Raw genomic sequence first — 57671 nt, 5'->3', positions numbered from 1 at the left:
AACATCCAGAAGGAGGGATTACCGAACATGCAATCGAACCAAATGCAGGCACTAAGCGGAAAAGAACTGGAATATATCGCTGATTCCATTTCCAACGAGGATTTGCTGATTAAGCAGCTGGCCGCTACAGCCGGAACCACTCAAAACTCCACGGTGCAAGGAATCTGTGTACAGCAGATTCAAAGCCACACACACCATATGGACATGCTTGTACAGCTGCTGCATCAGCATCAGCAATATGCGCCGACGCAGCCGCAATAAATACTGCAGGAAGCAGTAGCTCACGAAATTATTACACACAAACTTAGCGTATGCTTTCGGAGTGAGTTTGTACGAAGATCACTCAAGAAGCAGAGGCTCACAAACTTTAAGGAGGTTTTACTGTGTACGCACAAAACGGAACGCCATTCATGGCGGATGAAGATTTACTGAACACGGTTCTGGCTGATTTGAAGCGGACAGTCCGGGAATATACAACAGCAGCCACAGAGTCGAATTGTCAAACGGTACGCCGCGTGTTCAACGATTTAACGATGGATACGCTCAGACTTCAGGGTGAGCTGTATATGCAAATGTCGCAGCTCAACATGTATACCCCTCCAGGGAAAGCGCTGCGTCAGGATATCGACAAGCAGATTCAGAGCGCCCAGCAGACACAGCAGAAATGCCAGCAGTTCGTGCGTGAGAAGACAGGTGGAGCCGGTGCCTATAACCAGGCCTCCAATGTTCCTGTGCACCAGGCTAATGTGCAGCAGCATAATAATGGTTCTTACTATATGTAACCCTCACGCGGGGCGGATGAAGCATAGGACTCCCCGTCCGCTGGTGTGGAGAAACACAAATAAAAAGATCCATTGTAACCCCGCCCCGGCGGGGTTATTTTGTTTGCAGAACTGTCATTTTCGTGTCATATTAATACTAAACTCTTTTCGCAGGCGCTCTGCCCTGAAGCAGGGGTACCGGACTGGCGAACTATCCGGAGGGAAGGCATGAAGGAAATGAATGATTTGAAGAGGAAAGTGCTGGAACTGCTCAAGGAGGACGCGCGAAGCTCAACGGCTTTAATGGCAACCTTGCTTGGTGCGGAAGAAGAAGATGTCAAGACCGTAATTGCACAAATGGAACAGGATCATGTCATTGTGAAATATGCTACTGTGGTCAATTGGGATAAGGTGGACGATGAACGGGTAACTGCACTGATCGAGGTTCAGATCACACCGGAACGGGGCCGCGGGTTCGAAGGAATCGCCGAGCGGATCTATCTGTATCCGCAGGTCAAATCCGTCTATCTGATGTCCGGCGCATACGATTTGCTGGTCGAAGTGGAAGGCCGCAATCTGCGGGAGGTCGCCAATTTCGTCTCCGAGAAGCTGTCGCCGATTGATGCGGTACTCTCTACCAAAACTAATTTTACGCTCAAAAAATACAAACAGGACGGTATCATCTTTGAAGAGCATGAAGAAGACAACCGTCTGATGATATCTCCGTGAAGGATGTAATGCCATGATTACGAAGTCGATGAATTCCTATTTGGCCCCGCTGGTCCAGCAGATACAGCCCTCGGGCATCCGCAAGTTTTTTGATCTGGCGGCAGGCAGCAAGGATATTATTTCACTGGGTGTCGGGGAGCCGGATTTCAAAACTCCCTGGCATGTGAGGGAAGCTTGCGTATACTCGCTGGAGCGCGGCTTCACCGGTTATACCTCCAATGCAGGCATGCCGGAGCTACGCGATGGCATTGCCGAATATCTGCAGACCCGCTTCGCGGTGCAATATGATCCTGCGAACCAGATTATCGCCACCGTCGGCGGCAGTGAAGCAATAGATCTGGCCCTCCGGGCCTTGATCTCACCGGGAGACGAGATTCTGATTCCCGAGCCTTGCTATATCTCTTATTCACCGATAACAGCAATTGGCGGCGGTATTCCGGTCGGTATTGAGACCTTCGGAGAGAATAACTTCAAGCTTACGGCGGCTGATCTGGAAGCCAAGATCACCCCGCGCTCCAAGATTCTCATTCTCTGCTATCCGAGCAATCCGACGGGTGCGATTATGAGCCGTGAGGATTGGGAACCGATTGCCAAAGTGGTAGAGAAACATGATCTCATAGTAATTTCCGATGAAATTTATGCTGAATTGACCTATGGAAGCAATCATGTAAGCTTTGCCTCCCTTCCGGGTATGATTGACCGCACCATCCTGGTCAGCGGCTTCTCCAAAGCCTTCGCGATGACCGGATGGAGGATGGGGTATGCCTGCGGTCACCCGGATCTGATCTCCGCGATGCTGAAGATTCACCAGTACACAGTCATGTGCGCGCCTTCGATGGGCCAGGTGGCTGCTCTGGAGGCATTGACCAACGGAATGGAAGAGAAAGACCGGATGGCGGATTCCTATAATCAGCGGCGCCGGCTGATCGTCAAAGGGTTGCGTGATGCCGGGCTGGACTGCCATGAGCCGCAAGGCGCGTTCTATGCTTTCCCGAGTATTCAGCACACCGGACTGACCTCCGATCAATTCGCCCAGCGCCTGCTTCTGGAATATAAGGTGGCTGCAGTTCCGGGCAGTGTATTCGGTCTGGGCGGTGAAGGGTACCTCCGCTGCTCTTATGCAACCTCGGTATCCCAGCTGAACGAAGCGGTAGAACGAATTGGGGCATTTGTCTCACAACTGGCCCGCGAGCGGGCAGAGTAATGTAAGGGTAATGAAGTAAATTGAACTATAGCCGATCACCTTTCTATATGGTATTATTTTACTCTAAGGACAGGAAACACCTGTAATACACTTACATGGAGCTCTTATTCTGGATAGGGCGCAGGGTGCGAGTAGGAAGGCATTCAGAATCAGTACTCGGATATCGCGCAATAATACATTAGGAGGGATGATTGTGCTGAGCGCAGATTATTACTTACCTTCCTATGGCGGGGAATGTAGTTCCGGAAGCGGGAAACATCCTCCCAGGGGTGATGCACATGCACGCAGACTCTCGCTGGAAAATGAAATACAGGTACTCCGCAGCAGAATGGAACAGCTCTTTTTACAGGAGAATTCCTTTACCTCGGATAATGTCATTGCCATCAGCAGCTTGCTGGACCTGAAGATTAATGAGTATATGAGAGGCCGCCACCGTAAGAACAATTAACCGGCTGATTTATATTGAAACGGACATTTCCCTTAGGGAGATGTCCGTTTTTTAGTCTGCCTCACAGTTGCACCATCTAGAGGTGATTATGATTAGAGGTGAGTATGATTTTCGTCAGTTGTGGATAAGTCTTTTTGTAACTGGGAGCTGACCGTCTGAAGGACGGAACTATTCTTGTATCAGGAATCCCGCTGACTCCGTTGAAAGTGGGCGGTAGGGTGAATCAAAGGGATAAATCCCGTTGAATACGCCGAACGCCAGGTGGGATGCGGAAATGAGGGGCAAAAGCGCCCCTGAATCGGCCGGAAGCGGGCGGCAGGAGGAAATGAGGGGTAGAAGTGCCCCTGAATCCGCCGGAAGCGGGCGGCAGGAGGAAATGAGGGGCAGAAGTGCCCCTGAATCCGCCGGAAGCGGGCGGCAGGAGGAAATGAGGGGCAGAAGTGCCCCTGAATCCGCCGGAAGCGGGCGGCAGGAGGAAATGAGGGGCAGAAGTGCCCCTGAATCCGCCGGAAGCGGGCGGCAGGAGGAAATGAGGGGCAAAAGTGCCCCTGAATCGGCCGGAAGCGCTTCACAGGTTGCACGCAAAATGAGGAAAGGAGAAGCTCTGGTGAGCAATTTCGCAGGGGACTGCCCCGGAAGTATTCTTAGGAAAGTATTGGGAGGTAGCTTTAAAATCTGCATATGTTGCACAGGCTTCATAAGCCGCATAAGCACCAGATTAATTTACCTGTTAGCATGAGTTGTACTGAATCGAAGAATGATATAAGAATATAATGATAAACGGGTACTTATCATTTGCCCGTGGCAAAGAGTCACCCCTCTTTCGATTTACATAAATATCCTTTCGCAGTAAAATGAATGAACAGTCATTCATTTTGAGGGAGATGGGAATCGTGAGTGATAACAGCAAGAGTGATAACAGCATGAGCGACAACGGCAAATTACTGGAACGTAAATTCATTGAGGGCTTTGAGCAATTGGCTCCGGACAAGGCGATCCGGCAGATCATTTATCATGCTGTCGAGGTCTTCTCCAGGAAAGGCTATGCCGGGACCAAAATCAAGGATATCGCCGCCAGTGCATGCTTCAGCCAGGGATATGTCTATATGTATTTCAAATCCAAGGACGACATCTTCACCAGGATTGTTGAGCTGGCTTCGGACGGAGCGGGAATGTCGGTGCAATATGCAGCAGAGCTGGAGGGAAGCCCGATGGAGCGGATCACCTGGCTGACGGAGGCCTTCCTGTCACCGGACAGTATTGCCTTGCAGCACTTCCGGCTTATTCTGCTGCAGACGGCAACTTCGGAAGCCATTCCGGAGGAAGCCAAGCGTGTAGCCAAGGAGAAGATTATGAAGCCGTTCGAGCATCTCATTCCCCTGATTATTGCCGGGCAGCAGGCAGGGGAGATTGTTCCGGGTGATCCGGTCGAAATCGCCGTCGCCTATTTCTCATTCATCCAGGGGCTTGGCATAGCGAGGGTACAGGCCACAGCTGCTGCTCCTTTTCCCTCAACAGAACTGGTTCTGCGCTTCATGAAAAAAGATCATTAGCCCATCCCATATCCGAAAAGGTGGAATCAGCCATGGTCAAGGTATTTAAAAGTGATGCCGGCAAAGAACGGGTTCTCCGTTCCTATAATGAGCTGCTCGGGGACTGGGGGACGGAGGTTAGGGAGCTGGATATCGAGACTCCGTACGGGACAACACACTGCATAACAGCGGGAGAGGCCGGCTTACCGCCCTTGCTCCTGTTCCATGGGGTAGGCGATAATTCGGCAGTGATGTGGCTGCTGAACATGAAGGAGCTGTCACGGCATTTCTGCTGCATTGCGGTGGATACGCTGGGAGGGCCGGGGAAGAGCGTGCCGGGTGACAGGTTCAATAAGCAGAATTTCAATCAGGTGGATTGGATTAACAGCATCGCGGATGGACTGAAGCTGGAACAATTCTATGCAGCAGGTGTATCGAATGGAGCGTACATGGTCTTCAATTATACGGTTAACGAGCCCGGAAGAGTCCTTAGGGCAGTCTGTATGGAAGGGGGAATGGTCACGGCTCCGTTAAAAAACATGATCCAGACGCTGCTGATGATGTTCCCGGAAATAATGGTACCTACGCGCAAAAATCTGCTTAAGGTATTTAATAAGCTCAGTTCGCCGGAATCACGACTTGCGGAAAAACATCCTAAACTGGCCGAGCATGTGGTGCTGCTCATGAAGAATCATAACCAGCAGGCGATGTTTGTCCAGAGAATTGAGCTCTATGACAAGGCCCGCGCGGCTATAGTCAGGGATAAGCTGTATTTCCTGATCGGGGATTACAAGCTGCAGCATAAGAAGGATTTTATCGGCATACTTCAGGACGGGGATTTCCGCTATAAGGTGATTGGGGGCTCAGGCCATGGCATCAATATGGAACAGCCGGAGCGGGTTAACCGGGAGCTGATAGAATTTTTGCAGGGACAGGGGGGAGTGCGATGATTCCAGAGAGTATCCGGCAGCAGGTGTTCACAGAGCTCGGCTGTCCTCCTGAAGCGGTCAAGCTGCTTGGAGGGTATAATGACAATGTATTTGAGCTTGAACGGGGATGAGCGGAGAATATAGTCGTCAAAATACTGGATCACACCGTGGTCCCCAGGGAACACACCTTGTCGGAGATGGAATGGCTGAACTACCTGCAGGAGAGTGAAGTGAGTGCGATCCGACCGTTGTGCCTGGAGTCCGGGAAATATATTTGCCCGGTGTCAGAGCCTTTTTATTATATTCTGTTCCATAAGGTTAAAGGTACATATGTGAATCGGGAAGATAAGACGGTCTGGAATCCGCTGGTATTCGAGCACTGGGGAGAGGCGATGGGAAGACTGCATTCCTGTGCCCGGAGCTACCAGGCAGTCCATCCGCGTCCACATTGGCAGGAGAATATAATTCTGCTGGCGGAGAGGATTGAAACAGACCCTCTTTTGACGCAAAAGTGGAAGGTATACCAGGAAGAATTCAGCCGCCTTGGCACCTCCGGGAATGAATTCGGCCTAATTCATGGCGATCTTCATCCGCATAACTTCCTGCTGCATGACGGCACGCTGACAGTGATAGATTTCGGGGATGCGGAATACCACTGGTTTGCGTATGATATTGCCATTGCAGTCTATCATATGGCCCAGACTGTGCCGGAAGATGCGGGCAAGAAGGACGCTGTGCTGGCATTCTATCACGCTTTTATGAAAGGCTACCGCAGGGGGAACGCCGATACCGGATTCACGGCTCAGATCGGCTACTTTATAGATTATCGGAATCTCTATTCTTATACCTATCATATGGTGCACTCAGATCCGGGTACGCTTACGGAAGGGCAGAAGGTATATCTTGCCCGAATGAGGCGGACGATTGAAGCCGGGGAACCTTGCCTGGGATTCAGGCTGCTGTAATGCTTGTACGTCCCGGGGCGGAGGAGGAGGTGGACCCGGGGCCTGATGGCGGACCCCTGCCGCAGGCATATAATGAATACTCACGATGATTCTAAAGGTACGGGCTCTTCTGCAGCGTACCGGAAAAAGAGGATGATATTTATGTTACAAGCCGATATACTGCGGGACCCCTTTACGTATGATGAGCTGAAGCTCGAAGGAACGGGAGCAGTTAATCCGGAGAGCGGGCGTAAGTATCCGTTGAAGCAGGGCTTTCTCGCTTTTTTGGGAGAAGCGGATGCCGAGGGCAGCAACAAAAAGTACCTTGAGCTGTACAACCGGATAGCGCGTTTCTACCGGCTGTCCAACAAAGCCTATTTCGTTCTGAAATTCGGCGGGGAACGCCGGTACAGAGAGCAGTTTCTGTCTTCGCTGGAACTTCGGGAAGGTGACCTAGTTCTGGAGACTTCGGTGGGCAGCGGTGATAATTTCCCCTATCTGGGTGCACATACAGAGCTGTATGGGCTGGATATCTCCAGCGGGATGCTGAAGCAGGCGGTACGCAATCTGCGGCGCTGGAAGCTGCAGGCCCATTTGTTCCAGGGACAGGCGGAGAAGCTGCCTTTCCGGGACAACGTCTTCGATTGTGTCTACCATGTCGGCGGAATTAATTATTTCAGTGATCCGGGAGCTGCGGTGCTGGAGATGATCCGGGTGGCAAAGCCGGGCACCAGACTGATGATTGCCGATGAGACAGAGAAGCTGGTTAAGGGGACGTACGGGAAGGTGCCGGTGGTTAAGGGGTATTTTCAGCAGGGGGAGGAGTTGCCGGGGGTGCTTGGACTCATTCCGCAGGATATGCTGGAGATCGAATATAAGGAGGTATGCAAAGGCCTGATGTACTGCATTACTTTTCGGAAGCCGTAGGCGGGGGGATCGGGATTCCATATGCTCATTAGGGAGTTATTTACATGTCAGAAATGATGATCTTTGTTTGCCTACATACATAAGAACGATTACACTATTACTATGTGATTTGCAACTTAGGAGGGGAATTCGATGGCGATCTATACGCGTACGGGGGATAAAGGGGAAACCTCAGTCATCGGCGGCCGTGTGGGCAAGGACGATGTCCGCGTCGAGGCTTATGGCACCATAGATGAGCTGAACTGTTTTGTCGGCCAGGCACGGAGTCTAATGGAGGATGAACGGTTCGCGGATGTCCGGGAGCAGCTGCTGGAGATACAGCATGAGCTGTTTGACTGCGGTTCGGACCTGGCATTCGTGAAGCTGAGCGAGAACAAATATAAGGTGAAAAGCGAGATGGCTGTCCGTCTGGAAGGCTGGATCGATGTGCTGCAGGCGGAGAATCCGGAACTGGAACGCTTCATTCTGCCCGGCGGAAGCCAGCTGTCCTCGGTCCTGCATGTCTGCCGGACCGTCTGCCGCCGCGCAGAGCGCCGGGCGGTGACCCTGGGACGCAGTGCGGATATTAACCCGGAGGCTGTTGTCTATCTGAACAGACTCTCTGATTATTTCTTCGCGCTGGCCCGTGCTGCCAATACACGCCAGGAGGTTGCTGAGGTAGAGTATGTGCGCAGCAAAAAGGTGTTCCGGAACAAATGACTAGCTACTATCCGCCGATTACCTATATTGTGCCGCCGGATGAAGACGGCTGGCTGCTCAAAACCATCCTGCAGAAGCGGATGGATGTCTCCCGTAAGCTGTTGTCCCGTCTGAAAATGACAGACCTAGGGATTACGCTGAACGGAGAGCGTGTGTATATCAGTGTCAAGGTAAGCAGCGGAGACAGGGTAGAGATCCGGATGGAGGAAGAAACGTCAGAGGATATCCTGCCGCAGCCGATTCCTTTTGAGATTCTATATGAAGACGGCCATCTGCTAGTCGTGAACAAAGCTGCAGGGATCATTGTCCATCCGACCCATGGCCATTACACGGAGACCCTCGCGAACGGAGTAGTCCATTACTGGGCAGAGAAGGGGGAGCGGGTCCGCTTCCGCCCTGTCCACCGGCTGGACCAGGAGACCTCCGGAGTACTGGTCATTGCCAAGAACCCGTACAGCCATCAGCATATCTCCGAGCAGATGATCGCCGGGACGGTGGACAAGCGCTATGCTGCTTTTGTGCACGGTGTTCCCGCTGTGCCTAGCGGCGACATCGACGGTCCGATCGACCGCGACCCGCTGGAGCCGCACCGGCGGATCGTGACGCCGGACGGTTATCCCTCTTTGACCCGGTACGAGGTCAAGGAGGTCTATCCGCGCGCGGCTTCGCGCGTGGAACTGAAGCTGGAGAGCGGGCGCACCCATCAGATCCGGGTGCACATGAGCTCTATTGGCTGCCCGCTGATCGGTGACGGCATGTACCGTCACCCATTGTATGGGCAGCCTGGGGCAAGCCCGGCGCCTGGGGGTGCTCTGGCGCCGGAGGCGGGGGCGCTGCCGGATGGCGGGCAGCGCGGGGCAGAGCCGACGCAACCGGGCGGCGGGCAGCAAGCGGCAGGGCTGACGCCTGCCGGAGGCGGGCAGCTGACGCCGGAGGAAGCGGCGCAGCTGGCGGAGATCGCGGCGCTGGACGCATCCATTCCGCGCCAGGCGCTGCATGCGGTGCGGCTGTCCTTCCGGCATCCGGTCACGCATGCTGATCTGGTCTTCGAAGCTCCGCTGCCGCCGGATATGGCGCTGCTGCAGGCGAAGCTGCGTGAGATTGCAGCCAGGGAATAACGGTCTCAGCTGGCAGCCGTTAGATAGAGGGTCCGCTTAGAATTCCGCTGGTGGGTACAGCCAGGGGCCAGCTGAGATTGTGAAATAAGTGCGAGACTGCACTTGTTCTTAGCTGTTTCTCCACTCTAAATCCAACAAGTGGAAAAAGTACAACTAATTTCAGAGGTTTGGCCGGAAAGTATCAAATGCGCTCAAATTAAGTGTTTAAAATCCAACTAATTCCTATTAAGCTACGAATTTATGCTAACTAAATGTACAATTTCCATTTAATTCCGATCACTCAGCACATAGCCCAGATGCCTCTAACGGAATAGGCGGCTAGAGTGGTGGTTAAACGTAGCAACGCAGGTGCACCAATGTTCCGCCCATCCGGCCCGCGAACGTGGCTTCGCCGGCAGCCCTAATAATCAGCGCACTGCAACACTTCCGCTGCGCTTATAATAAAAGGAGAACCACATGAGTCAATTGAAGGTGTATCAATATCCGAAATGCAGCACCTGCCGCGCCGCAGTGAAATGGCTGAAGGAGCAGGGGCATGAGCTGGACTTGCAGCATATTGCCGAGCAGCCGCCCACAGTGGAGGAGCTGCGTGTCCTGCTGAAGAACAGCGGACTGCCGCTGAAGAAGTTTTTTAATACGAGCGGTGAGGTCTACAAGGAACTTAATCTGAAGGACAAGCTGGCCGGTCTCAGTGAAGATAAGCAGCTTGAGCTGCTCGCCAGCCACGGGATGCTGATCAAGCGTCCGGTTGTCACTGACGGCAGGAAGGTTACAGTCGGCTACAAAGATGAGCAGTACGCTGAGGCCTGGAGCAATACCTAAATTACAGAATACAAGGAGAGGTTACACATGAGCACAGTAACAGACACTAAGGGCCGGGTAATGATCGTTGATGGAATGGCTCTGCTGTTCCGGGCTTTTTATGCTACCTCTTATGGAGGATATATCCGCAAGACCAGCGCCGGGCTTCCGACGAATGCGGTGTATGGATTTTTGCAGTATTTTTTCGACGCGGTGAGTACGTTTGAGCCTTCACATGTGGTGTGCTGCTGGGATATGGGCAAAGGTACCTTCCGTACGGAGAAGTATGACGGCTACAAATCGAACCGGATTGACGCGCCGCTGGAGCTGATTCCGCAGTTTGACCTCGTGAAAGAGGTAGTGGCCGAGCTGGGCGTGCCGAATATCGGTCTGGTTGGTTATGAGGCTGATGACTGCATCGGTACACTGGCTTCGTGCTACAGCGGGGAGTCAGAGGTCTATATTCTCACAGGTGACCACGACATGCTACAGCTGGTGAATGACAGCGTCAAGGTTGTGATTATGAAAAAAGGCCGCTCCAACTATAAAGTGTATGATCCGGCGGAACTTCTTGCTGAGCGTGGCCTCACCCCTGCACAGGTGATTGACCTGAAGGGCTTCATGGGCGACACCAGCGACAATTATCCCGGTGTGAAGGGCATAGGTGAGAAAACAGCCACCAAGCTGCTGACCGAATACGGCACTGTGGAAGGTGTCATTGAGAACCTGCATCTGCTGCCCAAAGGCGTGCGGGCCAAAATCGAGGCTGACCTCGATATGCTGCATCTCTCGCGGGAGCTGGCGGAAATCCGCTGCGATGTGCCGGTGGTCTGCGAACTGGCGGACTGTCTGTGGGCACTGCAGCGGGATACTGCGGCTCGCAAGTTCAATGAGCTGGAGTTCGGCAGCCTGATGCATCTGATCGGCGGGATCGCCGAGGTCCGGGATGAACGGGGAATCGTACAGATTGAACTCGGAGATTTGGGCTGAGTAGAGCTTAGTTATAGGCTTAGGCAGGCCAGAGCCTCCTGAACAAGCAGAAGACCCCTTGCGAAAATCTCGCGTAGGGGTCTTTTTGTGTTTTCCCTAACAAATGAATACCATATGCCGGGCTCAGATTACAATTCCGTCGCAGTGATCGATCTCATGCTGAATGATCTGCGCCGCAAAGCCGGTGAAGGTCTGCTTCTGCGGCTTGAAATTATAGTCTAAGTACTCTACCTCAATGGATTCATATCTAGTAGTTTTGCGTACGCCTTCGTGGGACAGGCAGCCTTCCTCGGTTTCATACGGATGGGCACGCTGGGCAATGACCGGATTGATCATTGGAATATTCATTTGTCCGATGCTGAAGGCGATCATGCGCTTGTTAACACCGATCATGTCAGCCGCCATGCCGACACAGCGGTCTGCGTTCGCCCGCAAGGTATCCAGAAGGTCATCTAACACTGGCAGATCCTCTGGGGTTGCCGATGTGGACTTCTGGCTTAGAATCGTCATATCTTTACATATGGGTCTGATCATAGTACTCTCCATGTGTTTTATTTGGCTGCCACTGCCATGATATCATCTTTTGTATGGACAGTGAAATGAATCTTGCCGGAACAATAATGTAAAGCCGTCAGACACTTTCGGGTATTTGGTGGTTTTTTGCAGTGCATTTGGGTTCAGCAGGGGTGGTATATCGTGTAAGGTGCGGAATTACAGATTTACTTTGCTTATTCGACAAGACTACTGTAGAATTAATAAGTATATAATGGTAAAAATTGGCAACAAAAAAGGGAGCATGCGTATGAAACTGAAATATCTAGGACTCACCGCAATTGTGCTGGTTTTCACACTGTCTTTTTCAAGGATTTTGCTGCCCGCTTCAGCTGCGGTAATAGACATGAATTTGGGTTCAGCGGCCACTTTCGGGCTACTCGCAAAGACGATGACAACGGTTGAGACTTCCGTTTCCGGAAATACGGGAGCTATTACTCAGACCGTAATTCCACATATAACGAATGGGAATAATTATTTAGATGATAGTGTTTATCATGCTGCTGACATTGATTTGGGAAATGCCATTGGGTATGCAAATTCACAGGTGCCTACTGTTAATGGAACGGCTGGAGCGGATCTGGGAGGCGAAATCCTGCTGCCCGGTATATATAATTATCCAGGTGCAGTTAATATCAGTGCTGATGTAACACTTAGCGGTGATGATATTTTTATCTTCCAAATTGCAGGGACATTGGATACAACGGCCGGTACGAAGATTCTATTAACAGACGGGGCACAAGCCTGTAATATCTATTGGGTGGTGAACGGGGCCGCGACACTCGCGGCAAATACGGAGTTCAATGGCAGTTTATTGAGTCAATCTTCAGCAACAACGGTTGGTATTGATACTATTATAAATGGCAGAATTCTGTCACAAGATGCAGTTACATTCACTGGCCCGGGCCCGTCTAACATTACCGTTCCGGCTTGTGTCCAGGAGCCGCCTGTGGAACCACCGGTACAACCGCCTGTAGAAACAGATGCACCAGCGCCAATACCGGCCACAGCAACGCCAATACCGGCAACGGCTACGCCAGTACCAGTTACAGCAACATCAGTACCAGTTACGGCAACACCAGTACCAGCAACGGTAGTGCCAATACCAGCAACGGCAATACCAATACCGGCAACGCCAGTGCCAGCAACGGCAACACCAATACCAGCAACGGCAACACCAATACCGGCTACAGTAACGCCAATACCAGCAACAGTAACGCTAATACCGGCCACGGCAACACCAATCCCGGCTGCAGCAACGCCAGGCCCTGCTGCTTCACCTGTCAATACTCCTGCTGCTTCACCTCCTGCGGAGCTGCCGGCAGCGCCTGCTTGGAGTGTTGAAACGGAATGGGTTAAAGTAGGCTTACTTCCGGACGGGGATATGATTATTGATGCAAAGCTCCCTGATAATCAAGAAGACACAGGAGTGTGGAATTTCGATCTGGGGGGGAAGTTATACAATACAGAAGGAACTGAAAGTGTCAATTATAGGATCGCTAAAGCACCGGTAGGGACTTATAATATTCTGGTGAGATTCACTTCCCATAACGGAACAGTGTTTAAGTTTGAGGTGGTTCCCGTATCTGTACCTACAGTCACCGGAGGCCAGCTTCCGGCTACCGCGACGCCGTGGTACAACTTGCTTCTCTCAGGATCTCTATTAACCATAATGGGAGGAGTAATCTTATGGAGGAGAAAGCTTCGTGAATAAACGGCACACTGAGCATAAAGTAAAAGCCGGAAAACAGATATACATTATCTCCCTGGGATCAATGATTCTGGGGATCTTGTCTATCTCTTGGGCCCTGATTCATATTCAGGCGCAAACCGTTCCCGTTGCTTATAATGAGAATACAGATCTTATCCCAATTCAGGCTGATCAGCGCCATAGTGTAAAGAGCAGCATCGCCGTTCCGGTAGAAGCAGGCGATTCCAGCAGCATACCGCCGCAGGATGATATCCTCTATCCCATAAGGCCGCTGGAAGGCGATGTTATCGGAAAGCTGATAATTCCGGCATTACAGCAAATTCTTCCGATTATACACGGGACAGACGAGGATGAGTTGGAGGAGGGAATTGGACATTTCTCGGAAAGCGTCCTGCCGGGTGAGAATAACAATTCGGTTCTATCCGGACACCGGGATACAGTCTTTGCTAAATTAGGCGAGCTGGAAATAGGAAACGAGCTTGTCGTTGATACATCAGCCGGTTCTTTCACCTATAAGATAAGTGCTATACGGATTGTTGATAAAGACGATAAAACGATTATTGTACCTACAGACCACGCTGTCCTAACCGTAAGTACCTGCTACCCCTTTCACTTTATCGGCGCGGCTCCCGACCGTTATATTCTCATCGCAGACCTGATCGCTGAAGTCCGTTCCCCCACAACATGAAGATCTTTCGATTTACCTTTATCCTTTGACATCTAGGTGTCAAAGGATTTTTTTAGGGAAAACGGGTCTGACCACCCACAGCAGTATTTTATCTAAAAAAGCTGAGAATACTCCACCCTCGATAGGGTGGGGATGAATCAGTAGTTTTCGATTTCAAGACGAACATATGTGCTATAATATGGATGAGATCACTAAAAGGAGGTGTTGCCCATGCTCGTGTCTGCGCAGGAGGTTTCTTCGAAACACTTGGTTCATCAAGCCTATAAATATCGGATCTACCCCAATACAGAGCAACAGCAACTCATTCGTCGAATGTTTGGCTGCTGCCGTTTTGTGTTCAATTACTTCTTGGGAGCTTGGAATCAAAGCTATGCGGAAACGGGAAAAGGCTTGTCTTATCACGCTTGTGCAACACAACTCCCCGGTTTAAAAGCACAATACGACTGGCTGAAAGAAGTCGATAGCATCGCTTTGCAGTCGGCTGCTCGTCATGTGGCGGATAGCTTTGATCGTTTTTTCAAGAAGCAAAATCAAGCGCCACGCTTCAAGAGCCGAAAGCATCCGATTCAAAGTTACACGACCAAATTCACCAACGGGAATATCGCCATGGAGGGCAGTCGCTTGAAGCTCCCCAAACTCGGCTGGATACGTTTTGCAAACTCCCGGAAGCTGGAAGGCCGGATATTGTCCGCTACCGTTCGTAAAAACGCCAGCGGGAAATTTTTCGTCTCGCTCGTTTGCGAAGTTCAAAAGAACCCTCTGCCCCAAGTGGATACACCTATTGGCATCGACTTAGGCTTGAAAGAATATGCAGTATGCTCAAACGGCGAACATATCGCCAATCCTCGCTTTTACCGTCAATACGAGAACAAGCTGGCGCTTTGGCAGCGGCGGATGGCTCGGCGTACTCCGGGCGGCTCCAACTGGAAGAAAGCAAGGCAGCATATCGCTCGTATTCACGAACGCATTGCCAATAAACGAAATGACTTCCTCCACAAGCTGACCACGAGACTGATTCGTGAAAACCAAACGATTAGTATCGAACATCTGCGTGTGGCGAATATGATTCAGAACCCCAAGCTTTCAAAATCCATTGCTGATGCGTCTTGGGGCGAGTGGGTGCGACAGCTGACGTATAAAGCGAAATGGTATGGACGAAATCTTCGGATCGCCGACACGTTTGAGCCGACCAGTCAGCGTTGCCATGTGTGTGGCACAATCCACCCCGAGGTGAAGAACCTGTCCATTCGGGAATGGACGTGTACGGCCTGCGGGACGATCCATGACCGTGACGAAAACGCCGCTCACAATATTGAACAAGTAGCGGTTTAACCCCCACCTAACCAAACGATAGAATTCAAGATTTCACTAGCGTCAAAAATGTAAAACTGCGGGAACGCAGGGATCGCTTGCTCCATAAGAAGAGGGTACTCTTCTGTTCGCAAGAATCCGCCACTTCAAGCGTTAGCTAAGTGGGGGAGAATTCAACCTATGCGCCACCGCAGCGATGGATGGAAAGATTCTTAAGAAACGGTTGCACGAGCCACTTAATTTAAAGATTGACGAACCGGAGGTAGCCTGACTATAATGTTAATATAAGTATTAAATGATTAACAAATATATTAACCTAAAGAGGAGCGCTAACTGAAATGGCAGAACGCATTGTACTGAACACTGACATCCGCAAAGGCACAATTAACCGCAACATCTATGGACATTTCGCTGAGCATCTGGGACGCTGTATCTATGAAGGCATCTGGGTAGGGGAAGATTCGCCGATTCCGAATACGAAGGGTATCCGTAACGATGTGGTGGAAGCGCTTAAGGAAATGAAGATTCCTGTATTGCGCTGGCCGGGCGGCTGCTTCGCCGATGAATATCACTGGAAGGACGGCATTGGCCCAAGTGAAGAACGCAAGCGCATGATCAATACCCATTGGGGTGGTGCGGTTGAGAACAATCATTTTGGTACACATGAATTCATGCGGCTCTGCGCCATGCTGGAATGTGAGCCGTACATCAACGGCAATGTAGGGAGCGGAACGGTACAGGAGATGTCCGAGTGGGTTGAGTATTTGACCTTTAACGGTGTATCGCCGATGGCTGAGCTGCGCCAGAAGAACGGCCAGGAAGAGGCTTGGAGTGTAACTTATTTCGGCGTGGGCAATGAGAACTGGGGCTGCGGCGGCAATATGCGTCCTGAATATTATGCTGACCTGTACCGCCAATATCAGACTTATGTGCGCAACTATGGGGATAACAAGATTCACCGGATCGCCTGCGGCGCGAACTCGGATGACTATAACTGGACCGAAGTGCTGATGCGCGAAGCCACCCGCTTCATGGATTCCCTTACCCTGCACTACTACACCCTGCCGACTTCGGATTGGGCGAATAAAGGTGCGGCTACCGGCTTTGGAACGGATGAATATTTCACCACACTGAAGAAAGCGCTGTTCATGGATGAGCTGGTTACCCGCCACAGTGTCATTATGGATAAATATGATCCGGAGAAAAGAGTGGGCCTGATCGTCGATGAATGGGGCACCTGGTATGATGTAGAGCCGGGTACCAACCCGGGATTCCTCTACCAGCAGAACACGATCCGTGATGCGCTGGTTGCCGGTCTGACCCTGAATATCTTCCACAAGCACAGCGACCGTGTACGGATGGCGAACATTGCCCAGACCGTAAACGTGCTGCAGGCTGTAATTCTGACCGAAGGCGAGAAAATGCTTCTGACTCCAACCTATCATGTATTCAATATGTATAAAGTACATCAGGATGCGGAGCTGCTGGATCTGACAGTGGATAGCCCGGTATACAGCTATGAGGGCGTAGAGATTCCTGAAGTATCTGCTTCAGCTTCCGTAACAGCAGAGGGCGTGATTCATGTCAGCCTGTGCAACCTGAATCACGCTGCACCGGCAGTATTGCCGCTGGAGCTGCGCGGACTGGCTGGACAGTCAGCGGCCGTAAGCGGCACAACACTTGCCGGGTCTTCCATCGATGCCCACAATACCTTCGAGCAGCCGGAAGCTGTAACACCGCAGCCGTTCAACGGCTTCAAGCTTGAAGGAGATACGCTGACGGTTACTCTGCCGCCAATGTCGGTAACTGTACTGGAAATTACTCCGGAAGCGTAAGGAGAACAGCAGCATGACAACCACTTCAGCCTGCAAGGGATGCCGGGAGGAGTACAAGGTGACGGAAGCGCAGATTGCCCGGATTCTGGCCTCCTCGATGTTCAATCCGGGGAACACTGCCCCGGATGAAGTCTATGCCGAGCGGGTTGCTCTATGCAGAGCTTGTCCTAAGCTGCAGGATGGCGTGACCTGCACGGCCTGCGGCTGCATTATACCGGTCGTGGCCCGGCTGAAGGCACGCGGCTGTCCGCTGCCGGGAGGCGGCTTGTGGCAGCCTGTGACTGATTAAACCGCATGGCTGTCTCTAGTAATAATACCGTAACCGCAACAGCGGCAGCGGGGGACCTGATCTTAAGGTCTCCTTCTGCCGCTGTTTGTTGTCTAATCCTGTCCGGGTCCTTCCGTCCGGCTGGTATTTGCCGACGCTTCAACAGCATCTGTATAAAAGAGTTCAAAGACCAGATCCTCGTTGTAGTTGCCGAATCCCTTGCCGAACAAGGTAAGACCACCGATATGCTCCGCATCGTCTTCCACAGAAACCTTGAACGTCCACTGTTTATCACGGATACTGACCTGATCCAGCGTAACCTCTGACAGCTTCTGACCGTCCATGAACGTGCCCGCCGGAGTAATCCGCAGCTGCTTAAGCAGTCCATATTGGTTGGTGAGCGCAGGCCACCAGGAAGGAGTGTATTTGCCCGGGCTGTCCCCGTAGTCGCCGGGGCTGGTCCAGAATCCAAGCCGCTGTCCGTTCAGTGTGAAGGTGATGTCGGAGGGCCAGTTATTATTGATGGACGGGGCTTCGGAGGCAATCTCCATGGTGATGACCAGTTCCTCAGGATTCTGGCTGGACAGCAGGAAGTTCGGGATTTTATATTCCACGAATCCTTTGCCGAACCACAGGATGCCTGCATTCACCCGCTCCTGATCCCAGAAATACCGCGGATCGTCAAAGTTGCCGATTACCCGCTCGGTGGTAGATAATCCGCAGGTCGGTTCAATCTGGAAATCAGAGTAGTGGCCCACGGGTATTTCCTTACGGTAGCCTCTGCGCTGTGTTCTGGCTTGTCCGGGGAAAATAATCTCAGCACTCTCGGCGGCCAGTGTACAAATCTTCTGCAGTCCGCTGCGCCCGGGAGCCATGTGGCTGCGGATCAGTCCGGCAGCTTCCAGCTTGCGCACATGCATGGTCATAATGGCACTGCTGAGCTTCAGCGCCCCGGCCAGTTCCTTGACGTTCATAGGCTGTTCGGACAGCAGCCGCAGCATCTGCAGGCGCACAGCGCTGGATAACGCTTCATACACGGGTAAAGATTGTTCGGTTAGATCAAGTTTCATGTGCTGCCTCCACGTTCAGGTTATATAGTTAATAATTATATTACTCAAATGATATTCTTACAAGCAAATGAATATTGCCTAACAAGCAAATGAATACTGCGCCTCGCAGCCGCTCCAATTTTATCACAGACATGCAGAGCCTGTTCCGCTATGATGTAGGATGGATTAGCGATGTAACAAGGTGCTCTTGCCGGATCAGGCAAGGGATAACAGGGAATCGGGTGCAAGTCCCGAGCGGTCCCGCCACTGTAAGGAAGAGCTGAACTTCATGATGTCACTTGGGGAGATCCCGGGGAAGACGAAGGATGCAGCGCCCGTATTCCAAGCCAGGAGACCTACCTTGATTACACACACCACGACTCTACGCGGATAGGAGCGGTGTACGGATAGGTTAATAAGATGAGGCGATGTGCCCCTGTAGAACCGGAGGGAATCTTGAAGATCAAGATCAGAGCCGGCTCAATGTTATGCAGACACAGCGTTGAGCGGACCATGCGGAGCGACCGGGTGCAGAGCCCTTTGTTGGCGCACGGCAGTGCTCTCTATCGAATCATACCTGCGTACATACACTCCCACCCAGAAGGGCGGGAGTTTTTTGGTTTGCCATATTTAAGAAACGTGGAGGCTGACAAATGAAGAAACGCGGATTTTGGAGTTTTGCGGCGCTGATTGCCGGATTTACAGTGTTCTTTTTGCTGAATGAACCTGGGACGGCCCAGGCTATGCACATTATGGAAGGGTTTCTGCCGGTAGGCTGGGCTGTGTTCTGGTGGGTGGCGTTTTTACCGTTCTTTGTGCTCGGGATTATCAGGCTTAGATCGATGACCAAGGAGAATCCTGAGCTGAAGCTGCTGCTCGGTCTGGCAGGGGCGTTCACGTTCGTTCTATCGGCGCTCAAAATGCCTTCCGTTACCGGAAGCAGCTCTCATCCTACGGGTACAGGGCTTGGTGCTGTAATGCTGGGGCCGCTGCCGATGGGCGTGATCGGCTCGATTGTGCTGTTGTTTCAGGCGCTGCTTCTGGCGCACGGGGGAATCACTACACTCGGGGCGAATGCGTTCTCGATGGCGGTCGCGGGGCCTTTTGCCGGATATGCAGTCTATAAGCTGTTGATGAAGCTGCCGGACCGAGAGAAGCTGGCCTTATTCTGTGCGGCGGCGGTTGCCGACCTGATGACTTATGTAGTGACTTCCGTCCAGCTTGCGGTGGCTTTTCCGGCTGCGGATGGCGGGGTCCTGGCGTCTTTTCTCAAATTCGGAGGGATCTTTGCCGTAACGCAGATTCCGCTGGCCATCAGCGAAGGGCTGCTGACCGTATTATTGTGGAACTGGCTGAAATCGTACAGTCCGAATGAAATGTCGCTCCTGAAACGCAAGGTTAAAGGGGGAAATGCATAATGAGCAATAAATGGAACAATGGGTTGATGCTGCTGGCCGTTGTCCTGTTGTGTGTGCTGCCGCTGTTGTTCGTAGAAGGGGAGTTCGGCGGGGCCGATGATGCTGCCGAGAGTGTGATCACAGAAATTAACCCGGAATATGAACCCTGGTTCAAGCCGCTGACCGAAATCCCGGGTGAGACGGAGAGTATGCTGTTCGCATTACAGGCGGCGATTGGCGCCGGAGTGATCGGATATTCACTGGGGCTGCTGAAAGGGAAACAAGGCCAGGCGAAGCAGAACAGCATCAGGAAGTGATCAGACGAATTGATGTCCTTTCTTATAATAATGCCTTAAGGCAGCTGTCTCCCATGTGGAAAAGCTCGTTCGCGGCACTGATGTTCCTGCTCTCCTATACAGTGGATCCGGTGCTGCAGATTGTGATTACGCTGTGGATGATGTCATGGTGCATCCTGCATGCCAAAATTCCCTATCGCGCCTATTTGTTGCTGTTTGGAACGGCGCTGCTGTTCTATGGCCTTAGTGTCCCGGCACTGCTCGTGGAATTCGGCCACCCCGCTGCCGGGGAAGCTGGCGTATTCCGGATTTCGGGGCAGCCTCTTCCGGTGTATATCACAGCTGCAGGACTGGAACGGGCCGCTGAACTGCTGGTTAGGGTCTCTGCCTGCACAAGCTGCTGCTTCTTCCTGATGTTCACCACGCCGTTCAGTGAGCTGCTGCAAGTGCTCCGCAGACTGCGTATGCCGCAGATTGTGCTGGAGCTGATGCTGATCATGTACCGCTTCCTGTTCCTGCTGAATGATGCAGCGCACGGACTGATGCTGGCCCGGAGGCTGCGCGGCGGCCGGAGAGGGTACAAGGCCAGGCTGGGGGAGACGGCGGCCATGGCTGGCGCCCTCTTCGGCAATACGATGCACCGTTATTACGGATTATCGCAGGGGCTGCTGACCCGCGGGTTCACGGGGGAGATCATTCTGCCGCCGTATACCGCGCGGCCTGTGCCGCGGCGTTATGCGGTCCGGGCGTATGCGGGGATCGCTGTGCTGGCGCTGGCGCAGCTTTGGCTGTGGCTGAGCGGTTGAAATTAAGATTTTAGTGCAGGAAAGCTGCTGGCTTTTTTGAAATCATGCCCAAAGTACAACAATTTCCCCGATATATCGGATGTATTCCAAGATTGTTGCACAAGAGGCAGCATTTCGTCTCCTCCAAGTGGCTTCACGGGACAATTCTTGTATTTCATACAACACTCCCCCCGAAGGCCGGTGTATCTAGGTATCAAAGCTGTAAAACATACAACATTTATCCAATTTCGATTTGCCAAATCACATTAGAGGAGTACGCCATGGACATGGAATATAGTCTGGCTTTTGACGGGGTGGTGTTTCATTACCCGGATACGAAGGAAGCCGCGCTGCGTGAACTAACCCTCTCCATTCCCAAAGGCCGCAAAACGGTGGTGCTCGGCCATAATGGTTCGGGCAAATCGACCCTGTTCCTGCATGCTGTCGGCATTCTGCGTCCACAGAAGGGTACGGTTCAGCAGGGAGGTAAGACATTGTCCTATGCCAAAAAAGAGCTGGCCGCGCTGCGGCGAAGCGTGGGCCTTGTTTTTCAGGACCCGGAGCAGCAGCTCATATTAAGCACGCCTCTGGAGGACGTGTCCTTCGGGCTGCGGGGAACGGGGATGGACGAAGCCGCAATAGCTGAGCGCTGCCGCAGTGTCATGGAACTGCTGAACCTGACGGAGCTGAGTGACAAACCGGTTCACCAGCTTAGTCTGGGGCAGAAAAAACGCACCGCACTCGCCGGAGTAATGGCGATGGAGCCGGAGCTGATCCTGCTGGATGAGCCGACCTCGTATCTGGACCCGTTATCTGAGACACAGATGCTGCAGGGTCTTGACCTTATACATGAAAAAGGCACAACCATAGTTATGACTACGCATGATATGAACTTGGCGTACCGCTGGGCGGACTGGATTATCGTACTGGATCAGGGGAGGTGCCGGGCTGAGGGGACGCCGGAGGAGATTTTTGCCGGGGCGGAAGAATTGCAGGCCATCGGCCTCGGTCTGCCGCTGCTGGCCGACTTGTGGTACAGCCTGCCTGCACGGCACACCGCCGGCCAGCCAGCCCCCCGCACGGCGGGAGATTTCAAAGCTGTACTAAACAGGCTGCTGAATAGTTAATACAGGTATTCATGAACGGGGGAAGAAGGATGAAGAAACAAGGCAAGCTGCTGATTATCGGCTTCGGTCCCGGAGCGCTGGAGCATATTACCGGCCGGGCGCTGTCTGCTCTCGAAGAGAGTGAGGCTGTAATCGGCTATAACACTTATGTGGATCTGATCAAACCGCTGCTGCGGCATCAGGAGATTGTCGGCACCGGCATGACCGAAGAGGTCAGCCGGGCGCAGGAGGCCGTCCGCCGAGCCGAGGACGGCCAGACCATTGCCGTAATATCCAGCGGCGATGCCGGTGTATACGGCATGGCGGGTCTGGTCTACGAGGTGCTGATTGAACGGGGCTGGAACCGGGCTGACGGAGTAGAGGTCGAGGTGATCCCCGGAATATCGGCGATCCAGTCCTGTTCTTCCCTGCTGGGAGCGCCGATCATGCATGATTCCTGCACAATCAGCCTCAGCGATCATCTTACCCCGTGGGAGAGCATTGCCGCGCGTGTAGAAGCGGCGGGCGCTGCGGATTTCGTGATCGCCTTCTATAACCCTCGCAGCGGCAAGCGGACGCGCCAGATTGAAGAAGCACGCAATATCCTGCTGCGTTACCGTGATCCTTCCACGCCGGTCGGCATTGTCAAAAGCGCCTACCGTGACCGTCAGCAGACGATCGTCACTACGCTGCAGGAGATGCTGGAGCATGAGATCGGCATGCTCTCTACGGTTATCGTCGGCAACTCGGCGACGGTGGTCTACGAGGGTCTGATGGTTACGCCGCGCGGATACGAGCGCAAGTACAATCTTGGCGCGCAGACGCAGGCGCTGAAGCCGCATGAGCGGCTGCGCCCTGCGGCCGAGCCTTGGTCGCTGGCTGCGGCTGAGGCGGAGAGTGTGGCAGTCGAGACGGGACGGTCTGAAGGGGCAGCGGTGGAGAGTGTGGCTGCTGAGGCGGGACGGATAGATGGAGCAGTGGCACCGGGTGCAGCTGCCGGTGAAACCGGACGGGTAGAGCGATTGGTGTCAGAGAGAATGGCTCCAACTGACGGGGGACGGACGGAGGAGGCTGCGGCGCTAAGCCTGGCAGCGTCTGTGCGCGTGAAGCGTCCACGTATTCCTGCCGTTCAGCTGGCGGAACACGCTGATGAAACCTTTGAGCTGGAGGTTTCTCCTGTCATCGGCAGCCGCAGATTCAGCGGTATCCAGATGAAACTGCTGGCGGAGCTGGCAGGCGATGAGGGGCAGCTGATCTATACGAAGGACGGACATTTTCTGCTGCGGAGCCATCCGGGCGACCGTGCTGAGGTGGCCGCGAAGCTTACAGAGGCAGGACTGAGCGTTAGTATACCCGGTGATTATGTGAAAGTAAAAACCTGCGGGTTCTGTGAATTGCGGAGAAGCGGCGCTTTAAGCGCGGCGGTCCGCCTGCATACCCTGCTGCACGGGCTCGCTGTACCCAAAGAGCTGCATATCAGCGTGGCGGGCTGCGGAATGGCCTGCAGCTCGGCTGTTCTGGATGACATCGGGCTGGTCCTTTCGCGGGGCAGCTATGAGCTCTATCTGGGCGGCAAGAAGTCGGGCCGGGGAGCGCATGCCGGCACTCTGGTCCGGGAAGGTATGGATGAAGATGAAGCCGTGGCTGCTGTAGCAGCGGCAGTAGAGCATTATACTGCGCAAGGCCGGGAGAAGGAGCGGTTTCATGCTTTTTATGAACGAATGGGCAGTATTGAAGAACAGGTGAACAGCACTGCAGGAAGTATAGATAATAATGACAGCATAGAGGGAGTACGCATGATGAGAACCGTATTACTGGTTGGACACGGCAGCCGGATTCAAGCGGGAAATGATGAGCTGCTGCAATTCACCAGCCAGCTAGCCGCCCGCAAGCCGGAGCTTAAGTTTGAGACCTGCTTCATAGAGCTAGCCTCACCTTCAATCGCGGGCGGAATTGCCAAATGCGTGGAGGGCGGTGCGACGCAAATTTATATTGTGCCGATTATATTGTTCGCGGCGGGCCATTCCAAGCTGGATATTCCTATGGCGATCGATGAAGCCAAGCTGAAATATCCGGGGGTGGAGTTTGTATACGGGCGTCCGCTGGGTGTTCAGGAGCGGGCTGTCGATATTGTGCTGGACCGGATACGGGAAGCTGAACCGCTTTCTGCTTCTGTGAAAGACAGTAATGAAGCCGGAGCTGCAGACTTGAGTTTGCAGGAAGCCCAAGCCTGTACAACATCTGCAGCAGAGGATAAGGATACCATCGTGCTGCTTATGGGGCGCGGGGGCAGTGATCCGGATGCCAACAGTGATTTCTATAAGCTGGGCCGGCTGCTATGGGAAAGAACGTCTTACCAAAGCGTTGAAAGCTGCTTCATCGCCATCACGAAGCCGTCGCTTCCGGATGGGCTTGAACGCTGCCTGGCACTGGGTGCGCGTAAGATTATAGTTGTGCCGTACCTGCTGTTCACCGGAGTGCTGATGAAGCAGTTCGCAGAAATGGTTTCTCACTTCGCCGCAGAGCATCCGGAAATTGAAGTGCAGCTCGGCCGCCAGCTCGGCACGCACCCGCTGCTTGTGGATATGCTTACAGAGCGCATTGAGGAGACGATGGAGGGACAGTCTTTCAGCAATTGCGATAACTGCAAGTACCGTGATGAAGCGGCATTGCACCACCACCATCATCATCACCATGGTGAGGAGGGGCATGGACATGGGGATCATGGGCACGGGCATCACGGGCATGAACATCATGGGCATGAGCACGGGGAACATGATCATGGACACCACGATCATCAGGAACACGATCACGGGGATCACGCACATGGAGGACATGGGCATGAGCATCACGGACACGGGCATCACGGTCATGGGCATCATAGGCATGGGCATCACGGTCGCGCGGATCATGACCATGGGCATCAAGACCGGCATGATGTAACCGGAACAGCGGCTCCGGCAGACAACCGGGATCTGCGCCAGCCGCGATGATCTTCATGCTGTGCGGCACCAGCGATGCCCGGGAGCTGGCCCTGAACCTGTCGCGACAAGGCCTGCCGCTGCAGGCCTCTGTCGTAACGCCCAGTGCGGCTGAACGGCTGGAAGCCGCAGCAATCCGCTCCCGGGTCGGCAGGCTGGATAAGCCGGCCATGATCTCGCTGCTGCAGGAGGGCGGCTATCGTGCAGTAGTGGACGGCAGCCATCCTTTTGCGCTGGAGGCACACGCCAATGCTATGGGCGCGGCTGCAGCGCTGGGCCTGCCCTATTTTCGCTACGAGCGGCAAAGTCTTATCTATGACAGCCACCCCCGGCTGATCGTTGTGCATTCCTATGAAGAGGCTGCGCGCAAGGCCAGGGAACTCAAGGGTTCCGTTATGCTGACGACCGGCGGCAAGACACTTGAGGTGTTTGCGGAAGCGCTGCTGGGAGATCCGGATATCCGGCTGACGGTCAGACTGCTGCCCTGCCTGGAGAATATGGAGAAATGCCTGTCCCTTGGCATTGAGCAGCGGAATATTATTGCGCTTCAGGGCCCTTTTAGCAGAGAGATGAACGAGGCACTTTACCGGCAATATGGCACACAGGTGATGATTACCAAAGAGAGCGGGGCGGAAGGCTCGGTGGATGAGAAGCTGCATGCCGCGCTGGATATGGGGCTTTACGTCATTTTAATTATGCGGCCGGAGCTGAGCTTTGGAGAGAGCGGGAAGGTGTTTGACTCTTTTGACGAGATTACGGAGGCCGTGAGAACTGCCCTGCAAATGAACAAGGAGGGGTAACTGTGGATTTTGGTACGGATTTCAAGCCGGTGACAGTACAGCCGCAGGAAATAGAAGGTCTGAGTTTTCAGATGATTACTGAAGAGATTGGTGAACATTCCTTTAGCAGGCTGGAGTACAAAATAGTACAGCGGATCATTCATGCTTCTGCCGATTTTGAGCTGGGGCGCAGTCTTGTTTTTCACCCGCGGGCGATTGAGGCGGGGATCAGCGCCATTCTGCAGGGCAAGCCGATTATTGCCGATGTGCGGATGGTGGAGGCGGGCATTGCCAAGGAGCGGATTCAGCGGTACGGCGGGGAAGTCAGGGTTCATATTTCTGATCCGGATGTGATGGAAGAAGCGAAGGCGCTCGGGACTACACGGGCCATTATGGCTACGCGCAAAGCTTGTGCACAGGCTCCGGGAGGGATCTATGTGATCGGCAACGCGCCGACTGCCCTGCTGGAACTGATTCGTCTGGTAAAAGAAGGCACAGCGCAGCCGGGTCTTGTCATCGGCATGCCGGTCGGATTCGTCTCGGCAGCGGAATCCAAGGATGAGCTGCGCAAGCTTGACATTCCTTACATCACGAATGTCGGCCGCAAGGGCGGAAGCACAATCGTCGTTGCAGCGGTTAACGCACTGAGTCTGCTGGCGGTCCGCCGGGCTGCGGGCGAATTAAATTAGGTCTGCGTCAGGTATAAGCGGGATCTGCGTTAGCGCTGGGCCAAAACTCTATAAGGTTGGGTCTGAGCGGGTTTTGAACAGGATATGAACAAGTTCTAATCCATATGCCAGGCTTATGAGGTATGTTTACTTAACTGCACTTTGTACAACTAAAACGTCTGATTTACAACAAATTATCCCTTTAGCTGTATTTCGTACAATTAAACTACTGTTTTTTGCTTGTTCTCACCCATTTGGGCAGATTTAGTTGTACAGAGTACAGTTATAAGATGCTAGCCTACCTTTTCGCTGATTTTAATTGCACAGTATACAACTATTATGGAATTTTCACTTGGAACTGAATACATCAATCGCTGCATTGTTGATTGAACTCGCTTATTTAATTGTTGGCGTGTCTAAATATATCTACGATGCTCCAAATAGGTTGCATATCATCACAAAGAGGGATTGCCATGAGCGAGGAAACAGCAGACAACCGGGCAGATCAGAATAGGAGGAAACGGAGGTGAAGCATGATAATGAGTCCACGGCAGAGTACACTGCAAAGCGGGTGTCTGAGAAGAATGCAGAGTACGCAGCGAATCGCGAGCCTGAGCATGATGCAGAGTACGCAGCGAATCGCGAGCCTGAGCATGATGCGGAGTACGCAGCGAATCGCGAGACTGAGCATGATACAGAGTATGCAAAGTATGCAGCAAAACGAGAATCGGAAAATATTGAAGAATACTGCCGTACCCTTGCAGGAGCTGAACCGCAACCCCAGCTGCAATCGCAACTGCAACTGCAACTGCAACTGCAACCGCAACCGCAACCGCAACCGCAACCTCAGCAGCGACCGCAAGCACAGCCAACATCTCCTGCCCTATCCCGGCTGGCAGGGACAGACACAGCTGCGGAGTCCGGCGGTGACTCAGGAGGTGCGGAACCAGGCGGTCTGTCATCGTCACCTTCCGCTGCTCCTGCCTCCTCAACTCCTGCTGCCCCTCTGCGCAGGGGCTACACCACAGGTGCTTGTGCCGCCGCCGCAGCCAAGGGTGCGGCACTGCTGCTGATTACAGGCGACAGGCTTCCCGCTGTGGATATTGATCTCCCGGCGGGCTTCCGGCATTCCTTTGAACTTACAGGCTGGCAGCGCGAAGGAGCGGACTCCGCAATCTGTGCCACGGTCAAGGATGCCGGAGATGATCCGGATGCGACGCATCAGGCCTGGATTGAAGCAGCGGTGAGCTGGCTGGATCACCCCGGTGTGGAGATCGACGGCGGCCGTGGCGTCGGCCGGGTGACGAAGCCTGGGCTGCCGATGCCCGTCGGAGCAGCGGCGATTAATCCGGTGCCGCGGCGGATGATACTGGAGGCGGTGTCCGGTGTACTGGAGGAGCATGGCGCGGCGCGGGGGATGCGGGTGGTCATCAGCGTGCCGGAAGGCGAAGCGATTGCCCTAAGAACGCTGAACCCGCGGCTCGGCATCATCGGCGGCATTTCTATCCTCGGCACGCGGGGCGTGGTTACCCCGTTCTCCACCGAAGCCTACAAGGCGAGTGTGGTCCAGGCGATTTCGGTTGCGGCCGCGACGGGGAACGGGCAGATTATTCTGACCACCGGCGGCAGCAGTGAGAAATATGCGATGGCGATGTTTGCCGGGCTTCCGGAGGAAGCTTTTATCCAAATGGGGGAGTATGTAGGCTTCTCTTTGGAGCATGCCAAGGCCTATGGGATCAAGAAAGTTACCTTTGTGGGCATGGCCGGTAAATTCTCCAAGGTCGCTCAAGGTGCCATGCTGATCCACTCGAAGAACGCACCTGTTGACTTCGGATTTCTGGCAGCCGTGGCGGCGGAGGCCGGGGCAGATGACAAGCAGGTGCAGGAGATTGCCGCCGCCAATACTGCCTCGCAGGTGGTGGATATGATGACCGAGGCTGGGAATTCCGCTTTTTTTGAGAGCCTGTGCCGGCATGCCTGTGAACAAAGTCTGAAGCATATGAACGGGGGCATGGTTGTGGAAATGGTATTGATGACGATGAAGGGCCGAGTGCTGGGAAGGGCGGAGATCTGTGGGTAACCTGATCTATGTTATCGGTATCGGTGAGGATGGCGCCGGCGGCCTGACACCGGATAGCTTAAGCAAAGTGAATAACAGTGAGGTGCTGCTCGGCGGAGAACGGCAATTGAATTTTTTTGGCGGATATACCGGTGAGAAAATCATTCTGCAAGGCGGGCTGAAGCCCTTTACAGATAAGCTGGAGGGATTGTGGAGGGAGCGGCGGACCGTGGTTCTGGCCTCGGGGGACCCGCTCTTTTTTGGCATCGCGGGGTATCTTGTCCGCAAGTTCGGGCCGGAGCATGTTGAGGTTATTCCGCACTATAGCAGTGTGCAGCTCGCGTTTGCCCGGCTGGGGGACAGCTGGCAGGATGCCGAGCTGATCAGTCTGCACGGGCGCCCCATCCAGGGACTGGCCCAGCGCATAGACGGCAAGCACAAGGTGGCTCTGCTAACGGACGAGAGTAATACGCCTGCGGTAATTGCCGCTTATTTGCGTGAGTTCGGGATGATGGAATATGAAGCGTTTGTGTGCGAACGGCTGGGGGGAGCGGAAGAAATCTGCCGCTTCTGGACGCTGGATGAGATGGAGACCAGTGAATTTGCGGCGCTGAATGTAGTTATCCTGCGCAGAAAGCCGGGAACCGGCTCCACTTTGCGGCGCGGCTTCGCTTATCCGGATGAGCAGTTCCAGCAGCGGAAGCCGGAGAAAGGCCTCATCACGAAACGTGAGGTCCGGGCTCTCGTCCTGTCGGAGCTCAATCTGTCCGAGGATGCGGTGGTATGGGATATCGGCTCCGGCTCCGGTGCGGTTGCGGCGGAATGTGCGCGGATTGCCCGGCTCGGCAAGGTCTATGCCCTGGAAAAGGGAGCGAAAAATCTGCCGAACATGGAAGCGAACCGCCGGAGGTTCCGCGCCGATTTCCAGATCATACATCAAAAAGCGCCGCAGGGCCTGGAGAGTCTGCCGGATCCGGATGGAGTGTTCATCGGCGGCAGCGGCGGGGAGCTGGCGGATATTATCGCGCTCTGCGCCGCGAGACTCCGGCCGGAAGGGCGGATTGTCGTTGGAGCGATCACCATTGAGACGCTATATGGAAGCATGGAGGCGTTGAAGCAGGCAGGCCTGGATTGCGGGGTAACTATGCTTCAGGCATCACGCGGTAAGCCGATTCTCGGCATGACCCGGTTCGAGGGTATGAATCCCGTGTATGTGGTTAGTGGACGGAAGAGTTGAGGCTGATCAGAACAGAACAGATTAGATCAGATTAGATTAGATATTCAGATATAAGGAAGCAAGAAGCGAGCAGAAACAAAGGAGGAATACGCGATGAAGACCCATGTAACGGAGGCGAGTCAGCGGGCAGTACAGGCTGTGGACGGGCAGGAAGCACCTGAGGGAGAAGGAATTGCCGCTGAAACGCAGCTGGCAGAAGCGGCGATGCAGGCCGCAAGTGCGCTCTATGATGCTATGGATGAGGAAGAGCTGAAGCTGGAGGAAAGGCTGACTCCCCGGGCGATCGGGACGTTGTACGGTGTCGGTGTCGGCCCCGGTGATCCGGAGCTGATTACACTCAAGGCCTGCCGGCTGCTGCGGGAATGTCCGGTGATTGCCTACCCGGCAACCAAAAAAGGCGGCAAATCCTACGCCCACGAAATCATCGAGATGCATGTGAAGCCGGATGAGAAAATCATGCTCGGACTGATCTTCCCGATGACGAAAGATCCGGTGCTGCTGGCAGGCGGCTGGAACCGCACTGTGGAGCTGTGCTGGAGTGAGCTGAAGCAGGGCCGGGATGTGGCTTTTGTGACGGAGGGTGACCCTAATCTGTTCAGCACCTTTATTCACCTGGCCCGGTTAATGCAGGAGCTGCATCCCGGTGTACCGATCGTCTCCATACCGGGGATTTCCTCGGTGCTGGGTGCGGCTGCTGCCCTGGAGCAGCCCTTGGCGGACGGAGATCAGCGGGTGGGAATCATCCCGGCGACAGATGACCGTGAGGCACTGAAGGAAGCGCTGCTGCATCACGAGACGGTGGTATTCCTCAAGGTGGCCAAGGTGCTGGATCTGGTGCTGGATGTGCTGGATGAGCTGGGACTGTCCGGCAAAGCATCCGTCGTTACTAAGGTAACCTCGCCTTATGAAACGGTATGGCGCGATGCGCGGGATCTGCGGGGCAAGGAGCTGGAGTACTTAAGTCTGATGGTGGTGAGCAAATGACAGATATCGTGCTCGAACCTAAAGTATACATTGTGGGTGCCGGACCCGGCGATCCTGAGCTGATTACGGTAAAAGGCAGCCGGATTCTGCGCTCAGCGGACCTGGTGCTCTATGCCGATTCTCTGGTCAGTGAGGAGCTGATCCACAGTGCGAAGCCCGGTGCAGAGGTACTGCGAAGCTCGGGGCTGGATCTGGAGCAGCAGGTGGAGCTGATGGCGGCAGCAGTACAGTCTGGTAAAAGCGTAGCCCGCGTCCACACGGGCGACCCGTCCATGTACGGCGCGATTCTGGAGCAGATGTCACTGCTGAAGCTATGCGGCGTCCGCTATGAAATCGTGCCGGGTGTAAGCTCGGTCTTTGCATCCGCTGCGGCGCTTGGTGCAGAGCTGACCGTGCCTGATCTGACACAGACGGTAATTCTGACCCGTGCGGAAGGACGCACACCGGTGCCGGAGCGCGAGCAGCTGCGCAAGCTGGCCGAGCATCACTGTACAGTGGCGCTGTTTCTTAGTGCCTCCCTGGCCGGGCATGTGACCGGGGAATTCCTGGCTGCCGGCTGGAGCCCGGATACACCGGTAGCTGTAGTGAAGCGGGCGACTTGGCCGGATCAGCAGATTCTGCGGACAACGGTGCAGAATCTGGAAGCAGATCTGCGTGGAGCGGGCATCACCATGCATGCCATGATCCTGGCCGGCTGGGCGTTGGACCCCGGGCTGACAGACCGCGATCAGCACCGCTCCAAGCTCTATGACAAGGCATTTACCCATGGCTGCCGGGAAGGAATTGGCTCTGGTGAGTAAGCGGCGGTATGCAGCGGTCGCGATCACGCGAAACGGCATCGGGCTGGCGCTGAAGCTGGGAGCGATGCTCGGGGAGACGGAGGTCTTTTGTTATGCCAAGTATAGCGGCGGGCTGGAGATGCGGGCTGGGGAGATTTCGCTTTTTGAGGGGCCGGTAAAAGATTTACTCCCCCGGCTCTTCCGGGATTATGAGGGGGTTATTCTGTTCTTCTCACTGGGCGCCGCGGTCCGGCTGATTGCTCCGCTGCTGCAGGACAAAAGAACCGATCCTGCCGTCATCGTCATTGATGAGCGCGGGGAGCATGTCATCAGCATGCTGTCCGGCCACCTCGGGGGGGCCAACAGACTGACGCTGCAGATCGCCGGGCTGCTCGGCAGTCATCCGGTAATTACAACGGCTTCTGATGTGCAGGGCACCTTCGCTGTGGATCTGCTTGGCCGGGAATACGGCTGGCGCGCAGACAGCTTTACCGGTATGAAAAGTGTCAGTGCTGCGCTCGTCAACGGGGACTCGGTAGCCTTTGTCCAGGAGAGCGGAGAGCCGGACTGGCTGCCGCCGGGGGCAGTGCTGCCGGAGCATGTACGCGTATTTGCCAGCAGGGATGAGCTGCGAAGCAGCGGCTTCCGCTTCTGTGCAGCGATCCTGGTGAGTGACCGGCTGCCGGATGAAGATGAGCCGGAGGAGGCCGTGCTTGCTGAATGCGCTGTAGTCTATCGTCCACGCAGTCTGGTGCTCGGTTTGGGCTGTAACCGCGGAACCTCTGCGGAGGAGCTTGAAGCTGTAGTGCTGCATACGCTGGCAGAGCTCAGGCTATCGCTCTACAGTGTGCGGAATGTGGCGACCGCCGGAATAAAGGGAGATGAGGCTGGACTGCTGGCTCTGTGTGCCAAATACGGCTGGGAGCTGGCGTTGTATTCACCGGACCAGCTGAACACCGTCACTCTGGACAATCCTTCGGAGGTAGTGTTCAGAGCAACCGGAGCGTACGGGGTCTGTGAGCCTGCCGCACTGCTGTCTTCAGGTGCGCAGGCGCTGCTGCAGCGCAAACATAAAAGCGGAAATGTGACAATCGCCGTAGCGCGGGTTGTCTATGCCGGTTAGAGCGGGGGAGAAGCAGTGAGAGAGACATGGAATGAAATGAAGGACCGGGAGCCGTTCTTGCAGACACGCCCGCGCTTTGTAGTAGCAGGCACGGGCAGCGGCTCCGGCAAAACAACGGTCACACTGGGACTGATGCGGGCGTTTGCCCGGCGCGGCTTGAAGGTTCAGGGCTATAAATGCGGGCCTGACTATATCGATCCTGCTTATCATAGTGCAGTTACAGGCCGTTCCTCCCGCAACCTGGACTCTTGGATGACTTCAGGCAGCTATCTGCAGGAGTATTTCCTGACCACCTCGGAGGATGCGGACCTGTCGGTCATTGAAGGCGTAATGGGATTGTATGACGGCAAAGAGGACATTGCACTCACCGGATCAACGGCGGAGATCGCTATCCTGACGGACAGTCCGGTGCTGCTTGTAGTCGATGTCCGCAGCATGGGACGCAGTGCAGCGGCTATTGTGCTGGGCTTTCAGCAGCTGGAGCCGCAGGTGCGGATTGCTGCGGTTATTGTGAACCGCTGCGGCAGTGAGGGCCACTACCGGATGGTCCGGGCAGCGATTGAAGCGGCCTGCGGCATTCCGGTCATCGGCTGGCTGCCGCGCGACAGCGGCCTCGATATCCCGGAGCGGCATCTTGGCCTGCTTCCCGCTGTGGAGCGCGGAGAGCTGGAGCCTTTGTTCGAGCATGCCGCCGATCTGCTGGCGGAGGGAACCGATCTGGAGCGTCTGCTGGAGCTTGCCGCTGCTGCGCCTGCATTGCAGTATCCGCCGGAACCGGATGCGGTGCTGCAGGCGCAAGGGCCCTCGCTTAGCAGCCCGGGTATATTGGAGCCAGGGATGCCGGTGGTTACGGCGACTGAGACTCCGGATTCGGGCAGCCTGCCGGCATTGGAGCCTGCATCACAGGAGCAGCCTGTGTCAGCAGGGCCACCCTTGTCTTCACCGGCAGCCCGGATCATGCCGGCGGATACGAGCAGGCCGGCGCACCGTCCTGTCCAGCCGGTTATTGCCATAGCCTGGGATGCGGCATTCAATTTCTATTATGCCGACAATCTGGAGCTGCTCGAGCGCGCAGGTGCGCGGCTGGCTGCTTTCAGTCCGCTTAGCGGGGAAGGAATCCCGCCGGAGGCCGATGGAATCTATATCGGCGGCGGGTTTCCGGAAGAATTCGCTGCTGTGATTGCAGCGAATTCGCTCTTCCTGGACGGCGTAAGAGCTGCAGCTGCAGACGGAATGCCGCTGTATGCGGAATGCGGCGGCTACATGGTGCTGGCCCGCAGCCTGACCGACCGCTCCGGCGCTGTGCATAAGATGGCCGGGATCATTCCGGCGCACAGCATAATGCAGGAACGCCGCGCCGCGCTCGGGTACCGTGAGGTGACAGCACTTCACGATTGCCTGCTGCTGAAGCAGGGCGGGCGACTGCGCGGCCATGAATTCCATTATTCCGGCATGAGCTATATTCCCGGCGAAGACCGGATTTATGCCTATGAGAGTAAAGGCAGAGGAGGCAGTCAGCCGGAAGGGTATATCAGCGGCAACATTATGGCGGCGTATGCGCATATTCATTTGGCCTCCCATTTCCCGGCAGCCGGACGTATGGTGGAGGCCTGCCTCACTTATCGGGAACAGAAGAAGCAGGCGAAGCAGCGGCTCTAAGTTTTCCAGACCGGAGGCGAGCAATTCCAGAATATTTTTTAACCGTGTCACATATGTCAACCGCTTGTCATACATCTTTAAGCCTCGTATAATAGGATCAAGAGAGCGCTTTATTACCCTGCTGGCAGGTTATCGGCTTTATTTATCAGGGAATAGATTGGATTATATGCTGCTGAATTTCAAAGTCTGGAAGCAATCACTTAATGATGGTAATGGAGAAGGGAGAACGCTGCAGTGAAATTGTTGGGAGCGATTGAAGCAGGAGGAACAAAGTTTGTGTGCGGAATCGGAAATGAGGACGGGACGATTATCGACCGGGTGAGCTTTCCGACCACAACCCCTCAAGAAACGATGGGGCTGGTACTAGAATACTTCTCCGGTAAAGATGTGGAGTCCATTGGCATCGGTTCATTCGGACCGATTGACCCGGTGATCGGCAGCCCTACTTACGGATATATTACAACCACACCGAAACCCCACTGGGGTGGATATAATCTGGTAGGAGCCGTGGCGGAGCAACTTGATGTTCCGGTCGGTTTCGATACAGATGTGAACGGAGCCGCCCTGGGCGAGTACACTTGGGGTGCCGCCCAAGGGCTGGATAGCTGCCTCTATATCACAGTAGGCACCGGCATCGGCGCCGGTGCAGTGGTCGGCGGGAAGCTGATCCATGGGCTGTCTCACCCTGAGATGGGACATATTCTGGTCCGCCGCCATCCGGAAGATATCTATGAAGGCTTCTGCCCTTATCATGGCGATTGCCTGGAAGGCCTGGCGGCAGGTCCGGCGATCGGCAAGCGCTGGGGCAAGCCTGCGGGCGAGCTGCCATCGGATCATCCGGCCTGGGCGATGGAGGCCCACTATCTGGCCCATGCCCTGATGAACTATGTGCTGATCCTCTCGCCGCAGAGAATCGTGATGGGCGGCGGCGTGATGAAGCAGAGCCAGCTCTTCCCGCTGATCCATACCAAGCTGCAGGAATTGCTTGGCGGATATGTGCAGCATCCGGCGCTCAATGCAGCGATCGGCAGTTATATCGTCCCTCCTCAGCTCGGGGATAATGCCGGACTCTCGGGTGCGCTTGGTCTTGCGAAGCTGGCGCTTGACGGACAGTAGAATATGCTATAAAAAGACATTGACTGTTTCGCAATATGTGGTATCCTAGGTTTTAACAGTATAGCATTTAAGAGGAAGCACCTCTTTCACGTATTTTCGTGGGAGAGGTGCTTTTTTTGTGCAAAGATAAGAATTTATAGGCTCCGCGCAATAAATGTTCCTTATCTTTCCCGCTGAAACCGTATCGGGCGGGGGCAGAGATTCCGGTGGTCCGCACAAAGACCATGCATACTGTAAGACGATGAAGGTAGGGATTCATATGCAGATCGTATTTATGAACCGTTTGTCCAGAATGTCAGGCGTGGACCAGGAGGTATTTGCCCAGCTGTGGATTGGAGAGGAGGAGGGGGTATGGCGTCTGGGCTGGCGCGACTTCTCAGGGGAACAGGAAATGGGTGACAGCCTATGGTATGAAGGCGGTTCATGGAATGAAATGCTGTGTGTGTACCGGCATGAGCTTGCAATGAAGATGGGTGACGGTTACCGCCCCCTGATTGATGGTGTATTTCATGAAGATGAGCATCTTAACAGCCGCGGTCAGGAGCAGCTTAAGCTGCAATATTACAGTGAGCAGTACGCAAATGAAACGGTCTATGAGGAGCTATGCTCGTGGCGCAGAGGCAAGGCCTCCAGTGAACGCAAGGCACCCTATATTCTGGCTAGCAACCGTCTGCTGCGGATGATCAGTGCATTTCTGCCCCATACGGCAGAAGAGCTGCTGCAGATTCCCGGGGTAGGTGAAGGTAAAGCCTCGCAATATGGCGCCGACTGGCTCAGTATTACCTCCGGTGTGCAGCGTGAGCATCAATATCCGCTGGGCTGGGTAAGTGATTCGGTGGACGAAGAGAGCTTTGTTTCCTGGCTGTACAAACAGAAGGAGCTGAAATACAAGAAGCAGCTGGAGCGGCTGAGATTGCGGCGTGTGCTGCTTCAGGGGATTGAAGAAGGGCAGGGAATGGAGCAGCTCAAGGGGCTCAGCGGGGTCTCCCGCCGTGAAGTTCTTGAAGCTGTAGAGGAACTGGAGAAGGACGGTTATTCTGTTGAGAAGCTCATTGCTCTTGAACTCAATGAAGTCACTTCCCAGGAACAGAACAATATATGGACAGCTTATGAGCTGATTGGTGATACCTTCCTGAAGCCCGTCCTCTATAAGGCCTATGGCGAGGATTTCTCGCCCGCAGAAGGCCTCGATATGTACTATGAGCGCCTGCGGCTGATCCGTATCCGCTTCCGCCGGGAGCAACCGGCCGGGTTGGGGCTGGCGACGAACCTGTAGGAAGCAGCCTACTTCCCGGAGCTTACCCTGTATCGCGCTTCCCCCTTTCCCGCGAGGAAGCGAGCTGCAGGGTTTTATCTGCGGCCGGCAGTGTCTGCAAATTATTAGGAGAAAGGGGCGATTAGGGGTACTATACCTGTATGCAGTTAAAAAGGAGTGGGACATATGATAGTTACGTTGACGGTTAATCCTAGCGTGGATGCCAGTACGGGTATAAGTAAGGTTGTTCCCGATCATAAGCTGCGCTGCCGTGAAGCCTCGTACAAACCGGGGGGCGGCGGTGTGAATGTGTCACGGGCGATTCATAGGTTGGGCGGGGATTCCCTTGCACTGTATGCCTCAGGCGGACTTCATGGTCAGCTGCTGCACCATATGCTGGAACAGGAGGGCGTGAAGCATCAGGAGATTCCGATCAGCGGGCAGACCCGGGAGAATCTGATTGTCGTGGAGGAATCCACAGGACAGCAGTTCCGGTTCGACATGCCGGGCCCGAGGTTCATCGAAGGCGATTGGAAGCAATGCCTCGAACAATTAATGGCGCTGCCGGACAAACCAACTTATCTTGTAGCCAGCGGCAGTTTACCTCCAGGCTGTCCGGCTGATTTCTATAGCCGTGTCATTGAAATTGTGAAGCCATGGAATGCCAGGGTGATTGTCGACACTTCCGGTGAACCGCTGCAGCTGGCTGCTGATGCGGGAGTTTATCTGCTGAAGCCTAATGCACGGGAGCTTGAAGAGTTATCGGGCCGTACTATAACCGGTGATGAGGAAGTGAAGGCAGCCGCGCTGCAGCTGATCGAAGAAGGGCGGACCGAGGTGGTTGTGGTTTCGCTTGGCGGGGACGGGGCGCTGCTGATTACGGGAGACGGTTGCGAGCACCTGCGGGCACCTGAGGTTCCCGTACTCAGCGTAGTTGGTGCCGGTGACAGTCTGGTAGCCGGACTCGTATATAGTCTGGAACGGGGCTGGCCGCTGCGCAGAGCTGTTCAATTCGGCGTTGCCTCCGGTGCGGCGGCGGTCATGAACCCGGAGCGTCAGCTGTGCAAGCGCGAGGATACGGAGCGGTTGTTCAACAGCATGGATAAGGATACTTCTGGACAACAGTAAATTTAAAGCCCGCCATATACCAAAAAGACGAAGGCTTCCTTTACCCTCTAGGTAATCGGTGCCTTCGTCCTGCGTATTCGTCCGCTGTGCTTCATAGCCAATCCTTCTTGCGGAATATCACCAGCATTCCGCAGCCGAGCGTCACCATGACGGCGATAACTCCATAATAGCCGTACTGGGAGTGAGTCTCGGGAATATTGTCAAAGTTCATACCGTAGATACCGGTAATAACGGTCAGCGGCATGAATATCGTAGTAATTGCCGTAAATACTCTCATGATTTCATTGGCGCGGTTAGCGATACTGGACTGATATGCTTCACGTAAGTTGCCCATGAGATCGCGGTACGTTTCGAATGTTTCAGAGATCTTAACCGCATTTTCATAAATATCACTGAAATACTTCTGCAGCTGATCGTCGATCAGGCGGAGGTCTTTTTTGTTCAGCGTGTTGATAACTTCCTTCTGCGGGCCTAGCATCTTCTTCAGCCAGAGAATTTCACTGCGCAGACCGATGATCTCGCTAAGATGCGATTTCTTGGTGTGCATGAGGATGTCTTCTTCCAGCTTCTCAATCCGCGCTTCAATCCGGTCACCTACGGAGAAGAAGTTGTCAACCACAAGGTCGATTAGCAGGTACAGGAAGCGGTCAGGCTCACTGACCTCCTGCTCCCAGAGTACAGGCTTCAGGACGCGCAGCTCATGGATCTTCTGCTTGGTAACGGTGATGATGAAATGTCTGCCCAGGAACACGTTGAGCGCGCGGAGGAAGATTTCCTCGTCATCAAACCGGATACTGTTTACTACGATAAAATAATGGCTCTCATAAATCTCCAGCTTCGGGCGCTGATCCTCTTCACTGAGGCAGTCCTCCACAGCCAGATCATGCAGATTGTACAATGGCTGAAGCTCTACAAGGTCCTCAGCATCCGCATCAATCCAATAGAAACCCTCAGCGGGTGCGGTAAGTGTATCCTCAATATTGTCAATAGTCGTAAAAACCCCTGCGTTTACCAGCCGGATTTTCATCTGATTCACTCCTTCTGTCCCTGGTCTTCTCCAGGGATATGCTAATTAAAGCACAGAGAAAAAATCAGCTTGGCCGGTGGTACAATCTACTGATGAAGGCCAAAAGACGGTCCGAGAGCATGAAGAAGAACTGCCCCCGCCGCCGGCAAGCTGATGTTAATCCTGTGTGGTTGTTCTTTCTGCACGCTTATTCGCGAGCCCGGGTCGCCTTCCATTCTTCTCTCACCTCTTCTTTTCGCCGTTTATGGTTGAAACACTTGTCTAGTATAACGCCCGGGTATGCCTCTTTCAAGATAAATTCTTTTCATTCTCTGGGCCCCTTAAGCATTGTATGGACTTGACGAAAAGGAGGTTCATGATTTAAAGTAAATTTTAAGAATAGTATCTCCGGATGCTTTAGCTTTTCCAACTGAATACAGCTTAATCTTATCAAGAGCAGGTGGAGGGACTAGCCCGATGAAACCCGGCAACCGGCGTGTGAACGCACGGTGCTAATTCTTGCGGAAGCTTTGCAGGACGTTATTTGTCCGGCGGAAGTTCTCTGGCAGATGAGAGAGGCGCATATGACTGCAGATATATGACCTTTCTCGCCCGAGAAAGGTCTTTTTTCGTTGTTTTGGATCAGATTTAACCGCCAAGCGGAACCTAATTTCAGTTAAGGAGTGGAAACAGCAATGCCTATTAAAATTCCCGACAGTCTTCCGGCCAAAGAAGTATTATCCGGTGAGAATATTTTTGTAATGGATGAAAGCCATGCCTTTCATCAGGATATCCGTCCTTTGCGGATCGCCATCCTGAATCTGATGCCGACCAAAGAAACCACGGAAACGCAGCTGCTGCGCCTTATCGGGAACTCACCGCTTCAGGTGGATGTTGTTCTGCTGCATCCCAGCTCCCATACCTCGAAGAATACTTCGGCAGAGCACTTAAAGAGCTTTTACAAAACCTTTGATGAAATCAGTGACCGCCGCTTTGACGGCTTGATCATCACCGGTGCTCCGGTGGAACAAATGGAGTTCGAGGATGTCAACTACTGGGAAGAGCTGAAAGTGATTTTTGAATGGAGCAAGCAGAACGTAACCTCGACCATGCATATCTGTTGGGCCGCGCAGGCAGGACTGTACCACCACTTCGGTGTGCGTAAGGTGAGTCTGCCGGATAAATGCTTTGGAGTGTTTCCGCATACGCTGAGCCATAATAATGTGAAACTGCTGCGGGGCTTCGACGAAGTATTCCATGTGCCGCATTCCCGTCACACCGACGTCTCCCGTGAAGATATAGAGAATAATCCGGATCTGCAGATTCTGGCGGAATCAGAGGAGGCCGGTGTATACCTGGTTTCTACGCATGACGGCAAGCAGATTTTTGTGACCGGACATTCAGAATATGATCCGTTCTCCCTGAAATGGGAGTATGACCGCGATATCGCCAAAGGCATGGATATTGAGATTCCAAAGCACTATTATCCAAAAGATGATCCCACCCGTACACCGCCGGCCGTCTGGCGTGCCCATGCCAACTTATTATTCGCTAACTGGCTCAATTACTATGTATACCAGGAGACACCCTACGATATCGGAGCGTTTATTTAAAAGTTGTATTTGTATTATAGAAGGATGGGTTGGCGCACAACACATAGTCTATGCTTCCGAAGCAAGTTTTGTCGAAGAATGATCAGGTTGTGTACGCTATACAAAACTAAGCCCATGCTTCCGAAGCCAGTTTGTACGAAGAAATTCAGGGAAGCAAATACTAACAAACTTTTAGGAGGCAATGGAAATGGACGAGAAACTGAAAATTGAGAGCAGACTGGCACAGATTGGTTCGATGGAGGACCCCGCGACAGGGGCGATTAATTATCCGGTGTACAACGCGACGGCATTCCGTCACCCGAGACTCGGACAGAGCACGGGCTTTGATTACATCCGCACCAAAAATCCTACCCGCTCTGTGCTCGAAGATGCGGCAGCGGTACTGGAATCCGGCGATGCCGGCTTCGCCTGCGCCTCGGGTATGGCTGCATTGACTACTGTGTTTGCCTTGTTTGGGCAAGGGGATCATCTCGTTGTCTCGCTCGACCTGTACGGCGGAACCTATCGTCTGCTGGAACGGATTCTGTCCAAATACGGCATCAGCGCCTCCTATGTGGATACGAATGATCTGGATGCTCTGGAGGCTGCGCGACAGCCGGGCACCAAGGGTGTATTCATTGAGACACCAACCAATCCGCTGATGATGATTACGGATATCGAAGCGGTATGTACATGGGCCCGCCACCACGGGTTGCTCACGATTGTCGACAATACGCTGCTGACCCCGTTCTTCCAGCGCCCGATTGAGCTTGGAGCAGATATCATCGTTCACAGCGCGACCAAGTATCTGGGCGGACACAATGATGTACTGGCTGGACTTATAGTAACGAAAGGTGCTGAATTGTCTGCTGAAATGGCTGTTCTGCATAACTCAATGGGAGCCGTTCTTGCCCCGAACGACAGCTATCAGCTGATGAAGGGAATGAAGACACTCGCCCTACGCATGGAGCGGCATGAGAGCAATGCACTGGCTATCGCCCGTTATCTGCTGGAGCATCCGGCCATTGCTGAGGTCTTCCATCCGGGGCTTCCGGATCATCCGGGGTATGAAATCCAGAAGCGCCAGTCTTCGGGCAATACCGGAATTTTCTCCTTCAAGGTGAAGGATGCGAGATATGTGGAGCCGCTGCTCCGCCATATCCGCCTGATTGCTTTCGCAGAGAGTCTTGGCGGTGTGGAATCGCTCATGACCTATCCGGCTGTGCAGACTCACGCCGATATTCCGGCGGAAATCCGTGATGCGGTTGGCGTAGATGACCGGCTGCTGCGTTTCTCGGTCGGCATCGAGCATGTGGACGATTTGATCGCTGATCTGGCGCAGGCACTGGAAGCCGCACGCACCGAACTGGAATAGTTCAAGTTGGAACAGATCCGTTCAGTTATCTGAATTTGCAGTCACCTTAAACAGCAGCACCAATGCGGTGCTGCTGTTTATTTAAATATAAGACTCTATGTGGTTTACCTTATAATGTTGTATCCTTCGATTTCTCGCTGAAACGTTCCATCCTAATAAAAGGACGGCAAAATCGTTTTCACTTGGCGAAAGATTTTTCAAGCTCATCCGATTGTGATACGATGGGGGAACGAGTTTGTTTATTTTTTAAATTAAATTCATCTACTATACTTCATAGGATTAAGAGGAGGCTGCGAACGTTGAGTGCAATTGATCTTATTCTAGATAAGACACTTAAAGGTGAACGTCTTCAATTAGAAGACACAATCACGTTGTTCGAAAGCAATGAAATTGAGAAAATGGGCGCGGCTGCGGATATTATTATGAAGCGCTGGCACCCGGACCCGCTGGCTACATTCGTAATCGGGCGCAATATTAACTACACCAATGTATGCGATGTCTATTGCCGCTTCTGCGCCTTCTACCGCAGACCCGGTTCGGAGGAAGGATACGTCCTTCCCGATGAAACTATCTATCAGAAGATAGCAGAGACAATCAGCGTGAACGGGACCGAAATTCTGATGCAGGGTGGAACGAACCCGAATCTGCCGTTCAGCTATTACACGGATATCCTGCGCGGAATTAAGCAGCGGTTCCCGGAGATCACCATGCATTCATTCTCACCGGCAGAGATCATGAAGATGGTCGAAGTATCCGGACTGCCGCTGGAGCAGGTCATGCGCGAGATTCATGCTGCAGGCCTGGATTCTCTTCCCGGCGGTGGAGCGGAGATTCTCGACGACCGCACACGGCGTAAGATTAGCCGGCTCAAAGGCTCCTGGCGCGAGTGGATGGATGTTATGCAGACCGCGCACCGGATCGGCATGAACACGACGGCCACAATGGTTATCGGCCTCGGTGAGAGTATGGAAGAGCGGGCGCTGCATCTGCTTCGTGTACGTGAAGCCCAGGATGAGTGCATTGCGAACAAATATGATTCCGAAGGGTTCCTGGCCTTCATCTCCTGGACCTTCCAGCCGGATAATACGAACCTTAAGCTGGACCGGCAGACACCGGAGGAATACCTCAAGACTGTGGCGATCAGCCGTCTGGTGCTGGATAATATTAAGAACTTCCAGTCCTCCTGGGTCACGATGGGCCCTGAGGTCGGCAAGCTTTCACTGCAATACGGCTGCAATGACTTCGGCAGCACGATGATCGAGGAGAACGTAGTTTCCTCGGCGGGCGCGACCTACAAGGTCAATATCGAGTCCATTACACAGCTCATCCGCGAAGCAGGCAAGATCCCGGCGCAGCGCAACACGCGTTACGACATCCTGCGGACCTTCGAGGATGGCAGCGTCAAGATCGACAATGATTTCATCATGCAGAATTAGAGGGTAGAGCGACATCTCATATGGTGTTAGCCCGGTTATATTGCAGAGCAGATACAACGCTTATCTATCATCTATCCGCAGGGACAGGTGATGGATAGGCGTTTTTTGCGTTCAGTACCTATCACTCCACCCAAACCATAAATAGGGTCTGGCCATCCTTCTCCTTCTCATCAGCATAGATATTATTGAAAGAAGCGCTGCCAAGAGTCTTCAGTCGTGTCAGGTTATAGACCAGTGCAAAAGCGAGCTTAGGATCACTGGTCAGATAGCCGTCGAACTGGCGTCCGCCAACCTTATTATAGGCATCACTCATCACCCATTCTTCCGCTTCCCGCAAAGTATCAAAGGTGAGCATTTCTTCAAACCAGCGTATGTCTTGTAGGTTTACGTTTCGGTTCTCGTCTTTGACCCAAAAAAATTCCCGATGTGTGTTCTTTTCCTCGTCCAATGTCTGCCCCCCTATATTCTTACTCTTGTTTACAATTTACAAAACTCGCAATTCTAGTTAACCCAGTCTGATAGATTGAAAGTTGGCGATATGTTACGCTTTGACGGTCAGTTTAAAGAGATCGACTGGGAGGGTATTCTATTATATGAGACAAAAGCGTTGGAACAAACCTATCGCTTCAATACTGGCTGCAACTGTGATCACTGCACAGGTACTAGGCGGAGTTGTTGCCGGTTCAGTACTGGGAGGCGGGAAGGCGGAAGCTGCCACTGTTGCACCTGGCACAGTCAGCCTGCGGCTGATGAGTACTACAGATGTGCATACCAATGTGATGGGCTGGGACTACTTCAAGAACAAAGAGTCACTGACTGTGGGACTGGACCGGACGGCAACGCTGGTGAAACAGGCTCGTGCAGAGATGAACAACACAAACAATCTTTTACTCGACAACGGTGATTTGATTCAGGGTACACCGCTGGGTACGTACGCTTCGAAGCAAGTAGATGCTGAAGGCAAGACTATACAAATCAATCCGATGATTGCGGCTTTGAATACAATGGAATATGATGCTGCAACACTCGGCAACCACGAATTTAACTATGGTCTGCCGTATCTGAACAGCGTTACTTCGGCAACATATACAGATATACCTTTTATTAATGCGAATGTATATGTTAACGACGGAGACAATAATCCTGATAACGATGTAAATTACTTTAAACCATATGAAATTTTGGAAAAGCAAGTTAAAGACAGCAATGGCACTACACAGACGATTAACGTAGGCCTGATTGGTCTTGTTACACCACAGATTATGGACTGGGACAAAGCGAATCTGGAAGGCAAGGTTATTACTAAAGATATTGCTGAAACAGCGGCAAAATTCATTCCTGAGATGAAGGCAAAAGGTGCGGATATTATCGTTGCTATGGCGCACACTGGTTATGCTGATTCGGCAGTGCTCGGCGATGGCTCCGAGAATGACATCAAAGCACTAAGCCTGGTACCTAATATTGATGCAATCACATTCTCCCACACCCATAAAGTATTCCCGGCAGCAACTGTGGATGCTCTGGACGCATCGTTCAAGAATGCATCCAAAGCTTTGCTGCCTGGCATCGACAATGCCAAAGGTCAGATCAATGGTGTTCCAGCTGTTCAAGCCGGCTTCGGCGGAAACAATCTGGGCTTGATTGACCTCACCATTAAGCCAGAGGGAGACGGCTGGGTTGTAGACAAAACCAATTCCCAATCCTCTACCCGTTCAATTACGGGCGTGACTCCGGATGCTGCAGTGGACGCGGCCTTAAAAGCAGCCCATGAAGCTACAATTCAATATGTTAATACACCGCTGGGTAAAACGGATGTGCCGATGAACAGCTTCTTCGCGATGGTGCAGGATGATCCGACCGTTCAGATCGTAACCTATGCACAGCGAAGCTATGTAGAGAACCGGATTAATACAGATCCGACTCTGGCTGCTTACCAGGGGATGCCAATACTGAGCGTAGGCGCGCCTTTCAAAGCAGGACGCAACGGCCCTGATGAATATACTGATATTAAAGCAGGCGACCTGACGATCCGCAGTGCAAGTGACTTGTATCTTTACGATAATACATTGAAGGCAATTTTGGTTAAGGGGTCAACGGTAAAAGAATGGGTTGAAATGAGCGCAGGCGCCTTTAACCGTATCAAACCGGCGGTATCCACCACGCAGGAGCTGCTTAACTCTAAATTCTCCGTATACAATTTCGATGTGATTGACGGAATCGAGTATACGATCGATGTAACCCGCAATGCGAAATACAAAGAAGATGGCACAATTAATGATGCCAATTCCAGCCGGGTTACCTCAATCACGTATAATGACAAACCACTGAACATGGATGATAAGTTTATCGTTGTTACTAACAATTATCGTGCGAGCGGCGGCGGGAACTTCCCGGGCCTCAAAACAGATGCCAAGATGATTATTGACACTCTGGACGAGAACCGCCAAATTCTGATGGATTATATCAAGGAAGCAGGAACCGTTAACCAACCGGCCGACAATAACTGGTCGATTGCACCGATCAAAGGCAATGTCAATGTGACCTTTACATCGTCGCCGGATGCTGTTCCTTATGCTAGCGGCAAAATTAGCGATACAGGGACAAAGAACGCTAAAGGCTTTGAAATTTTTAATCTGAATCTGAAACAATCCGTTCCGGTACCGACCAAAGATGTTGAAGTGCATCTGATCGGAGTCAACGATTTGCACGGACAGCTGGATACAACCTCTATTGTCAGCAACCGGCCAGCAGGGACAGTCGCCTATCTGGCAGCTTACCTGAAACAAGCCCAGGCGAAGTATGAATACTCTCTATTGTTCCATAACGGCGATTCTGTCGGCGCTTCTGCTCCGGTATCCTCGCTTGAACGCGACGAACCGACGATCGAGTGGATGAACCTGATGAAATTCGATGTGGGTTCACTGGGTAACCATGAGTTCGACCAAGGTGTAGGGGCGATGAAATCACAAATCTTCGGCGGTGAAGATCCAAAGAATAAGTCAATCGTCCATAAAGGCGCGGACTTTGATTATATCAATGCCAATGCGGTGGATGAAAAAACCGGGACTCCGATCATTAATCCGTATGTAATCAAAGAAATCGGCGGCGTCAAAATCGGCTTTATCGGTGTCGTGACCAAGGCTACGCCAAGCAAAGTATCCCCTGAAGGTACGGCAGGCGTTAAATTCCTGAGCGCGACCGAGGAAGTCGAGGCAATCAATAAATACGCTAAGGAGCTTCAGGATAAAGGCGTACAAACGATTATTGTGCTTGCGCATGATCCTGCAACAACTAAAGACGGCAAGACGACAGGCGAAGCGGCCGATCTGGCGAATGCCCTCCCGGCTGGTTCCCCGGTCGATGTCATCGTTGCCGGCGACAACCACGCACTGGCCAACGGTACAGTTAACGGCAAGTTGATCGTTCAGGCATATTCGTATGGTACGGCTTATGATGACATTAAGCTGGTGATCGACCACACCACAGGCGATGTTAAAGAGAAATCTGCTATCGTTCCTACGACCTTCCAGGATGATCCTGGTATCACTCCTGATGCAGAGTCAGCAGCGTTGGTGAAAAAATACCTGGACAAGCACCCGGAGCTGAGCAATCCTGTAGGCACAACAGATGGTACGGTTACCCGTACAGATGTATACCTGAAGGAAGCTCCTCTAGGCAACCTGATTGCGGATGCCATGCGTCAAGCTGATTTCAAAGACGGCGCTAAGGCTCCTGCTGATTTTGCCTTCATGAATCCGGGCGGCATCCGCGCCGATCTGCCAAAGGGGAATGTCTCCTTCGGTGACTTGGCTAAGATCCAGCCATTTGGCAATACACTGGTGAAGCTGACGCTTACCGGTGAACAGATTAAGACACTGCTGCAGCAGCAATGGGCAGTGAAAGCCGACGGAACACCAGACATCAAGACACTGCAGATCTCCGGTCTGAAATATACTGCCAACATGTATCTGCCGGTTGCCAGCCGTGTGGCTAATCTGACCAAAACAGACGGGACACCAATTGAAATGTCCAAGACCTATACGGCTGTAGTCAACAACTTCATGGCTGCAGGCGGGGACAATTACAAAGTATTGACGCAAGCAAGTAAATCGCTGGCCGGACCGATTGATCTGGACGTATTCTACGAGTATATTGTGAATACGTTCAAAGGCGGTGCCATTAGAGCTGCTATTGAAGGCCGGATTACCAATGTTGCAGACCCGGGTTCAAACCCTGGTACAGGACCTGTTGCGACTGCAACACCTAAACCAACTGCTTCACCGTCAGCTTCTCCTAGTCCGGCGGCAACAGCAACTCCTGCACCGGCAGCCACTCCGGCTCCAACACAGAGTCCTGCCGCACCTGTAGCAGTATTCAAAGATTTGGGTAAGGTAGCCTGGGCACAGGAGGCCATTAATGCACTCGCGGCAAAAGGTATTATTAAAGGCATCGACGGCACGAATTTTGCTCCGGTGAAGAGCGTGACCCGTGCAGAATTCGTAACCATGCTGGTTCGTTCGCTCGGCTTGACGAATACGGCAACAGCTGTTACGTTCAGCGATGTGAAGCAAGGAGTCTGGTACTCGGACACCATCGCTGCTGCTGTAAATGCAGGTCTGGTAAGAGGTTCGGGCAACGGGAAATTCGAGCCGGGCCGTGAGATTACCCGTGAGGAAATGGCGATCATGATCGCTAATGCCCTCAAGGATCAGCTGCAGCCGGTTGATCCTGCTGCTCTGAATAAGTTTGCTGACAAGGCCAAGATTGCGTCCTATGCGCAGCAGCCTGTAGCACAGCTTACTCAGCTGGGGATCGTCAACGGTGTGGACGCCCAGAAATTCGCACCGAAAAGTATTGCAAACCGCGCCCAGGCGGCCGTCATTATTTACCGGATGCTGGAAAACAAAGCTTCCTGATTTCTATATGAATACAATTGAATCAGGCAAAAGGCCCGTGCACATTGTGCGCGGGCCTTTCCGTTTACGAGGATGCTAAGGCTTGTCCAGCCCAGACCATAGGCGTCTTGTTATTTCACTGCAGCTTCCCATTTACAGCGGATAGGGGAGACAATCGCATTTTCTTTTTTGAGCTCGGTGAAGGCCTTGTCGACCGCTTTGCGTTCCAGCCCTGACAGCTTCTCAACTTCACCTGCAGTTACAGGAGCTGCTGAAGCTTTAATGATTTCCAGTACTTGATCTTTAACACTCATGAGTTACACATCCTTTGTTCATTGTGATTTGGTCCATACTGATGCTTCGTAACATTCGTAATGTCAGACAAATCATAAAAGAAAAACGGTAAAGGGGCAGTGATTTTTTTACAATAGTAGTTTACAGTTCTATCCAAAAGTGATATCATAATTATATCAAATACATATCTAATGGAGGCATCTTTATGAAAGAGAAAACATTGCATCCTGTCAGCGGATTCTGGGTGGTGGCTCTAATTGCCATTTGTATCGGGGGCGGCATTTACGGTGCCGTTCAGGAATACGTGGCATTGCCTGTCATCCTGTTTGTTGCAGCCGGTATTCTATGTACGAGTATTACCGTCGTTCAGCCGAACAAGTCAGTGGTCGTGACCTTCTTTGGCCAATATGTCGGTACGATTGCAACCAGCGGGTTATTCGCTGTAATTCCGTTCAGCATCCGCAAGACCGTATCGCTGCGGGTCCGCAACTTCAACAGCGTGAAGCTGAAGGTCAATGATGTGGAAGGAAATCCGATTGAGATTGCTGCGGTGATTGTATTCAAGGTCATTAATTCGGCCAAGGCGCTGTTTGATGTAGATAAGTATATGGCGTTTGTGGAAATCCAGAGTGAAACGGCGCTGCGTCATGTAGCGAGTAGATACCCTTACGATAACTTCAATGAGACCGGCATGTCCCTGCGGGCCAATGCCGATGAGATTGCCAAAGAACTGGCGGTGGAGCTGCAGGAGCGTCTGTCCTTATCCGGTGTAGAAGTGATCGAAGCCCGCCTGACCCATCTGGCCTACTCCACAGAGATCGCCAGCACAATGCTGCAGCGCCAGCAGGCTTCGGCCATTCTATCTGCACGCCAGATCATCGTAGAAGGTGCTGTCGGCATGGTGGATATGGCAATCCGCCAACTCAAAGAGAGCGGTGTAGTTGAACTGGACGAAGAACGCAAGGCGGCGATGATCAATAATCTGATGGTGGCGATTGTGTCGGAGCGCGGTGCGAGCCCAGTCATTAACGCTGGCTCGTTGTACTAAGGCGGTAATATTATGGCGGCCAAAAAAAGCTTTCCGCTGCGGATCGATCCCGAACTGCACGAAGCGCTGGAACGTTGGGCGGGAGAAGAGTTTCGCAGCGTAAACGGACATATCGAATACTTGCTGCGTGAGTCTTTGAAGCGCGCAGGCCGCTTGCCGGGTAAGAAACGCCGGGAAGAAGAATGAACAGCCTGGGGCGGCGGCGCTTCAGACTTGTATAACTTGCTGAACCGGCTGTGCCGTCCTTGTGAGGAGGCACAGCCGGTTCCACTTGACGGAAGATAAGCTGAGATTTATAATTACCGTAATTCACGTTATCAGCTTCGACAAAGATATGAATCGATGTTCAGGACCGCTTCAGAGAGAGGAAACCCCAGGCTGCAATTTCCTCCGGTACCGGCTTTTGATTTACCCCTTTGTAGCTGCGGTTATGAATTCCTGGGATGTCCGGCTGCGGACATCATTTCAGCAGGATAGTAAGAACCGCCGGTTCATGGCCGTTATCTCCATGCTGACGAAGGATTCTATTCTGCAATGCCGCTGCTCTGCAGCAGCTTTTGTATAATGGTATCGAATTTGGGTGGAACCACGGGTGCAATCACTCGTCCCTTTGCGGGACGGGTGTTTTTTGTGTGCAGAGACCTGCCGAAGAAGCAAGTATCACAGAAGCGGATGTTCCGCACAACTAAGCCAATGCTCCCGGAGTAAGTTTGTACGTAAAGGATCAGGGAAGTATTGGCTAACAAACTTTTAGGAGGAAGAAAAATGTCAGTAAATATCAAACTTCCGGACGGTTCGGTCCGGGAATACCCGGACGGCAGCAGCATTGATGATGTAGCAGCCTCGATCAGCAGCGGACTTCGTAAGAATGCCGCTGCAGGCAAAATCAACGGAATCGTCGTGGATCTGTCCACTCAGCTGCAGGAAGGCGATCTTGTAGAGATCGTAACCCTGGATTCCCCGGAAGGCCTGGAAGTGATGCGTCACAGTACAGCTCACCTTATGGCCCAGGCGGTAAGACGTTTGTTCGGAACTATGGAGGTTAAGCTCGGAGTAGGTCCGGTAATTGAAGACGGCTTCTATTATGATATGGATCTGGAGCATCCGCTGAATCCGGAGGATCTGCTGAAGATTGAGAAGGAAATGGAACGTATCGTTTCTGAGAACCTGCCGATTGTCCGCCATGAGGTAAGCCGTCAGGAAGCGCTGGACAGATTCGGCGAGCTGGCCGATCCTTACAAGCTGGAGCTGATTCAGGCGCTGCCGGAAGACAGCGTGATTACAATCTATGAACAGGGCGAATTCTTCGACCTCTGCCGTGGTCCGCATTTGCCGTCCACTGCGAAGATCAAAGTGTTCAAGCTGATGAACGTAGCCGGTGCTTACTGGCGCGGAGACAGCAAGAACAAGATGCTGCAGCGCGTATACGGCACAGCCTGGATCAAAAAGGCCCAGCTTGACGAGCATCTGCGTCTGCTGGAGGAAGCGAAAAAGCGCGATCACCGTAAGCTGGGCAAGGAACTGGAAATCTTCACCTTCAACCAGCTCGTTGGACAAGGCCTGCCGATCTGGCTGCCTAAGGGCGCCAAGCTGCGCAGCATTCTGGAGCGCTATATTGTAGATCTGGAAGCCAGCCTTGGTTACCAGCATGTCTACACTCCAGTACTGGGGAATGTAGAGCTGTACAAGACTTCCGGACATTGGGAACACTACCAGGAAGACATGTTCCCTAAGATGACTATTGATAACGAGGAGTTCGTGCTTCGTCCAATGAACTGCCCGCATCACATGATGATCTATAAGAGCTCGATGCACAGCTATCGCGATCTGCCGATCCGTATTGCCGAGCTGGGCATCCAGCACCGTTATGAAATGTCGGGAGCCCTGACAGGCCTGCACCGTGTCCGTTCGATGACGCTGAATGATTCCCATATCTTCTGTCGTCTGGACCAGATCAAAGGCGAGTTCATCCGCGTGCTCGAGCTGATCAAGCAGGTATACAGCGACTTTGGGATTGAAGATTACCGTTTCCGACTCTCTTACCGGGACCCTAAGGATACAGAGAAGTATTATGCCAATGATGAAATGTGGGAGACAGCACAGCGTATGCTGCGTGAGGTTGTCGAAGAAGCCGGCCTGCCATTCTACGAAGCCGAAGGCGAAGCAGCCTTCTATGGCCCTAAGCTGGATGTTCAGATCAAAACAGTATTGGGTAAGGAAGAAACACTGTCGACTGTACAGATCGACTTCCTGCTGCCGGAACGCTTTGAGCTGGAATATGTCGGGGATGATGGACAGAAACACCGTCCGGTTGTCTTGCACCGCGGAATTCTAGGAACTATGGAACGTTTCGTAGCATTCCTGCTGGAGAACTTTGCCGGTTCACTGCCGCTGTGGCTGTCTCCGCAGCAAGTGAAGATCATTCCGGTATCCTCGGCCTTTGATGAATATGCGAAGGAAGTGGCTGCGAAGCTGCTGCGCAGCGGCATCCGCGCCGAAGTTGACTTGCGCAATGAGAAAATGGGTTACAAAATCCGTGAAGCACAGCTGGAGAAGCTTCCATACATGTTCGTCGTAGGCGAGAATGAAATGAATGCCGGCAGCGTATCAATCCGCAAACGCGGTGAAGGCGACATCGGCGCCAAACCGCTGCAGGAAGTCATCGATTCGCTTACGCAGGAAATTGCGGGACGCGTAATCTAAAGCATTCACAAGCTGTTAATAGTACGTATAATTACGAATTAATAACCTCTGTTATAAGCCGCGTGGGACCGCTATTATCCGGTGTCAGGTATAAAATTTTGTGAAACGGGAAACCTTCGCTATATGGGGAGGTTTAACTAATGAACAAAATGGGCTTATACCAGAGGTTTTGGTGTCTTTTCGTCACCATCGTGCTTCTGCTGACAGCAGCCGGGATCTACCCGGATGATTCGCGCAAATCGGCACAGGCAAGAGGGACGGGAGACACTGCAGGACAACTTAGTGCGGCCACCACGAATTCTCAGGTTCAGCGTCAAGAGGCAGGTTCGGCATCCCGTCTGGGAGGCTCTTCGCGGTTACGGCAGCCGGTTACCGTCCAGGCTCCTAAGCCAGCACAGGTGCCGGAGAGTAAGCCGAAGGCGAAGGCAGCTCCCAAGCAGCCGGATTCGGTACCGGTAGCTGCACCTGCGCCGGAGCAGATCATCACTTCAATGAAAGTAACAGCGACCGGCTATACGGCCGGGTACGAATCCACAGGCAAGACCGCGAAGCATCCGCAGTATGGAATTACGTACTCGGGTGTCAAGGTACGCCGGGACAAGAATGCCGTATCCACCATTGCTGCAGACCCGAAAGTTCTGCCTTTGGGAAGTATTTTATATATTCCGGGTTATGGATATGCTATAGTGGCCGACACCGGTTCAGCGATTAAAGGGCGGAAGATTGACTTGTACTTCAGCACCACCAAGCAGGTGTACAAAGAATGGGGCAAGAAGACGGTTGTCGTCCATCTCATCAAACGCGGTAACGGAAAATGCACGGAGAGTATGCTGAAAAGTCTCGGACATGCAATCCAGACCTATAATGCAGTGCCGCAATATTTGCTGGAAGAGGTTATTTAAGGGCTGGACCGGCCTCACTGAGTTTGAATTGTTTTTCACGTAAGCATGCATAATACGACGTCACATTTCCCATAATATCGACTGGGGCAAAGCGACTTGCCTCTTCCGATATAATCTTTTCGTCAGCTCTAAACAGGCTGTACTGAAGGAAAAGGGAGGTGATTTCCGTGGCCAATTCCAAGAAACCAAAGGTACAAGAGAACTTCAAAACACCGAATGAAAAATACAATGCTGAGTTTGCCGTTGAGAACGACGGTGCAACTACTAAGAGCAACACGTTCTCCAAACCGGTACAAAAACCACAGCAGTAATGCTGGGGTAACGGTATGAGCATTTGAAGCGTCAAGGCTGTCCTCTCACGTCCGGATTATGGGCTGAAAGGGCAGCTTTTTTATGGGCATCATACAATTAACGGAATATTCCAGCCGTCTCGGTCTGGAGACTGAGGCCTGTTTCCTTCTCACGCCGCTGTTCCCCGCAGCTTTCTTCCTGTAGACTAGGACTATAAGCGTGAAGAAGCGAGAGTTACACTAACTACTAGGGGGAATGACATATGAAACGACGGTTCACCAGCCAGGTGCTCGGCGGACTGATCCTTATCGGTCTCGGAGGCCTGTTCCTGCTAAGACAGATGGGCTACACTGATTTCAGCTTGGGTTCAATGATATCTACGTATTGGCCGGTTATTCTGATTATATTAGGGGTTAAACGCTTTCTGTCCCCGGACGATGAGCATTCGAGATTCTCTGCAACACTTGGCGGATTTTTCTTTCTGGCCATCGGCGTGTTTTTCCTGGGGCGGAATTTAGAATGGTTTGACTTCTCGGCAGGTGATTTCTTCAAAATGCTGATCCCGGTTATGCTGATCGGCGGCGGTTTAGCCGTTATTTTCAAGCCGCGGGGGACAACGCCGCCGGTTCCTCCGGCACCACCGGATTTCTATCCGCCCGAACCGGGCAAAAGCCCGCTGGATGCGAAGCCTCCTGCACCGCTGGAATCGACGCTCGATGAGCAGTTTGAGCAGAAGTTCGGCAAATCTGCCGGTGCCGGCGGGCGGGACTGGAATGATTATCTGCACAAAGACACGGAGGATGAAGACGAAGAACAGGGAGACTCCTCTTCTTCGTCGGATGCCCGGTGGCAGGAGAAGCAGGAACGCCATGAACGCAGACGCCAGGAGCGTCAGGAACGCCATGCCCGCCGCCACGGCGAATGGCATGAGGAGTTTCAGGATTCCGGGCAGGACAAAGAAACAACGAACCGCTCGGCTTTTATCGGGGATGTCCATATGGGCCGCGAGCATTTCCAGCTGAAACAAACCAATATTTCGCAGTTTATCGGGGATACAGTGCTGGATCTGACCAATGCGCAAATTCCTTACGGTGAGACCAAGATCAACATTTCCGCTTTTGTCGGTGATATTAAGGTTTATATTCCCGATGATATGAATCTTGGTGTATCGGTTAACGGCAGCTCGTTCATTGGTGATATGCAGGTGCTTGAGCAGTCGCGCAGCGGGTTCATGAGTAATGTGCAGTGCAAGACGCCTTATTATAAGGAAGCAGGTAAAAAAGTCCGCATTAACGTCAGCTGCTTCATCGGTGACATTAAAGTCAAAACGGTGGGCTAAATGGGGACGATCTTCAGCAATACGAAGTGGATGCTGCTGGTGTATTTCCTGCTTAGCGGCGGAGTAACTGCCGGACTGATGTATGCCGGGACATGCCTGGGCTATATCCGGGTGGTGGATACCCGCATGTGGCTGTACCTGTGTCTGGGCATTGTGCTCTTCACAGTGACTATCGGCTATATTGCCGGACAGCGGATTCAGCGGCGGATCGACCATCTGGATCTGAATATGCTTCAGGTAGCCAAAGGCAATCTGTCCGTACGGATGCCGGAGAGCGAAGACCAGTCTTTTGCCCGGGTATATCACGAATTCAATATTATGATGGATACTGTGGAGAAGAAGATGAAGCTTTTGCAGCAGCTGGGTGAACAGGAAGTCATCGAGAAGGAAAAGGCGGCGGAGAGCGCGGTACTGGAAGAGCGGAGGCGTATGGCCCGGGATCTGCATGATACGGTGAGCCAGCAGCTTTTTGCGATTCACATGTCCGCTTCTTCGCTGCCTAAAGTGCTTGAACGGAGCGCGGAGCACGGGCAGACGGTGATGGACCAGCTGATCAGCATGTCCCAGATGGCGCAGAAGCAAATGAGGGCATTGATCGCGCAGCTGCGTCCGGTGGAGCTGGAGGGGCGCAATCTGTTCGAGGCGCTGGAGAAATGGTTCCCGGATTACTGCCGCCAGAACGGGCTCAAGGGGGTAAAGGAGCTTGAACTGCAGGGTGAGCTGTCCGAAGCGATTGAGCATCAGCTGTTCCTGATTATTCAGGAGTCGATGGCGAACATCGTGAAGCATGCCGGAGCACGGGTAGTCAGCCTGTCGCTGCGTGAAGTGCCGCGCCAGGTTGTGCTGAGCATCAGCGATGACGGGCAGGGCTTCGAGCAGGTGCAGCATAAACAGGGCTCCTACGGACTTACCACCATGCGCGAGCGTGCCGAGAAGCTCGGCGGCCAGGTAGAGATTATCAGCCGTAAGGGGGCGGGAACGACGATCCGCGTACATATACCAAAGTTTGTGCAGGGCATCCCGGAGCCGGTTGATGCCGAATCTGAGTCTGATAGGGGGAGTACAGAATGAGTCTCATTAAAGTGCTGCTGGTGGATGATCATGATATGGTGCGGATGGGGCTCAAAACCTATCTGATGCTTGATCCAATGTTTGAAGTTATAGGTGAGGCAGCCAACGGGCATAAGGCGCTAGGCATGCTGCGTGAACTGGGGCATGATGCCCTGCCGGATCTGGTGCTGATGGATTTGATGATGCCGGTCATGAACGGGGCGGAGACAACGCGCGCAGTGCTGGCCGAATTCCCGGGTCTCAAAATTGTCATCCTCACCAGTTTCCTGGAGGATGATCTTGTTGTAGACGCGATCGAGGCAGGGGCAGTCAGCTATGTGCTCAAAACCGTCTCGGCAGAAGAGCTGATCTACGCGCTGCAAGGCGCGTACCGCGGCATGCCGGTGATGACCGGCGATGTCTCGCAGGCACTTACCCGAGGCATCCGCCAGCGTACCGTACAGGGCGACTCTTCCGGCTTGACCGAGCGGGAGAAGGAAGTTCTGCTGCTGATCGCTGAGGGCAAAACCAATAAAGATATCGGCGAGGAGCTGCATATCAGCATCAAGACGGTGAAGACGCATGTCAGCAACCTGCTGATGAAATGTGAGCTGGATGACCGCACCCAGCTGGCCATCTACGCCCACCGTAAGGGCTGGGCGCAGAGTTAGCTCCTTCAGGCCAGTGAATCCTGCGCAAAATACAACATTTTCCTTTACATATCGTCTATAATCGAAAATTGTTGTACGAAAGGCAGCATTCCAACTCGTTCAAACGGCTAAACGGGACGATTCTTGTATTTCGTATAGGCGTGTTGATTTCCCAAAAAAAGGGACGAAAAAGGCCGCCATTTCGGGTAATGGTAAGTACGACCAAACCAAACCGAAATGAGGCGACCTCATGAATAAATATACCCCATTTTTAGCCGTTTTCAAACAAGTGTTAACACCGGAAGAAGTCCAAATGGTGACCGGACAAACCAAGGACTACGTGGATAGAGGAACCAAAATGACCGTCGGGTTGCTGCTCGATTACTTTGTCCAAGCCTGCTACCACAAATGGGACGGATTCCGGCAGAGTGCCCGATTAGGCCCAAGCTTTGACTTGCCAGAAATTCATTACTCCACCCTTTCCGGCAAGGCCGGTGAAGTCCCTTACGAAATCTTCAAACGTATCTTTCAAATGCTCGTCACGAAATGTAACCGCCAAACCCGGCGGCATTTGAATCTTCCTAAAGATCTTTTGCTGATTGACTCGACTACGGTCACGGCGGCGAACTCTAGAATGCCTTGGGCCTCGTACAAAAAATTCAGAGGGGGTATTAAGCTGCATGTTGCTCTTTCGCATGGCCAGCGTTCACCCCTGAACGTGAAGGAATCGATCGCGAAGCGCAATGACGCTCCGTTTGGAGAAGTCTTGGCCGATACGGACTACATTTTGGTACAGGATCGGGCGTATGGAAAAATCAGCAGATTGGATCAATATGTGCTCCAGGGCCAGTCGTTTGTGATTCGGCTCAAAGACAATCTCCATTTGGTGAAGCCAAGAGAACTCCAGCGACCCGCAGAGGGAGAAACGAAAATTGTTCGTGATATTACTTGTTATATCGGTCAAGGGAAGTGCCAATCTGCTCAGCGCCACCGGGTCGTAGAATTTGAAAATGACCGGGGTGAAGTCGTACGGGTCGTGACCGATTTGAGAAAAGAGTCCGCTCATGTGATCGCTGAAATCTACAAGGCACGCTGGGAAATTGAAGTCTTTTTCCGCTGGATTAAACAGCATCTGAACGTGCCATGTCTATTTGGAACCACTGAAAATGCGGTATACAGCCAATTGTTTGTGGCCCTTGCTGTCTATGTGCTTCTGAAACGCGTTTATGATGAAATCCACCC

The 57671-nt window shown here is 53.0% G+C and carries 52 protein-coding genes, 1 pseudogene and 2 riboswitches (1 of these 55 only partly in view); of the genes and pseudogenes, 48 read left to right on the top strand and 5 right to left on the bottom strand.

Annotated elements, in window-relative coordinates; translation table 11 throughout:
- Positions 1–27: 27 nt before the first annotated feature.
- The 13 genes from MKZ24_RS28615 to MKZ24_RS28555 all read left to right on the top strand — a co-directional run bounded on the left by MKZ24_RS28615 (position 28) and on the right by MKZ24_RS28555 (position 11082).
- Positions 28–261 (top strand): hypothetical protein, encoded by a 234-nt coding sequence (locus tag MKZ24_RS28615; protein ID WP_039308384.1) that lies wholly within the window; start codon positions 28–30, stop codon positions 259–261.
- 122 nt (positions 262–383) lie between these two features.
- On the top strand, positions 384–782 hold the full coding sequence (locus tag MKZ24_RS28610) for a spore coat protein (RefSeq protein WP_042234146.1): 399 nt from the start codon (positions 384–386) through the stop codon (positions 780–782).
- A 207-nt stretch (positions 783–989) separates the two neighbouring features.
- On the top strand, positions 990–1490 hold the full coding sequence (locus tag MKZ24_RS28605; protein WP_039308379.1) for an Lrp/AsnC family transcriptional regulator: 501 nt from the start codon (positions 990–992) through the stop codon (positions 1488–1490).
- 13 nt (positions 1491–1503) lie between these two features.
- Positions 1504–2694, top strand: coding sequence for an aminotransferase class I/II-fold pyridoxal phosphate-dependent enzyme (locus tag MKZ24_RS28600; RefSeq protein WP_340789076.1), 1191 nt, complete (start codon positions 1504–1506; stop codon positions 2692–2694).
- Between the two features lie 193 nt (positions 2695–2887).
- Positions 2888–3142: an aspartyl-phosphate phosphatase Spo0E family protein gene (locus MKZ24_RS28595; RefSeq protein WP_231637810.1), complete on the top strand. Its 255-nt coding sequence runs from the start codon at positions 2888–2890 to the stop codon at positions 3140–3142.
- A gap of 893 nt (positions 3143–4035) precedes the next feature.
- On the top strand, positions 4036–4695 hold the full coding sequence (locus tag MKZ24_RS28590; protein ID WP_340789075.1) for a TetR/AcrR family transcriptional regulator: 660 nt from the start codon (positions 4036–4038) through the stop codon (positions 4693–4695).
- Positions 4696–4727: 32 nt separating this feature from the next.
- Positions 4728–5624 (top strand): alpha/beta fold hydrolase, encoded by an 897-nt coding sequence (locus tag MKZ24_RS28585; RefSeq protein ID WP_340789073.1) that lies wholly within the window; start codon positions 4728–4730, stop codon positions 5622–5624.
- Positions 5625–5743: 119 nt separating this feature from the next.
- Positions 5744–6568, top strand: a complete 825-nt coding sequence (locus tag MKZ24_RS28580; protein WP_339842931.1) for a phosphotransferase enzyme family protein — start codon at positions 5744–5746, stop codon at positions 6566–6568.
- 141 nt (positions 6569–6709) lie between these two features.
- Positions 6710–7474, top strand: a complete 765-nt coding sequence (locus MKZ24_RS28575) for a class I SAM-dependent methyltransferase (protein WP_052416149.1) — start codon at positions 6710–6712, stop codon at positions 7472–7474.
- 132 nt (positions 7475–7606) lie between these two features.
- Positions 7607–8173 carry a cob(I)yrinic acid a,c-diamide adenosyltransferase gene (locus MKZ24_RS28570; protein ID WP_340789066.1) on the top strand — a complete coding sequence of 189 codons (567 nt, stop codon included), beginning with the start codon at positions 7607–7609 and terminating at the stop codon, positions 8171–8173.
- A complete protein-coding gene (locus MKZ24_RS28565; RefSeq protein ID WP_340789064.1) occupies positions 8170–9291 on the top strand; it encodes an RluA family pseudouridine synthase in 1122 nt (373 codons plus the stop codon). The genes MKZ24_RS28570 and MKZ24_RS28565 overlap by 4 nt, the downstream gene beginning before the upstream one ends.
- Before the next feature lie 456 nt (positions 9292–9747).
- Positions 9748–10113: an arsenate reductase family protein gene (locus MKZ24_RS28560; RefSeq protein ID WP_042234164.1), complete on the top strand. Its 366-nt coding sequence runs from the start codon at positions 9748–9750 to the stop codon at positions 10111–10113.
- Positions 10114–10140: 27 nt separating this feature from the next.
- Positions 10141–11082 (top strand): 5'-3' exonuclease, encoded by a 942-nt coding sequence (locus MKZ24_RS28555; protein WP_042234167.1) that lies wholly within the window; start codon positions 10141–10143, stop codon positions 11080–11082.
- A 123-nt stretch (positions 11083–11205) separates the two neighbouring features.
- Here MKZ24_RS28555 and MKZ24_RS28550 read toward each other — a convergent pair whose 3' ends face one another.
- Positions 11206–11616, bottom strand: a complete 411-nt coding sequence (locus MKZ24_RS28550; RefSeq protein ID WP_042234169.1) for a peptide deformylase — start codon at positions 11614–11616, stop codon at positions 11206–11208.
- Between the two features lie 268 nt (positions 11617–11884).
- Between MKZ24_RS28550 and MKZ24_RS28545 the strand changes: the two genes are divergently transcribed.
- From MKZ24_RS28545 to MKZ24_RS28525, 5 genes are all read left to right on the top strand, one after another.
- The gene (locus MKZ24_RS28545; RefSeq protein WP_340789058.1) at positions 11885–13348 is read left to right on the top strand and encodes an ice-binding family protein; all 1464 of its coding nucleotides are present in this window, start codon (positions 11885–11887) and stop codon (positions 13346–13348) included.
- The gene (locus tag MKZ24_RS28540) at positions 13341–14033 is read left to right on the top strand and encodes a class D sortase (protein ID WP_340789055.1); all 693 of its coding nucleotides are present in this window, start codon (positions 13341–13343) and stop codon (positions 14031–14033) included. Before MKZ24_RS28545 ends, MKZ24_RS28540 begins: the two co-directional genes overlap by 8 nt.
- A gap of 210 nt (positions 14034–14243) precedes the next feature.
- Positions 14244–15365, top strand: a complete 1122-nt coding sequence (gene tnpB, locus MKZ24_RS28535) for an IS200/IS605 family element RNA-guided endonuclease TnpB (RefSeq protein WP_340784307.1) — start codon at positions 14244–14246, stop codon at positions 15363–15365.
- A gap of 317 nt (positions 15366–15682) precedes the next feature.
- Positions 15683–17179 carry an alpha-N-arabinofuranosidase gene (locus tag MKZ24_RS28530; RefSeq protein WP_340789053.1) on the top strand — a complete coding sequence of 499 codons (1497 nt, stop codon included), beginning with the start codon at positions 15683–15685 and terminating at the stop codon, positions 17177–17179.
- Between the two features lie 13 nt (positions 17180–17192).
- Positions 17193–17468: a DUF6171 family protein gene (locus MKZ24_RS28525; protein WP_042234183.1), complete on the top strand. Its 276-nt coding sequence runs from the start codon at positions 17193–17195 to the stop codon at positions 17466–17468.
- Between the two features lie 92 nt (positions 17469–17560).
- Here the strand turns inward: MKZ24_RS28525 and MKZ24_RS28520 are convergent, their stop codons facing one another.
- Positions 17561–18517: an ArsR/SmtB family transcription factor gene (locus MKZ24_RS28520; RefSeq protein ID WP_042234184.1), complete on the bottom strand. Its 957-nt coding sequence runs from the start codon at positions 18515–18517 to the stop codon at positions 17561–17563.
- A 162-nt stretch (positions 18518–18679) separates the two neighbouring features.
- A riboswitch (cobalamin riboswitch) is annotated at positions 18680–18874 on the top strand.
- Between the two features lie 275 nt (positions 18875–19149).
- Here MKZ24_RS28520 and MKZ24_RS28515 point away from each other — a divergent pair.
- From MKZ24_RS28515 to MKZ24_RS28440, 17 genes and pseudogenes are all read left to right on the top strand, one after another.
- Entirely contained in the window at positions 19150–19914 is a 765-nt protein-coding gene (locus tag MKZ24_RS28515) for an energy-coupling factor ABC transporter permease (RefSeq protein ID WP_340789049.1), read from the top strand.
- Positions 19914–20210 (top strand): energy-coupling factor ABC transporter substrate-binding protein, encoded by a 297-nt coding sequence (locus MKZ24_RS28510; RefSeq protein ID WP_340789046.1) that lies wholly within the window; start codon positions 19914–19916, stop codon positions 20208–20210. The genes MKZ24_RS28515 and MKZ24_RS28510 overlap by 1 nt, the downstream gene beginning before the upstream one ends.
- Entirely contained in the window at positions 20207–20995 is a 789-nt protein-coding gene (gene cbiQ / locus MKZ24_RS28505) for a cobalt ECF transporter T component CbiQ (RefSeq protein ID WP_340789043.1), read from the top strand. Before MKZ24_RS28510 ends, cbiQ begins: the two co-directional genes overlap by 4 nt.
- A 260-nt stretch (positions 20996–21255) precedes the next feature.
- Complete coding sequence (locus tag MKZ24_RS28500) at positions 21256–22101, top strand: energy-coupling factor ABC transporter ATP-binding protein (protein ID WP_340789039.1); 846 nt, start codon at positions 21256–21258, stop codon at positions 22099–22101.
- A gap of 29 nt (positions 22102–22130) precedes the next feature.
- Positions 22131–23816, top strand: a pseudogene (gene cobJ, locus MKZ24_RS33185) (precorrin-3B C(17)-methyltransferase); the annotation flags it as partial.
- Positions 23802–25073: a sirohydrochlorin chelatase gene (locus tag MKZ24_RS33180; RefSeq protein WP_445324203.1), complete on the top strand. Its 1272-nt coding sequence runs from the start codon at positions 23802–23804 to the stop codon at positions 25071–25073. The pseudogene cobJ and the gene MKZ24_RS33180, both read left to right, overlap by 15 nt.
- The gene (gene cobK, locus MKZ24_RS28490; RefSeq protein ID WP_042135121.1) at positions 25070–25861 is read left to right on the top strand and encodes a precorrin-6A reductase; all 792 of its coding nucleotides are present in this window, start codon (positions 25070–25072) and stop codon (positions 25859–25861) included. The genes MKZ24_RS33180 and cobK overlap by 4 nt, the downstream gene beginning before the upstream one ends.
- A 2-nt stretch (positions 25862–25863) precedes the next feature.
- A complete protein-coding gene (locus tag MKZ24_RS28485) occupies positions 25864–26529 on the top strand; it encodes a precorrin-8X methylmutase (RefSeq protein WP_340789034.1) in 666 nt (221 codons plus the stop codon).
- Between the two features lie 934 nt (positions 26530–27463).
- Positions 27464–28588: a cobalt-precorrin-5B (C(1))-methyltransferase gene (locus MKZ24_RS28480; protein WP_340790231.1), complete on the top strand. Its 1125-nt coding sequence runs from the start codon at positions 27464–27466 to the stop codon at positions 28586–28588.
- On the top strand, positions 28581–29804 hold the full coding sequence (gene cbiE / locus MKZ24_RS28475; RefSeq protein WP_340789031.1) for a precorrin-6y C5,15-methyltransferase (decarboxylating) subunit CbiE: 1224 nt from the start codon (positions 28581–28583) through the stop codon (positions 29802–29804). Before MKZ24_RS28480 ends, cbiE begins: the two co-directional genes overlap by 8 nt.
- Before the next feature lie 234 nt (positions 29805–30038).
- Positions 30039–30788, top strand: a complete 750-nt coding sequence (gene cobI / locus MKZ24_RS28470; protein ID WP_042140913.1) for a precorrin-2 C(20)-methyltransferase — start codon at positions 30039–30041, stop codon at positions 30786–30788.
- A gap of 5 nt (positions 30789–30793) precedes the next feature.
- Entirely contained in the window at positions 30794–31588 is a 795-nt protein-coding gene (cobM, locus tag MKZ24_RS28465) for a precorrin-4 C(11)-methyltransferase (RefSeq protein ID WP_042140914.1), read from the top strand.
- Positions 31554–32690 (top strand): cobalt-precorrin 5A hydrolase, encoded by a 1137-nt coding sequence (locus tag MKZ24_RS28460; protein ID WP_445324176.1) that lies wholly within the window; start codon positions 31554–31556, stop codon positions 32688–32690. Before cobM ends, MKZ24_RS28460 begins: the two co-directional genes overlap by 35 nt.
- Before the next feature lie 36 nt (positions 32691–32726).
- Entirely contained in the window at positions 32727–34349 is a 1623-nt protein-coding gene (locus MKZ24_RS28455; protein WP_340790228.1) for a cobyrinate a,c-diamide synthase, read from the top strand.
- Positions 34350–34583: 234 nt separating this feature from the next.
- Positions 34584–35465: an ROK family protein gene (locus tag MKZ24_RS28450; RefSeq protein WP_042234205.1), complete on the top strand. Its 882-nt coding sequence runs from the start codon at positions 34584–34586 to the stop codon at positions 35463–35465.
- 259 nt (positions 35466–35724) lie between these two features.
- Positions 35725–36741, top strand: coding sequence for an HRDC domain-containing protein (locus MKZ24_RS28445; RefSeq protein ID WP_042241970.1), 1017 nt, complete (start codon positions 35725–35727; stop codon positions 36739–36741).
- Between the two features lie 165 nt (positions 36742–36906).
- Positions 36907–37848 (top strand): 1-phosphofructokinase family hexose kinase, encoded by a 942-nt coding sequence (locus MKZ24_RS28440; RefSeq protein ID WP_340789020.1) that lies wholly within the window; start codon positions 36907–36909, stop codon positions 37846–37848.
- A gap of 91 nt (positions 37849–37939) precedes the next feature.
- On the opposite strand, the gene corA is transcribed toward MKZ24_RS28440, so the two are convergent.
- Positions 37940–38875 carry a magnesium/cobalt transporter CorA gene (corA, locus tag MKZ24_RS28435; protein ID WP_042234210.1) on the bottom strand — a complete coding sequence of 312 codons (936 nt, stop codon included), beginning with the start codon at positions 38873–38875 and terminating at the stop codon, positions 37940–37942.
- Positions 38876–39298: 423 nt separating this feature from the next.
- Positions 39299–39430, top strand: a riboswitch (SAM riboswitch).
- A 119-nt stretch (positions 39431–39549) separates the two neighbouring features.
- Here corA and metA point away from each other — a divergent pair.
- The 3 genes from metA (at position 39550) to mqnC (ending at position 43257) form a co-directional block, all read left to right on the top strand.
- The gene (gene metA, locus MKZ24_RS28430) at positions 39550–40467 is read left to right on the top strand and encodes a homoserine O-acetyltransferase MetA (protein WP_039303312.1); all 918 of its coding nucleotides are present in this window, start codon (positions 39550–39552) and stop codon (positions 40465–40467) included.
- A 187-nt stretch (positions 40468–40654) separates the two neighbouring features.
- Entirely contained in the window at positions 40655–41821 is a 1167-nt protein-coding gene (locus MKZ24_RS28425) for an aminotransferase class I/II-fold pyridoxal phosphate-dependent enzyme (RefSeq protein ID WP_340789014.1), read from the top strand.
- A gap of 299 nt (positions 41822–42120) precedes the next feature.
- On the top strand, positions 42121–43257 hold the full coding sequence (gene mqnC / locus MKZ24_RS28420; protein WP_340789011.1) for a cyclic dehypoxanthinyl futalosine synthase: 1137 nt from the start codon (positions 42121–42123) through the stop codon (positions 43255–43257).
- 121 nt (positions 43258–43378) lie between these two features.
- Here mqnC and MKZ24_RS28415 read toward each other — a convergent pair whose 3' ends face one another.
- Positions 43379–43705: a hypothetical protein gene (locus tag MKZ24_RS28415; protein ID WP_340789009.1), complete on the bottom strand. Its 327-nt coding sequence runs from the start codon at positions 43703–43705 to the stop codon at positions 43379–43381.
- Positions 43706–43850: 145 nt separating this feature from the next.
- On the opposite strand from MKZ24_RS28415, the gene MKZ24_RS28410 reads away from it, so the two are divergent.
- On the top strand, positions 43851–48173 hold the full coding sequence (locus MKZ24_RS28410; RefSeq protein ID WP_340789008.1) for a bifunctional 2',3'-cyclic-nucleotide 2'-phosphodiesterase/3'-nucleotidase: 4323 nt from the start codon (positions 43851–43853) through the stop codon (positions 48171–48173).
- A 110-nt stretch (positions 48174–48283) separates the two neighbouring features.
- Here MKZ24_RS28410 and MKZ24_RS28405 read toward each other — a convergent pair whose 3' ends face one another.
- Complete coding sequence (locus MKZ24_RS28405) at positions 48284–48466, bottom strand: hypothetical protein (RefSeq protein ID WP_039303325.1); 183 nt, start codon at positions 48464–48466, stop codon at positions 48284–48286.
- A 185-nt stretch (positions 48467–48651) separates the two neighbouring features.
- Here MKZ24_RS28405 and MKZ24_RS28400 point away from each other — a divergent pair, with 185 nt between their 5' ends.
- From MKZ24_RS28400 to MKZ24_RS28360, 9 genes are all read left to right on the top strand, one after another.
- Positions 48652–49494, top strand: coding sequence for an SPFH domain-containing protein (locus MKZ24_RS28400; RefSeq protein WP_042234219.1), 843 nt, complete (start codon positions 48652–48654; stop codon positions 49492–49494).
- 12 nt (positions 49495–49506) lie between these two features.
- Positions 49507–49680, top strand: coding sequence for a toxin-antitoxin system HicB family antitoxin (locus MKZ24_RS28395; RefSeq protein ID WP_039303331.1), 174 nt, complete (start codon positions 49507–49509; stop codon positions 49678–49680).
- Between the two features lie 579 nt (positions 49681–50259).
- Positions 50260–52197, top strand: a complete 1938-nt coding sequence (gene thrS / locus MKZ24_RS28390; protein ID WP_340789000.1) for a threonine--tRNA ligase — start codon at positions 50260–50262, stop codon at positions 52195–52197.
- 191 nt (positions 52198–52388) lie between these two features.
- Positions 52389–53099 carry a 3D domain-containing protein gene (locus MKZ24_RS28385; protein WP_445323725.1) on the top strand — a complete coding sequence of 237 codons (711 nt, stop codon included), beginning with the start codon at positions 52389–52391 and terminating at the stop codon, positions 53097–53099.
- A 167-nt stretch (positions 53100–53266) separates the two neighbouring features.
- Entirely contained in the window at positions 53267–53410 is a 144-nt protein-coding gene (locus MKZ24_RS28380; protein WP_156123046.1) for a hypothetical protein, read from the top strand.
- Positions 53411–53652: 242 nt separating this feature from the next.
- A complete protein-coding gene (gene liaF / locus MKZ24_RS28375) occupies positions 53653–54729 on the top strand; it encodes a cell wall-active antibiotics response protein LiaF (RefSeq protein ID WP_340788993.1) in 1077 nt (358 codons plus the stop codon).
- On the top strand, positions 54730–55800 hold the full coding sequence (locus MKZ24_RS28370; protein WP_042234229.1) for a HAMP domain-containing sensor histidine kinase: 1071 nt from the start codon (positions 54730–54732) through the stop codon (positions 55798–55800). It abuts the gene before it with no gap.
- Positions 55797–56450 (top strand): response regulator, encoded by a 654-nt coding sequence (locus MKZ24_RS28365; RefSeq protein WP_042234231.1) that lies wholly within the window; start codon positions 55797–55799, stop codon positions 56448–56450. The genes MKZ24_RS28370 and MKZ24_RS28365 overlap by 4 nt, the downstream gene beginning before the upstream one ends.
- 229 nt (positions 56451–56679) lie before the next feature.
- Positions 56680–57671, top strand: partial view of an IS4 family transposase gene (locus tag MKZ24_RS28360; protein ID WP_340782655.1) — the 5' portion only. 139 nt of this gene lie beyond the right edge of the window; the window shows 992 of its 1131 coding nt (coding positions 1–992); the start codon lies at positions 56680–56682; its stop codon lies off the right edge, out of view.

Source organism: Paenibacillus sp. FSL R7-0297 (assembly GCF_038009025.1).
GTDB lineage: Bacteria > Bacillota > Bacilli > Paenibacillales > Paenibacillaceae > Paenibacillus_AQ.
This window is presented reverse-complemented; position numbering and strand designations above follow the sequence as displayed.

Bases quoted from the DNA above. Each gene is read 5' to 3' on its own strand.
- MKZ24_RS28615 (WP_039308384.1), top strand. From the start codon at position 28: ATGCAATCGAACCAAATGCAGGCACTAAGCGGAAAAGAACTGGAATAT.
- MKZ24_RS28605 (WP_039308379.1), top strand. From the start codon at position 990: ATGAAGGAAATGAATGATTTGAAGAGGAAAGTGCTGGAACTGCTCAAG.
- MKZ24_RS28600 (WP_340789076.1), top strand. From the start codon at position 1,504: ATGATTACGAAGTCGATGAATTCCTATTTGGCCCCGCTGGTCCAGCAG.
- MKZ24_RS28585 (WP_340789073.1), top strand. From the start codon at position 4,728: ATGGTCAAGGTATTTAAAAGTGATGCCGGCAAAGAACGGGTTCTCCGT.
- MKZ24_RS28575 (WP_052416149.1), top strand. From the start codon at position 6,710: ATGTTACAAGCCGATATACTGCGGGACCCCTTTACGTATGATGAGCTG.
- MKZ24_RS28570 (WP_340789066.1), top strand. From the start codon at position 7,607: ATGGCGATCTATACGCGTACGGGGGATAAAGGGGAAACCTCAGTCATC.
- MKZ24_RS28565 (WP_340789064.1), top strand. From the start codon at position 8,170: ATGACTAGCTACTATCCGCCGATTACCTATATTGTGCCGCCGGATGAA.
- MKZ24_RS28560 (WP_042234164.1), top strand. From the start codon at position 9,748: ATGAGTCAATTGAAGGTGTATCAATATCCGAAATGCAGCACCTGCCGC.
- MKZ24_RS28555 (WP_042234167.1), top strand. From the start codon at position 10,141: ATGAGCACAGTAACAGACACTAAGGGCCGGGTAATGATCGTTGATGGA.
- MKZ24_RS28550 (WP_042234169.1), bottom strand. From the start codon at position 11,616: ATGATCAGACCCATATGTAAAGATATGACGATTCTAAGCCAGAAGTCC.
- MKZ24_RS28545 (WP_340789058.1), top strand. From the start codon at position 11,885: ATGAAACTGAAATATCTAGGACTCACCGCAATTGTGCTGGTTTTCACA.
- tnpB (WP_340784307.1), top strand. From the start codon at position 14,244: ATGCTCGTGTCTGCGCAGGAGGTTTCTTCGAAACACTTGGTTCATCAA.
- MKZ24_RS28530 (WP_340789053.1), top strand. From the start codon at position 15,683: ATGGCAGAACGCATTGTACTGAACACTGACATCCGCAAAGGCACAATT.
- MKZ24_RS28525 (WP_042234183.1), top strand. From the start codon at position 17,193: ATGACAACCACTTCAGCCTGCAAGGGATGCCGGGAGGAGTACAAGGTG.
- MKZ24_RS28520 (WP_042234184.1), bottom strand. From the start codon at position 18,517: ATGAAACTTGATCTAACCGAACAATCTTTACCCGTGTATGAAGCGTTA.
- MKZ24_RS28515 (WP_340789049.1), top strand. From the start codon at position 19,150: ATGAAGAAACGCGGATTTTGGAGTTTTGCGGCGCTGATTGCCGGATTT.
- MKZ24_RS28510 (WP_340789046.1), top strand. From the start codon at position 19,914: ATGAGCAATAAATGGAACAATGGGTTGATGCTGCTGGCCGTTGTCCTG.
- MKZ24_RS28500 (WP_340789039.1), top strand. From the start codon at position 21,256: ATGGACATGGAATATAGTCTGGCTTTTGACGGGGTGGTGTTTCATTAC.
- MKZ24_RS33180 (WP_445324203.1), top strand. From the start codon at position 23,802: ATGGGCAGTATTGAAGAACAGGTGAACAGCACTGCAGGAAGTATAGAT.
- cobK (WP_042135121.1), top strand. From the start codon at position 25,070: ATGATCTTCATGCTGTGCGGCACCAGCGATGCCCGGGAGCTGGCCCTG.
- cobI (WP_042140913.1), top strand. From the start codon at position 30,039: ATGGATGAGGAAGAGCTGAAGCTGGAGGAAAGGCTGACTCCCCGGGCG.
- MKZ24_RS28460 (WP_445324176.1), top strand. From the start codon at position 31,554: ATGGCTGCCGGGAAGGAATTGGCTCTGGTGAGTAAGCGGCGGTATGCA.
- MKZ24_RS28455 (WP_340790228.1), top strand. From the start codon at position 32,727: ATGAAGGACCGGGAGCCGTTCTTGCAGACACGCCCGCGCTTTGTAGTA.
- MKZ24_RS28445 (WP_042241970.1), top strand. From the start codon at position 35,725: ATGCAGATCGTATTTATGAACCGTTTGTCCAGAATGTCAGGCGTGGAC.
- MKZ24_RS28440 (WP_340789020.1), top strand. From the start codon at position 36,907: ATGATAGTTACGTTGACGGTTAATCCTAGCGTGGATGCCAGTACGGGT.
- corA (WP_042234210.1), bottom strand. From the start codon at position 38,875: ATGAAAATCCGGCTGGTAAACGCAGGGGTTTTTACGACTATTGACAAT.
- metA (WP_039303312.1), top strand. From the start codon at position 39,550: ATGCCTATTAAAATTCCCGACAGTCTTCCGGCCAAAGAAGTATTATCC.
- MKZ24_RS28425 (WP_340789014.1), top strand. From the start codon at position 40,655: ATGGACGAGAAACTGAAAATTGAGAGCAGACTGGCACAGATTGGTTCG.
- MKZ24_RS28410 (WP_340789008.1), top strand. From the start codon at position 43,851: ATGAGACAAAAGCGTTGGAACAAACCTATCGCTTCAATACTGGCTGCA.
- MKZ24_RS28405 (WP_039303325.1), bottom strand. From the start codon at position 48,466: ATGAGTGTTAAAGATCAAGTACTGGAAATCATTAAAGCTTCAGCAGCT.
- MKZ24_RS28400 (WP_042234219.1), top strand. From the start codon at position 48,652: ATGAAAGAGAAAACATTGCATCCTGTCAGCGGATTCTGGGTGGTGGCT.
- MKZ24_RS28395 (WP_039303331.1), top strand. From the start codon at position 49,507: ATGGCGGCCAAAAAAAGCTTTCCGCTGCGGATCGATCCCGAACTGCAC.
- thrS (WP_340789000.1), top strand. From the start codon at position 50,260: ATGTCAGTAAATATCAAACTTCCGGACGGTTCGGTCCGGGAATACCCG.
- liaF (WP_340788993.1), top strand. From the start codon at position 53,653: ATGAAACGACGGTTCACCAGCCAGGTGCTCGGCGGACTGATCCTTATC.
- MKZ24_RS28370 (WP_042234229.1), top strand. From the start codon at position 54,730: ATGGGGACGATCTTCAGCAATACGAAGTGGATGCTGCTGGTGTATTTC.
- MKZ24_RS28365 (WP_042234231.1), top strand. From the start codon at position 55,797: ATGAGTCTCATTAAAGTGCTGCTGGTGGATGATCATGATATGGTGCGG.